Source organism: Oceanobacillus senegalensis (assembly GCF_900176885.1).
In the GTDB taxonomy this organism is placed as follows: Bacteria; Bacillota; Bacilli; order Bacillales; family Amphibacillaceae; genus Oceanobacillus; species Oceanobacillus senegalensis.
The window spans coordinates 555,442-613,112 of sequence record NZ_LT839648.1; the positions used below are offsets into that span (position 1 = coordinate 555,442).

Below are 57,671 nucleotides of genomic sequence, written 5' to 3' on the forward strand. Positions count from 1 at the left end.
TAGATATGTTCGTGAAATAAAGAAGAAATTAATTTTATGAGCTGATACACATGATCATTGAAGTGTTAAGGAGGAGTTTGGTTGGCTTGGGATTTAGCGCGATTATCACATTCGCTTTTTTAACTGTCATGGTGATTCAGGACCTTCAGTTCTCTGTTTATATTATTTGGAGAAATGTGCTGGGGGGAATGGTGATGGGTGTATATTTTGGTACTGCCTCCCTCGTTTATGAAATTGAAAAATGGAGTCCATTAAAACAAACGGTAGTACACTTTGTTTTATCTGTAAGCATTTGGTTATCTCTTGCTATTTGGATGGGATGGGTACTACTGTTTCCTTTACTATTAGGTATTGGTAGTTTCATGGTTATATATATACTATTCTGGTGTGGTTCTTACCTTTATTTTAAGAGAATAGAAAGTGAATTGAATAGTTCCATAAAAAAGTAATAAAATAAAAAACAATCTCCAATTAGCAAAAGTGCCTTATCTGGTTATAAAAGAATAATACTACCTTTAATATCACAGAAACCTGGAGAAAGAGCATAGACTGATAAACGGGATTCGCTTAAACTTTCCACATCATATTTCATTCCTTCCGCATATATGGATTCATCTTTCTTATCATACTTAAGAAAAAACACGGATAAGATTGATGTTATTTTTTTTCGAGTTCACCACAAACTAACAATTGAATAAAAAAAATTTACAACTGTAAACATAATAAAAATAAAAAGAAGGAGTGCTTATATGCAACAAAACCGACAAACTAAACAGAGGTTGAAATCAAGTATGAAACCAGGATTCGCTGGAACTAATGCGGAAAAAGTAAAACAAGAAATTCAGAAAGATCTAAGTGAGGGACAAGGTGCAATGACATCTCGAGAGGCAGGAGCTAGGCGTAATACCTAAACTACTTAACAGGGGTTACTCCAAAAATTGAAAGGAAATATCCTTCAGGTGTACCAAACAAAGCCGGGATATAAAGTCATCATTAGACTTTTTATTTGTAAATAGTAAGTAAAAAAGTAAGTTCAATAGAAATAATCCATTTTGTAACTTACGTTCAAAGTGGATTATTTTGTTTAAGGAAAATTAAACGAATAACATTGAAGATTCACTGTATAAAATTAAAATAATATAAACTCTCTCAATTTGCTCGAATATATTGACAGAAGGAATAATGTATATCTGAACAATTCCGCTTATGGATGAAACATTTTCTATGGTTAAATCGTACTAAAGCTTAATAGGAATATTAAATATAAATATCTTCTTTAGGGAGGAATATCAAAGCAAGTGGGAAAGGTTAAATTTATTTTATTAATTGGACTCACAATATCATTAGCTTTAGTAATGAATTACTATGTCATTAAATTTTTCATTGCATTTCTCTTCGATACATTGAGTTGGGAATACACAATCATGGAGTTTTTACTGGTTGTACTTACTTCAGTATTATTGGGGTTGCTTTTTGGTGTATTTGTTCATAGTAGGAGGATGGTTAACTAGAAAATATTTTGGACATGTTTATTTTTTTTATTGGCTTACTATCATGATTTGACAAAAAGGGAGGAGTGACAGACTTATTCACTAAAGGGAGGAAGTGTGAACGAAAGGAGCTTCTTCATGTTGTTGATGGGCTAAGAAAACAGTTAAACAGTAAAAGAGTGTATCACCATTAGAATGGGGAAGCCATTACTTAAGATAAAAATGAGACTGGGACAAAAGTATTTTCTCTAAGCAAAAGCTGAACTTTATTGGTGGATAAAAACTACTCTGGAAATATACTTCGCTTTCCGCGGGCTGCTGACGATCCCCCTTCGTGCTAACGCACTACGGTGTCAACTAGGACTCTCATCCCACAGGACAAGGAACGCTACGGCAGCAAGGCATCGCACGAAGAAAATTGCACTTTATTTTCGAGGAGTCTATGTATATTTCCTCCGCTAAGTAGTGCGTTGTTCGTCTTTTGAGTTAAATACTTTAGTTATGTCCCAGTCTCATTCTAACTATTTCTTCTGCAATATAACAGCTGTTTATTCAGCCATTTATTAATCCATATACATAATGATCAACATATCTATCATGTAAAAATTCAGAACTTCTTATACAACCTTCTTTTTGAAAGCCTAATCTTTCAGGGATAGCTTGGCTTTTATGATTTTCCGTTGCGACCCGGATTTCCACTCTTTTTAATTTTAGTTCATTAAAACAATAATCTATAACAGATTTACAAGCGCTGGTCATTAACCCTTTACCTTGAAATTCTTCACCTAACCAATATCCTATAGAAGTAGATTTATTAACCCAGTCTATACCATGTAAGCCAATAACTCCTGCTAAATCCCCCCTATACCAAATCCCAGCTTGAAAACCGTTATTATTTCCAAATTGCTTTAATGTACCTTCAATAAACGCTTTTGAATTATTTATTTCTTTTGTGAAATCAACCCATGGCAACCATTCCCTGAGATAACTCCTTGATTTATCCGTTAACAAGAATAGACTTTCAGCATGTCTTGGTTCTAACAAACGTAGTTCAGAGTCATCATTAAGTTTAAAATAAAACATAATTCTCTCCTCGTTTCTTTTATAAAGAATTTTAGCTTATTTAGGTTTAAGAACAATTATTTCAAATATATATTCAATTTACAATACGCTTACTGGACAATCCTGCAACGCTTTAGGAGCTGGTTCTATTGTCCCAATGGCCAAGGATGGATGACATCATTGTTAACGGGTTTCGGGTCTTTTGGTATACTAAAATAAAAGTCAAAATATTAGAGGTAATCGATGTTTAGATTAATAAAAAAACTTATCTTGTTAGGAATCATCTTTGCATTATTAGTAGTCTTAGGAATTGGTGCGCTCGGTTACATTAAATACCAAGAAGCCATTGAAGGAATTCCTGTTATGGAAAAAGTAGAATCAGTAAAAGATGACGAGGATTTTGTCCGCCTTGAGGATGTTTCTCCTGATTTTACGGATGCGGTTGTCGCGATAGAGGATCATCGTTTTTATAGGCATGGCGCTTTTGATTTGATATCCCTTGTTCGGGCAATGCTTACCAACCTAAAGGCAAAGGAAATTGTACAAGGTGGTAGCACATTAACACAGCAAGTTGCTAAAAACCTTTATTTCAGTAATAATCAAAACTTTATCCGAAAAGTTGCCGAGCTTTTTGTAGCATTTGATCTTGAAAGAATCTATAGCAAAGATGATATTTTAGAGCTCTATGTCAATATCATTTACTATGGAGAAGGGAATTATGGCGTTAAAGAAGCGAGTCTATACTATTTTGGTAAAACGCCTGAAGAACTAAGTTATGAAGAAGCAACATTCTTGGCAGGCTTACCACAGGCACCTAGCTTATATAGTTCCAATGACAATATGGCGAAACAAAGGCAGTCAGAAGTAATGGAAGCATTATCGGAGTACCGAAGTGAATAGGAAAGAGGTCCGATTTCCCAATGAAAAACAAATATAAATTTTACATAGAAGGATAACTCGATGGGATGGAGTTATCTTTCATTATTTTATTAAATGACCTCTTTTGCATAGTACATTTTAATTATTATCTTTTTCCCTCTATTTCTATATAATTATGATCATTAGGGGGAGAAAAACTTGAAAAAAGTATGGGAAAGATTATTCGCCTATTTAATAGATTCATGTATTACAATAATTGGTGGATTCGTTTTTGCGGGAGCAGCTGGGGCTATTGGCTTTTTCGCATCACCGTTAATTTCAGTATTCGTTCCTTACGTTCCATCTGAACTGTCTGAGCAGTATGAATGGATGGAAAGGGTAATGGTACTTTCGTCGTTAGTGGGGATGTTTGTGTTTACTTACCTCTGTTTGGTTGTGGTTTTTAAACTGAACCAGACAATAGGTTATGAAAAACTAGGACTTCAGATGAAGGGAAATAATAAAACAACTTTACTGTTAAAGCTATTGATTCGGTATGGTACATTATTTATTGTGTATTCTTTCCCTTCCTTTAGTGCTAGTTCTTTTGGTTTTGAATCGGTATGGCTAGATTTCCTATTAATAGCTTATATTTTTTATCATTTAATAGATGGCGTTTTATTGCTATCATCAAAGGGAAATCAAACGTTAACAGACAAATGGTTGGGAATGGAGATAGTAGAAACCCAAAAGAGGAAAACGTAATTACTATAGGTTTATTTGCATTTTCGTACCTTTTTTTGTTTTTGTCTTACACTTGAAGGGTTACGCATAGTAATTCAATCACTTTATCTAGGCATTCAGCGCTCGCCACGGAAAGCATATTTCCGTAGCGGTATTTATACACTCATGTAGTAAGTTACTGATATTATATCTGTTATGTCCTAAATACCACAATCTAAAAAATAGCTCCTAGTTAAAAGGGGGGATTTTAATTAAGATATGTAAACGAGTGTTCTCCTATGTTACTGATGTATTGATGCTTTTAATTGGAAGTTTACTAAGTGCCAAAGTAATAGAGTTCTTGGCATCCTTGATAAAGATTTTTATTATACCATTCTCTAGCTCTATCCAAAATTTTTTTACATATATAATTGAAATAGCTGATGGGGTTTCTTCCATAATTGGCTTTATATTATTTTTGTTTAGCTATTTACTTCTTTATATTAGGAGACGAACAGTTGGTGATAAGCTTTTCGGGTTGCAATGGGAAGCAGGGAATAACCTTGCTTTATTAACAAAGTATTTAATCCGTTATGGTTTACTGCTTATCGTTTATCATTGCGAAGTGGTTTTCGGAATGGAAAGTGTATTTCTCATAACTACAATGAATGCCTACATCGTTTATCACATTGTCGATTCATTTATCCTGTTATGGTCGAAAGGAAATAAAACACTTACTGATAAATGGTTAGGAATCGTAGTATTAGAAATTCCAAGGAAAAAGAAATCATAACTTGGGGGAGATTTTATATGACGAAAAATAAGTATGAGTATCTTGCAGACGATCCAAACGTAAAAGTAATGCCTATTATGATTTCTTTAATTATCGGGGCCTTTTTTGCTATATTGAATGAAACATTGTTAAATATCGCCCTTACGACATTGATGGATGCATTTCAAATATCCGTTTCAACAGTTCAATGGATGGCAACTGGGTTTATGTTAGTAATGGGTATAGTCATACCAGCATCAGCTATCCTATTGCAATGGTTTACAACACGTCAATTATTTTTAGGTACTATGGCGGTATTCACGTTGGGAACCAGTATTTGTGCTATTTCCCCTACTTTCCCGATTTTACTAACAGGTCGCTTCATTCAGGCAGTTGGAACAGGGTTGTTAATTCCCATCATTTTTAATGTATTCTTACTCATATTCCCACCACATCGTCGTGGAAAAGTAATGGGAATAGTAGGTTTGGTTTTCATGTTTGCTCCAGCACTTGGTCCTACACTTTCGGGAGTTGTTGTAGAATATTTGGGCTGGCGTTATTTGTTTATAACTGTCATTCCATTTGTGTTATTTTCCATCGCGTTTGCTTATAAATATTTAGTAAATGTAACTGAAGTAACGAAGCCTAAGATTGATATCTTCTCCCTTATTTTATCCACAATTGGATTTGGTGGAATTGTATATGGGTTTAGTTCGGCTGGCCAAACGGAGGAGGGATTCTTACATCCGAATGCATATATCCCCATACTAATCGGTATCATCGCATTGGTTATTTTTTCTTTAAGGCAATTTAAGCTAGATGAGCCAATTATGAATTTAAGAGTTTTTAAATTTCCAATGTATACTCATGCGGTTATCATGTTTTTGATTATCATCATGACCATGTTCGCTTCAGAAATCATCTTACCTCTTTACATGCAAGGTCCTTTAGGGTTAGCGCCGGCAATTGCAGGATTTGTTTTACTTCCAGGTGCCATTTTAAGTGGGTTAATGTCTCCAGTTATGGGATCCTTGTTTGATAAGTTTGGGCCAAAAGTGATGATGCTGCCTGCCACATTAGTATTAAGTGCAACGATGTTTATGATGAGTAGATTAACTATGGAAACTCCATTTTGGATGGTTATTATCGGATATATTTTACTCATGTTATCTGTTTCTGCCATTATGATGCCGGCAGAAACCAATGGCTTAAATCAATTACCTAAAAAAATGTACCCACATGGAACAGCAGTCATGACGACATTGCAGCCTGTAGCAGGAGCAATTGGTGTATCGGTGTTTGTTAGTATTATGAACACAAGACAAAAGAATATTTTAAATGATTCTGCAACACCAACTAATCCGACAACCATAAACGAAGCTATGGTTTCCGGTGTAGAACTCGTTTATTTTATTTCTTTTGTAATAGCAGTAATCGCTTTAATTATGTCATTCTTTGTTTATCGATCAACACCTATAGAAACAGTGGAAGCATCTTCCAATCAACAAGTTAACTAGGTGAATATCACTCTTAGAGAAGTTAAGTGTAAATACTTCTCTATTTTTCTTTTCATAACCATTTAGTTTGGCTAGGCGCTTATTACCAGTAAATTCCTCACATATAATAAATAAGAAGACGAGAAAATCCTTTTTGAAGGTTTTCTCGCCTACATCTTATTATTATCTTTTAACAACCTTTTTAGAGCCACAACCACATCCTTTTCTTTTTGTTGTAGCTCTTGTTTTCTTTCTTTTCACTGCTTTCACAAGGGGCACCTCCTTAGGTGGAGCTTAAGATGGCTTATGTTTTTTTTCACTATTAGTATACGAGGAATTTTTTCAAAAGGTGTGGACCTGTACTTCACTGATATCTTTACAAATTCTTAGCTTTCCTTGAAAAAGTTAGACGCTCTAGGTTTATCCCGGAGCGTCTACATCAATTTATTAGATTACGTCTAATTCCTTTAGTCCGTTAAAAATACCATCTTCATCTACCGTAGTGGTTTTTCGTTTAGCGTATTGGAATAATTCCGGATTAGCGTTCCCCATTGCAATCCCTTCGCCAACGGATTGTAGCATTTCCTTATCATTCATGCCGTCCCCAAATGCAATGGTTGCATCTTTTGGTATGTCTAACCGTTCGAGGACTTTCTTAATTGCTTCGCCTTTGTTCACATTGGTTCGAATAATGTCGTAAGCATGCTTCACCCCATTAACATTTACTTGAGATAGTCGGATGTTCGAATGTAACTGATATAATGTAGCATGTTCTGGTTTTAAATTCATAACGGTCATACCTAATATCTGTCCCGTTATTTTCGGTGTATATTCCACATTTTGATACATTTGAAATATTTCACTAAATTGTTGTGAGATTGGACTATCGAGGTGGGTAAAATAATTTTTTCCATTCGTATACATCGTGATTTCATGCTTATGTTCCTTAGCAATCTTCACCATTTCCTTTACATCTTCCTCTTGCATTGGCTCATCCACAATCGTTTCATTATTATAGATGGCATGTGCACCATTATAGCCAATAAAGGAATCAATATTTAACTCCTTTGCAAGGACTTTGATTTCATGAATCGGTCTACCAGTAGCAAGAAAAACTTCAATATTTTGTTCTTGTAGCTTTAAAATTGCCTCCTTGGTTTTCCCAGAGTATGTATGATCTGATTTCAGAATTGTTCCATCAATATCTAAAAATACTGCTTTATATGTCATGTTAAACTCCTTTTAGAAAAATAATGATATAAAGATAGTGTAGCATAAAAAGGAGTTAATCGCAGGTTAAGGGGCAGTAATACCCCCACTGATTGAGATTCACTTTATATGAAAGGGAAGTACTTATTTTATATTCTCTTTACAATAAAAGTAGTACCTTTTGAAAGGAAGCGTTGGAAATGATCCTGTTAAAAAGTAATAGGATGATGGAATTTATGTTTTCCATGATTTTAGGAAAAATTATGCACTGTTTAATTGACTTTGTTCGTGTCGAATTGTAAACTTAATATTAGTGATTATATAAACAATTGGGGTGAAATGGATGGTAGAATCAGTTCTAACTGCAGGCGGGGTTTTAGGATTTATTTCATTTATCCTAAGTCTAATGTTAGTAAAAGTAACACCAAAGGATAAATATGTTGCATATTATCATGCAGTCTTTTTAGGAATTGTGGGTATTCTACTTGTATTAACATCATCATTAGTAGATATTCACTTTATGGGAATACCTTTAGGTGGATTAGGAATTGTATGCATGTTCTCTGCGGCAATTGGATTTATTTTCTCATCAATCTTTGATGCTTATCAACAAGCAAATGCATAAAAAAAGAACGGTTGATCCGTTCTTTTTTTATGGGAAAAATAAATATGTTAAGTTAGGAACATCTATGGTATCTCAGAAAGTAACACCTAAGCAAATCAAAGATTAATTTTGTGAGGGTATCCAGAACTAAAAAGCCTAATCCTAATTAATGTGATGGATTAGGCTATATTTATTATTTTAAATACGTACTTCCATCCCGCTGCTCAATTTTTCCCTCTTTCATGAGCTTTCCAAGTGCTCGTTTAAAGGCAGCTTTACTGATTTGAAAAGTTCCACGAATATCCTCTGGATCACTTTTATCGCTAAATGGAATGACTCCACCATTCTCTTGTAGTTTTTCCATGATGGCTTCAGCGTCATCAACCATACCATGCTGTTTCAGCGGACGAAGGGAAATGTTCAATGTACCATCTCCTTTTACCTCTATTACCCGGCCTTGGACATATTCTCCTAGTCTTGGTTCCTCTTTTCTTTCGGTATGATGAATAAATCCGCGATGATTTTCATCTGTAATGAGAGCCGAACCCTCCCTGCTTGTATAATAGATTGTACCTTTAACAGATTTATTTAAGTTCTCTTCCGATGCAGTTTCAAACTCATAATACATAATTCCTTCTGTAGCTGGGATAGCTAACATACGACCTTTTTTATCAAATCCCAGTGTGACAAAGAGTTTATCACCTGGTTTTGGCCAGACGGATTGATATAGTGGTAAATCATCATTCGACACGAGAAAATCCTTTGCAATACCAATGTTTACGAATGCACCAAGTCGAGGGATTACTTCTACGACCTCGGCCCAACCATATTGATCTAATTGAATTTTTGGTAACACTGTTGTTGCAGTAGTATTCCTCTTTTTATCTTTATATAAAAAGACATCCAATGTTTCTCCTTCTTCATATTCACCATCGGCTTCATTATGATGGAGAAGGGCCTGCTCACCATCTTTTGCAAGTACATAACCAGTATCAATTTGACGTAAAACCTGCATCGATTCGACTGTACCAATTCTTAATGTTTCCATGAGTAACCTTCTTTCTTCTAATTTAAGCATCTAGCACTTAACTTACTGTCATATTCTGGGTGCTTTCACTTTCTATATGTATTGGAAAAGGGATACCCTATTAAAAAGAGTACCCCTTTGATTAAAAAGTAACACATAAGTTTTATATTTTTAATCCCGAATCAACTTTTCGGGTGGGAAATGTTATCAATCATATTTCACTTTAACCGCGGTACATGTTCCACATAGATTTAGCTTTGGTACCTAGTGATTATTTTCTCACTATCACAAACTAGGCTCCTTTGCTTTTCGTTTGATGTTTTCTAACTTAAGCAACGTAAGCCCTTCCTACTCTTACGTCCTTGCGTCCCCTTAGACGCGCCAGTGTGAGTAAGCATCTTCAAAAACATTGTAGAATGCCAGTTCACTTAGTAGTTACTTAAAAGTGCAACTCTATAACAATAACTTGTATACATGATTTTGTCAACTTTATACCATTCAGGTATCTGTTAAAGCTGTTCCGGTTGGACTTCATCTATATGTAAATAAGGTTTTAATTTTTGAAGTTCATGCTCTGGTAGTGCTTCTTCAATCATTGGGAAGACAATTCGTTCTTCCTTTCTAATATGAGTATTTAGAAGTTCACCAAGCTTATTCATAAGGGAGACTTCATTTTCATTGGATGTTAGAATTTGATGCACAAGAGATCTTACAGTTACGTGTTCCAATAGTAATTCGGTTATTTCAGGCTGTTGGATGGACTCATATTGTGCATATATAGGAAGTAGAATTTCTTCTTCATCTCGAAAATGCTGATTGCCATCCTTTTCCCAAAAATTCCTTAGCTTATTCTTTAATTCATTCACTGTTGTATCCCCTTTATCTGTTCCTACTCTTCTTAATTGTAATGCTAAAAATAACGTGTGATGATGGTGATGGGAGAGTGGGTATAATGCTTCATGTCGTTTAATCCCTTTATTACGTTTTGTCATACTTTATCCTCCTTATGGATTTATCTAATGACAATTATAGTAAACCGTTTTTCACTAACATGAAAAGTGATGTAAGTCATTCAATAAGTAGAGGGGATGATTGGATGGAAATGTCACGTAGCTTCGGGGGTATTATTTCCTTTTATAACTAGAACCCTAAAAAATGAGTCCATACTCCAGTAAATTGAAACGGGTGGGACAAAAGTATTTCTTCAGAACAATAACCGAACATGATAGATGCTATTAGTCGTTCTGGAATGTAGTGTACTTTTTGTCTTTTGTGTTAAATGCTTTATGTCCCAGCCCCTTCTCTATTTTTTATATGATGTTAGCTAAGTAGTAACCCGATAATGTTATCTAGTTTTCTCTAAATTTAATTCATTGAAAGCTTTAACGCCCGCCTCGGCTACTTTTACATCATTCGGAACGGTGCTTCCACTCACACCAATCGCTCCTACAACTTTTCCATCTTTCTCAAGAGGAATTCCGCCACCAAAAACAACAATACGTCCTTGATTGGTCGTATTAAGGCCAAAGAGTTCAGCTTTAGGGACTGTTGCTTCTTCAAGATTGGAAGTTGGCATCTTTAAAGCGACAGAGGTCCATGCTTTGTTCTGAGCTATATCAATACTTGCTAACCAAGCATCGTCCATACGGTGAGTAGCAATAAGGTTACCGCCTTCATCTAAAACTGAAATAACCATTTGAACTCCCAATTTAGATGCTTCATTTTCAGCTTTCTCTATAATTGTCTTTGCGATTTCCAGATTTAATTTTTCCATTTAAAATTCCTCCTTATTTATGTAACTAGAATTTATTAAATTCCATTGCATCTATAAAATAACAATTATTATAAATAAATGTTGTTAAAATTTGTCGAGGAGTAATAGATTATAAAAATATATACTTTAGTCCCAGTTAGTAGGGAGGATTTTTTTATATGTATAGTTATTTCGTATCTGTTATTTTAGTTAAGATGGAAATCATATTATGAAATAAAATAGATTTGCTATGGATTTATCGGATTATAGTTTAATAGCTGGTGAATTTGGAGTATTGACTTATTCACTATTTATCTTAGGATTAATACTAATGGTACGCAAAGACATTTTTACATAGAGGGACTAGGGTGGCGGCAACCTGATACAAATTTTTCTGAAATGGAGTGTGAAGAAATGAGAAACTCTTTTTTAATAGTATGTTTCATTATGATAATGACGTTCGGGTTATCCGCATGTGGTTCAGAGCCTACTGATAGGAATATATCGAATGATAATGAAATTTCAACTAGTAAAATAATGTCTGATGTAGGTGAGGAAGATTTTTTGGATTCGGAGAGTATAAGTGTAGCTGATGAATTGGCAGTATATAAAACAGAAGGAATTCAACCTTTATATGATAATTCCATTAAAATTTTAGAAATGGGTGCCCGTTACACTACCATGTTGGACCAACCTAAAAAAGCTTATAATTATTTGAAAGATGAGGTCATTCCATTAATAGATGAAACAAAAATAATGGCCGTAGATTTACAAAATAGTTTAACAAACAAAGAAATAAAAGACTTAAATAAAATATTTATCTATCAAATAGATTTAACACTAGAATCTTTTTCTAAGACAGCAGAAATGACAAAATTAAATATTCCACCGGTTAGTGAAAAGGATACGGGAGAAACAGAAAAAATTTTTGCCAAAACTCGAGAAATACAGGCGGAAATTGATCGTACGATACAGGAATACAATAGTGAGATGGATGAATTATCGAAGAAGTATGATGTGGTCGATAATGACATAGAGATAATTGATGATCCGAATGAGTTAATCGAATAACGAGACACTTAGTTAAGTATACTCCACTTTTTTTCATTGAAATAATTTCATTTTTTCTTGTTCCAAAGACTATGCACTCCAATTGGGTATGAAAAGGGGGAATGTATTTTAAATTAATATTTAATCAACCGTTCCAGAGATAACATGATGAAAATTGATTAAAGTCCTTACAAAAGATAGAACATTTATCAGATATGCAAGCAAGGTTCGTGATATATTCTGATAGAAAATGATAAACAGCAACAAAAGAGGTGGCAACATGAAAGGTCGAACTCATTTAACGATGGGGTTAGGAATTGGAGTAGTGGGGGGGCGGTTACCCAACCATTTGAAATGATGCCTGTTATTTTAGTTGCATCAGGCGTAGCTTCCCTTGCTCCTGATCAAGATGGAAATAATTTATTAAATAAACGCGTAACGAAGACAGCAAAACTAATAAAAAAGCGTGGAGTATTTGTTGGTACAACATTGATAGCATTGTCTTTATTTACATTCTTTTTTGATAAGAGTTTTCTGTCTTTCCTAGATGAAAGATGGTTTGAGCAACAAAATAGACTTTTACTCTTAGGGTTGGGAGCGGTTATTTTAGATTTTCCTTGAGAAGTCAGGAAACTCTAAAAAATATTCTTATGAGTATCATAGGTTTATTTCTATTATACTATTCGGTTACTAATGAATTAACGAAAAAAGGGGTTAAATTCCTATATTACACTAATAAAATATTTCGAATTCGATTTTAAATTCAATCCTTCTTAAAATATCTATGACTATATTTAATAGTTAAACCAAAGATTATGATTAAGATTTATTTCACTTCACGATTATTTGTAAGTATAAAACTATTTAAAGTAGTGGATAGTTGGTTTGAGGATTTGTTGAAATTTAACCTGTTGTGATGTGTTATACAAGGTTGTCATTATGGAATGATTGCCTTGTTTTTAAATAATGATAGATTTTACTGTGGAAAATGGTTTTGGAAAAAGAGTCAACTAATTTTTATTGACATATTATTATTGGTATGTTATAGTGTTTATCTGCAACAAGTTAATTATTGTTGAAGATTCGATCCTCGGCGCTTCTACCATGATGGCGGTCGTAGTGAAGAGGTAACGTACTAGATTATACACGGCAGTTGTGGGTCCAAATCCCACCGAACACTCCATTGCATCATTAAACTTGGACCCTTAGCTCAGTTGGTTAGAGCTATCGGCTCATAACCGATCGGTCGCAGGTTCGAATCCTGCAGGGTCCATCCATGTGATTTAATTAATATAAAATAATAGTATATATGAAAAGTTTTCTAGGGTTCCGCAATTATTCTATTGGACTGGTCCGAGAGAAAACTCACAGCAATGCTGTGCCACGGAGGGACAAAAGCCTGGGAGATACTGTTTATCAGTTATCTCTCAGGCTTTCTTTTGATTTCACATTAAGGTGGGGAATTTGAGTTTTCTGATAAAAGTAATCTGGAGGTGCACTTAGATGAATCGACACTGGTTGAAAGTATTTGTTGCAGCTTTTTTAGAAGTATTGTGGGTGATTGGCTTAGCCCATGCATATGATATTTGGACTTGGACTGGAACAATTATAGCTATTATTGTTAGTAATTATTTAATGATTACAGCAGCTCAAGTTTTACCGGCTGGAACGGTATATGCTGTTTTTGTTGGATTAGGTACAGTAGGTACGGTTCTTTCGGAAATACTTTTCTTTAAAGAACCATTTAAATGGGCGAAAATCCTTTTAATTTTACTATTATTAGTAGGTGTTATTGGGCTGAAATCAGTGACCGATGACAAAGTCGAGGAAGGGGCTGAATCCTAATGGCTTGGTTTTCTTTAATTTTAGCAGGCTTATTGGAAACATTTGGTGTAGCGATGATTAATCAATTGCATATAAAGAAAAATTGGCAAACCGTCGTTTTATTAATTGTAGGATTTGGTTCAAGTCTTCTACTATTAAGCTATTCATTAAAATATATACCGATGGGAACAGGTTATGCGATTTGGACTGGAATCGGCGTGGTTGGTGGTGCTTTAATTGGAATGATATTTTATGGGGAATCAAAAGACTGGAAAAGGATCCTATTTATCGCGATGGTTTTAAGTGCTACCATTGGATTAAAACTCGTATCGTAAAAATCGTTTCATCAATTCAATAATCTATGATTCAATCACAAAAGATAATCTGCTTTCAAGTAGTGGATTATCTTTTTAGTATGTATAGAATCTACTTGTGAGGACGTTAATCAGACTTCCTATAATGATTCTCCTCTTATCCAATGGCTCTTTATCTATAACTATTTAAAGCAGGAGAATGAGTAAAAGAGATGATTTTTATTGGACATTAATTTGAGCATAATCATTTGGATAGTCAAAAATGAAAAAGTGCCAGACAAGCAACAATTGCAGAAAAAGACTGTTGCTTTTTGGCTTTAGTATGAATTTTTGATATACAATTTAAAAACATAAATGTTTAGCATTATTTAAAACTATTTTGTTTCTTCTCATGGTATTCTTATTTAAGGCAGGAGGAGAAGAAATGAAACAATATATTGGCGACTCGTTTATTTTGCCTATTCTGAAAAAATAGTCGATAAATGTAAAACGATTACTAAAGGAATTTTCTTTACTTTGTAGAAATTTATTAATATAAGATTAATGTCTACAAGGAAGGTGAATGATATGCTCAAGAAAAATTTTCTTACAAAAAATTTATTAAAATTGATGCCAAATGATGAGCAAAGCTTGTATGAAAGAAAACTTACTGGTGTTATGAAAAGCTTAAAGGTTCAAGATTACAATTTCAATTGGGATCGTACTAGTTGCTATGTTGAATTTCATTACAATGAGAACTTTTACAAGCTTGAACACTCTGTTGAAAAAGCTAAGAAAAAAGGAATTATTTTACGAAATGGACTAGATTGTTTGATGGAGTTGACTCAGTCATTGGAAGACCTATGCGGTATTGTTGATAGAGGAATGAATGATTTCGAAACATGGATATCTGGCATGAAACAGTCACCTTCAGAAACAAAGGAACTTGAATTCCAAGAAGAATTTGAAATAAGATATAAGACATTGGGAAGACAAACTAATTCGAAATACAACCTTGAGGAACTGAAGGAAACAATACCATTTGGAACTGAAGCATCGCTGAGAGAATTTGAACAAAATCAGATTAACCAACAATCACTAGGTAATAAAGTTAGATTATAAAGAAGTTCCTTGCAGACAAAAGTGTGTTATAGATAGGCATACATATTATGTATACTCTGCTTAAAACCTTGAAAAGAGGTTTTGAAAATACGTCTTCTAGCAAGCTATTTATTCACTTAGAGCTATAAAAGGGGTATTTTATAATACGTTTAGAGATCATTTATCTCTAAACGTATTTTTTTGTAATGAAAATTAAAACAACAAAATAGTATTGAATATAGTAATTTTTTTATTGAAAAACAATAAAAAGTGTATTAAAATCAAAAATGAATATCTTGAAGTAAGGTGTTTTTGATGAAACGAGGATCACCCCTTTTTTAAAAAATTGCTGTTATACTTATGGGAATCCCAGTTTTTACTTTGGACATATTTTTATTGCCTCGGATAGCAAATGAAGCTTTTGAGCAAGCGGCAAGTGGGTCAGACTTGGCATATGTGGTATTTTGGAATTTTGTTTGTTATGTATATATCGACGATACTGTTTTATATTGCATTGTACCAAGCGTTCAAATTGTTAAGTTATATTGACAAGAATCGTGCATTCTCAGAAATCTTTGTAAGGGCTCTGAAGAAAATAAAACACTGTGCTATATTAATCAGTTGTTTGTATGTGGTGGGTCTACCACTAGTCTATCTTATAGAAGAGTGGGATGATGCACCAAGTCTCATTATAGTCGGAATGGTTTCGGTGTTTGCTTCGATAGTTATAGCTGTTTTCGCTGCTGTTCTCCATAAACTTTTACAAGAAGCAATTGATATAAAATCAGAAAACGGTTTAACGGTCTGAGGTGAATTTGATGGCGATTATAATTAATATTGATGTCATGTTAGCTAAAAGGAAAATGAGTGTAACAGAACTTTCGGATAAGGTTGGAATCACGCTGGCTAACATTTCTATATTGAAAAATGGAAAGGGGAAAGCTATTCGATTTTCCACTTTAGAAGCAATATGTAAGGCGTTGGATTGCCAACCAGGAGATATTTTGGAATACAAAAGTGATGATGAAACATATCAAGAATCATAATGCGAAAAGATTGATTTTGAATGGAAAGAAAATAGATATAAAAAGAGATTCAAGATTAGTGTGCTTACATTAATTTTAAAATATAAAGTATCCAATCATCATATGTATTCGAAAACCATGTGCAGAGGATGATTGGAAAATTAACAATAACATGTTGAGAGGACAGATAATGTATGAACATTCCTTTTTTCAAAAATAAAAAATCGGAGGAACCATCTCTTTATCACGATGAAAATATAGCAGACCATATAGCTATAGTCATGGACGGAAACGGACGGTGGGCCAAAAAGCGGGGGATGCCCAGAATTGCTGGACATAAAGAAGGAGTATCTACCGTCATGAATATTGTTAAGGCGGCAGTCAAATATAAAGTAAAGGTTCTGACATTATATGCGTTTTCCACGGAAAACTGGAAACGACCAAAGTCTGAGATAGATTTTATATTAAGGCTTCCCAAAGAGTTTTTACATATTTATCTGCCAGAACTTATAGCCAATAATGTACGTATTGATGCAATCGGTGATATGGAAAATCTTCCTCATCATACAATTGAAGCCGTTCAGTATGCAATCGACCGTACCCGGGATAATGATGGTCTTCAGTTAAATTTTGCACTCAACTATGGAAGCAGAAATGAGATTCTGAATACCATGAAGGAAATGGTCAGGGATATTCATGATGGGAAACTGTCACTAGATGAAGTGGATGAACAGCAGTTTTCAAGATATTTGTATACAGCTAATCTGCCAGACCCTGACTTACTCATTCGGACCGGTGGAGAAAAACGCCTGAGCAATTTCCTACTCTGGCAGCTGGCCTATACAGAATTTTGGTTTACGGATGTACTGTGGCCAGATTTCTCTGAGGAGGAATTTCTAAACGCACTGAAAGAATATCAACAACGACAGAGAAGGTATGGTGGATTATAGTTTATTATTGCATAGCGCTCAGAATAGTGAATAAATTCCTTTTCTGAACGCTTCCTTCTAAATTGTATATTTTATGGCATAAAAATGAACTCAAAATAGTAATAAAAAGCTCAACTATACTATTCATTTATCAATGAAGTATAGTTGAATTATTTTTTGCAAACCCCTAGAAAGACGTCTCGGATGGATTCATTCGTTCTAATATGCGGCGTTTACGATATAGCATTATCCCAGCTTCCGCTACATCTCCTACCATGGACCTGTTTAGGAATGCACCAAAAATGATGCCCGCAATCGGAACCATTTGAAACAGTTTTTTCCACCCGAAATTATCCCGATACGTAAAAATTACCTCACGCCAGCCTTGCAATTGAGATAGCATTTGCTTTTTTTGATTTTCTGTCTGAAAAGAAGAAAGGTCTTCAAGGATGGCTTTCTTGCCCACAATATCGGAGGATGTGAATTGAAGACATTTAACAATGAATACTCTTTCCGCTTTATCATTTGGATCGTATCCATAACTTATAGCAATTTCTTGAAGTACCTTTAGGGATAATCCGATTAGGAATGGAATATCGATGGAAAGTGTAAGAATACCACCAATCCCAGTTGTAGCCCCTTGAACGGTTGCTAGTTTCGTATTAGAAGTTCGAATTACATTAGCAATTTCATCCATTTTGCCCAAAGGAATATCTTGAACATCACGTAAAGTGAATGGTTCACTTTTCGGGGTGAATCCCTTTTGTTTAAATTTCTTTAACACGGTTTCCTCTTTCACTAAATAGTCGCCACCTGTATGAATGTACTTACCTAACTCATCAATGATGGTTCCAATTTTGTCTTGAGCGAATTTGGGTGTTACTCTATCAAGCAATGCAAAGGGTAATCTTCCAAGCTTTTCCCAAAACCACAAATCTTTTTGGTCATTCTCCCAATCCTCAATCTTTCTTAGCTCTTCTATTAAAAAGTCTCGTGATTCAAATGTTGTCACGTTATCTACTCCTATTATGCTTCATTATTATTTCCTCGTAATAGTATGTTTTTATATGATTATTCAATATACCATATGAGATTAATTTTTCCATATTGGACGTCATCAAGGGGGGCCATGGTTCCAATAAAAAGGTCTGGATGTAAAGCGGGAAAGAGTTATACCAAATAATCAGACCCAAATACAAATAAAAACGAAATCCAAGGGCATACTAAATTATATTTTTAGTGGGAGGGTATGAATATGAATTCAAATGTATCAGTCTTTGCCCTTGGCGGTTTAAATGAAATTGGAAAGAATATGTATGCCATTGAAAGTGAAAACGATATTGTACTTGTTGATTGTGGAAATAAGTTCCCAGATGAGAGCTTATTAGGTATTGATTTAATTATTCCTGATATTTCTTATCTTGTAGAGAAACAAGATAAAGTGCGTGCATTACTAGTCACTCATGGTCATGAAGATCATATTGGTGGAATCCCTTATTTTTTAAAACAACTTAATATACCCGTGTATGCTACAAGATTTACACTAGGAATCATTGAATTGAAGTTAAAAGAACATCGATTGTTAAGGGAAAGCGAACTGTATGAAATCCATTCCGACTCTAAATTACAGATTGGTGAAATGGAGATTAGTTTTTTTCAGGTCAATCATAGTATTCCGGATTGCTTAGGAATCGTCTTTGATACTCCTGAAGGAACGATTGTACATACGGGAGACTTTAAGTTTGATTTGAATCCTGCCAATGGGGAACGCCCGGATATTAATAAAATGGCGGAAATAGGAAGTAGAGGAGTGCTTCTTCTCCTATCCGAAAGTACGAATGCAGAGCGTAAGGGATTTACACCATCTGAACAAATGATTGGTGAAAACTTAGAAAATATGTTTCTAAAAGCGAAGCGGAAGATTATTGTTTCTACCTTTGCCTCTAATATTAGCCGTGTACAGCAGGTTATAGATGCATCGGATAAATCGAATAGAAAACTAGCATTGCTTGGCAGGTCGATGGTGAATGTTGTAAGGGTTGCGATGGAACGTGGGTATTTAACCGTTCCAAAAGGAATGCTCATTGAACCAAAAGAAATTAATGAATTCCCACCGGAGAGGGTTACGATTGTATGCACGGGGAGCCAGGGAGAGCCAATGGCTGCACTAAGTCGCCTTTCTACTGGTAATTACCGAGATGCAGAAATTTTACCAGAAGATATGGTCATTCTGGCAGCAGGTCCCATCCCAGGAAATGAAAAGAATGTTACAACCATTGTAGATAACTTATATCAATTAGGTGCTCATGTGCTTTATGGGTCTGGTAGTAGTTCCGGTATGCATGTTTCTGGTCATGGCTATCAAGAAGACCTAAAATTGATGCTTACACTTATGAAACCAACTTATTTTATTCCGATTCATGGGGAATATCGCATGCTACATCATCACCGAATGCTCGCAGAATCGGTTGGGATAGACCCAGAGAATACATTTATCCTAAAAAATGGTGATGTTGTTGATGTTGAACATTCCGTAGCTCGTTCAACAAGAACCGTCACTGCTGGTAGTACGTATGTTGACGGAGTGGACGTGGGAAATATGGAATTCGTGCTTCGGGATAGGAAGCATATTGCAGAGGATGGTATGTTAATGATTATTCTTCCTATGAGTAAACCAGAAGGGAAAATGCTTGCAGAACCTGAAATAATTTCGCGTGGATTTGTAGATCGTAATTTCCCTCAACTAAGAAAAGAAATGAACCGGATTATTCGTGAAACGATACATGAGCTACATGAAGCAAATCGATTTTCTTGGAACGCAAAGAAAAAACAAATCAAGAAATATGTAAGGAAATATATCAAAGAACGTACGAAGAAGGAACCTATGATTGTACCTATCTTGATTGAAATTTAAAGGTTAGTATAGGATAGATCAATGCTTTATAACTCAAAGTGTTGATCTATTTTTTCTTGTACTACTACGAAATAATGAGATTTACTCTTCGCAAAGTCATCTCCTTGCCAAGCTGTCTCACATAAGATATACGGTATGATTCATTTTATTATTTGGGGAGGTCTTCTCTTGTATTATTCTAATCCATACTTGGCTTATCCATATTATTATCCGCACGGAATGGCTAGGATACCTGTTCCTATGTATGTGGGATATGTTCCCCCACACACGAATGGCTCTTTTCAGCCGTGGGAAAGTGAAAGACAGCAAAGCCAATTTCCACCTGTTAATATTCAAGGGTTGGATGATTCTGTGAAAAGATTCCGTAAGCTAATGAGGCAGGCTGATTTACTTATAGATAAGTTAGCTGAGGACCGTGAGTTTGCCACAGAACTTGCGAGTGCAGCTCAACAATCAAATCATGAGAGAGTAAATGAATTAATTTTATCAACAGGAATTACCATTGATGTTAAAACTACTTTCACTCCGACAGCTATTAGGATTATATTAGATAATTCGGAAGTAGAAGGGGGCTGTTGTGACCTACTAATCGCACTAAGGTGGTGAAACCTTCCATACCATTTAAAAGAACGTAGAGAAGTCAATGGATTACTGGGGAATAGAAACGAGGATGGGGCATAACTAAATAAACGTTATATTGAAACCCTTCAGCTACATAAATGCTGAAGGGTTTCTTTACAAATATTCCTTTATTCCAATTTTATGTTTTTGGTATTATAAAACAGTTCTTAGATGATAAACTGATGCGTACTTTAGATATATTATTTTATATAATAAGGTTTACTCTAACCAAATGACGTGTACGAAATGGTAATAAGCAAGGAGCGCTTGCATGAAAAAGTCCACATGATGTATGCAGTTTGAACTTTAGATCTTTTTTAAGAAAGGATACGAAAATATTAATCCCAATAAATAAAAAATTACTAACAAGTAAACGGGAAGTAAATGAATAAAGGTTGTATATCCGATATAAAAATGCGTTCCAATCCCTGCTAAAAAAGCTGGTAAAGCACCTATACATAGTGTATTCCAAATCCAACGTTCTCCTTTTCTAAAACCCCATAAGGAAATCATTAGTACAAGCAACCCAACACTTATAAGGGCACTGCCAAATCCTGCTCGATCATGTGCGATAACAGGAATTAAGTTAGTACTAATTCTATCTAGCATTTGTGGTGACATGCACAAGAAGCTCAAATCAGTGGATACAAAAACGTTGGATACACCAATAATGGAAATAACAATTCCACCTACTATGATCAAAAATCCTAGTATGATGAACATGAGCTGCCCGTAAAGCCCATACTTCCATGTCCAATCATTTTTTCCGTGACTGGAATATGGAGTTCCTGTTATTCTTTTACCCTCCTTAAAACTAACATAATATATCGGTAATAAGATAAGCCAAAATAAACCATGTAGCCAATCAAAGTAACCATAGCCGATAAAAAGAAAGATACCGAGAAACCCTACGATTGCTGCACTGTGAAAAGTAATCCTTGCCCAATGCATCCCATATTTTAATCCATGTCGAGAAAGCTGGATATATAATATTCCTCCAGAAATCATCGTACCAGCTAATGCCATTCGATCATGTGACATAAACGCTAAGATGAGTGGATTTACCTGTAATATATCCGCTCTGGTTAGTCCGATAAAAGATTCATCATAGGGAAGAATAATACTTGTAAATGCAAAATATAAGGCAATAATTCCTCCAATTAGGATGGAAAGACCAAACAGAAAAGACCAGTGCCAATTGTGACTTTTGATAGGTTGGACTTTTTCAAATAATAATCTTTCATGAATTCGCTTTGGTAAACCTGGTCCAGCTTTTACATACCCATCTGTTAACATAAGCAAATCGGTACCGTTGCGAACTAATGTATAAGCATCCTCTGGTGTCTCGACTCCTCCAGATGTTATAACTGTCACTTCAGGGGAGAGATTCTTAATTTGTTTAACCGCTTTGGTAAGGGATTTATTTGCATTTCCGTCTTCATGCCAGTAACTATCCCTTGTTTGGCGGGGAGCACAAACGACGATACCATCAATAGATTTATGTTGTATTAATTTTTTCATTTCTAATGTTTTTTCGTTTATTTCATTAGCGGAAAAAGATACATAAAAAGTACGTTCCAAATTTATATCGCTATTGTCCTGTATTTGCCCACTTGTTCCGATAAAGGCGTCCACAAAAGGTGTTAAATGTTGCACAATTATGTTCCATTCATTTCCTTTTATTTGTGAATCTATTCTAGCAAATATGGGAATTCGTATAGTTAGGTTTGTTAATTTTTGAATAGCTAGTTTAAGAGGAACCTTTTCTTGATGATTAGAAAATAGAATATGATTGTTTTCCCTTATTGGTTCTCTTTGGTTGTTAGGTTTGTTCAACACAATTGGTCCAATCTCTATGAATCCAAAGCCTAATTCTTGCAAACCGTTCATACCTGATAAATTAGGATCAATTTGGCTACCTAACCCAATAGGGGAAGGAAACCTAGCATGATTCACCTCTTTTTCTATGACTCGTGGGGGCTTCATATGTCCTAAAAAGCCAATAAGCCTCCTACCACCGGGTATAGATGCAAGGCTACTCATAGATTTATGAATAAATGCTCGGCTTGTTATCGTCCTCATTCTATCCAATAATAGTTTTTTTAGTGGATGATAAGACCAATCTGGCATAGACAACACCTCCTAATCATAATTCCGCTATGTTTATCCTGTTTTCCATGTCGTTATTTATTTACTACGCTTTTATTCTAGCATGTTAGTAGCAAAAATGGTTTCATTGAGAGAAAAGCGACACAAATGATTTACTAATGCTGGCTTTACCGTTTTCGGAGATAAAGATTATCGTAATGGATACGAAGAATTTTTGTTATACTATTAAAAATAGGTATGAAGAGGATACCATGATTCATTTAGATGGAAGAAGTTGGGCAGATATGATTGCCATTTTATTCTTAATTTACAGCTTTTACTTCATGCTAACTTTTTTTAATATGTACATAAGAGTAATGAAATTTTTAACGAAACAGGCAAGGAGCAGTAAGTCTGGCTTTGTTGATTCCTGTTTTAATACCTATTGTTAGTATTGGATACTCTCCATGTTGGAGGTGAATATCTTGAGCAGGATGAGAGTAAACTTCATGAAGCATTTTTGAATATTTGTATATACGTTACTTGGTCAAATTATTGTATTTTAACATAATATTTATAGTGATGAAATCATAGACATGATTGGAGTTACTTTTATGACAACATTAAATTGGTTGTTATATGATGGTCAACATCTAAAGAAAGTAAATAATAACTAAAGGGGAATAACATGGAAACTTGGATAACTGATATCATGAACGAATTTGGCTATATGGGGGTATTGTTCCTTATTGCACTAGAAAATATCTTTCCTCCGATACCATCTGAAGTTATCTTAACGTTCGGAGGATTTATGACAACAACGACCAATCTAAGTATATTTGGTGTGGTTATTTCTGCAACAGCAGGTTCCGTTGTTGGTGCTATTGTTCTTTATATCATTGGTCTTCAACTGGATGTAGAAAGATTGGAAAAAATAGTAGACAGATGGGGGCATGTTCTTCGTATTACAAAAAAGGACGTACATAAGGCGGATGCTTGGTTTGATAAATATGGACCATGGACGGTTTTCTTCTGTCGCTTCATTCCTTTAATTAGGAGTCTGATTTCTATTCCAGCTGGTATGTCCAATATGAACGTTGGTTTATTTCTATTGTTTACAACATTGGGAACCTTTATTTGGAATATTGTACTGGTGAACCTTGGCGCATCCGTCGGCAGCTCCTGGGAAGATATTGTTAATTATATGGACATATACTCAAATGTTATTTATGTGGTATTGTTTATACTTCTTATCGTATTGGTATTTCTATATTTTAAAAAAAGAAGAAAGAAGAAATAATGCAAAAGGGGAGAGGATAAATTGAAAGAATGGTGGCGTAGAAAGAAAGCAAAAACGAGAAAAAGTAGAAAAAGCAGGAGCGATTACACTTTTTTTGACTTTATTTTAGATGTCCTATTTTGGGCACCTGAATTGATTCTTTTTCCCATCAGAATAATCTATTGGTTAGTTAAAGGAGTTGGAAGGTTTATTTTTGACGTTTAATTCGTATAAAAATCATCATAAAATAAGAGGCAAACTTACAATAATATAGTTTGCCTTTAAGTGTTATTATAAAATTTGCAGCTATGGATACATTTTTATTAAGCTATGCCACGTCCAGCTTTACCACTTAAGCTTTAGCTTGTAAGGGCGCTTTTACTTTTGTTCCTAATCTGCAACAATTTTGACTTTTTTGACCTGATATTTATCCATTTCATCCACAATGAACTGGTATCCATCATGTATAATGGAAGTTCCTACTTTAGCATCCAATTCTGTTGCGAAAATCCATCCTCCGATTGTGTCCACATCATTATCTGGAAGATTAATGCCTAATAATTTACTTAAATCATCTAAATGTAACTTCCCAGATACTACTTTCGTATTTTCATTGATTTCCTCAATCTCAGGTGGTTCATCTTCATCAAATTCATCTCGAATATCACCGACTATTTCCTCAAGAATGTCCTCTACCGTCACAATTCCTGACGTTCCCCCATATTCATCATGAACGATGGCCATGTGAATACGTTCTTTTTGCATTTTCAAGAGAAGCTGCCTGATAGGTGTGGCCTCCGATACATGAATGATTGGGCGGATTAAATTCTCAATGTTTGTTGACTGATTTCCGTCTAATTGACTGGTGAAAATCTCTTTTATGTTGATAACCCCAAGAATATTATCTTTTTCCCCATCTGCCACAGGATATCTCGTAAATTGTGTGTTTCGTATAATATCGGTATGATTAGATAAACTGTCTTCCTTAAAGAAACACACCATTTCATTACGGGGAACCATAATTTCTCTTACCGTGGTTTCGTCAAATTCAAAAATATTATTAACATACGTCATTTCGGTAAGATTAATTTCTCCATTTTTATAGCTGTCCGTTACAATCATTCGCACTTCTTCTTCAGAATGGGCTGCTTCATGCTCTTTTATTGCTTTAAATCCTAACAAACGTACGAGTAATTGTGCAGATCCATTTAGTAGCCAAATGAATGGATACATGATTTTATGGAAGAAGATAAGCGGTCTAGCCAGGAGCAATGTCACTTTTTCAGCTTGTTGTATAGCAATTGTCTTTGGTGCCAATTCACCAATAACGACATGCAAATAGGTTACTAGAATAAAAGCTATGAAAAAGGATAATAAACTTGCGACCGTTGAATGAATCCCTAATTCTTGAAAGATGGGATTTAATAAACGTTCGACAGTAGGTTCTCCCAACCACCCTAAACCTAGGGCGGTTACCGTTATTCCTAACTGACAGGCAGAAAGATAGTCATCTAGATTATCAATCAATTTTTTTGCATAAACTGCACTTTTATTTCCCTCTTCAATCAACTGTTCAATTCTCGTTGAACGAACCTTTACAATAGAAAATTCGGTTGCTACAAAGAATGCCGTAAGCAATATCAATATAGCAACCAACATCAGGTTAACAATATCCAATTAGCACCCCTATATCCTTAAGATACAAGGGGTTTTCACCTCCACATTATTCTAAATAAGATTATATGCTATTTTTCCGATGATGATTCAAACAAGGTAAAACATACATGCTTGAATCAAAAACATATTCTAAACACCTATTCATTTTTACCTTCCCATGTGAATCACCCACTTTCCTACTATTATTATAATCAAATTATGGAATGTAGTCTATGATTAATTACATGGACAAACCCAAAGTAAAAATGAATCTAAGCTTATTGATGTAAATACATAGTGGATTAGTCGAAATAAAATACAGAACATAATAAGGAATTCCTTCATCAACTAGTTGATTTACCACTTTAGACATGCAGGATGGTTCATTTTATCCATTAACATCCATGTGATATCTGGTATTACTTACATTTCTCTTGAAAATTTATATTATTTCAAAATTAGAGACACCTCATGTAAAATGGTATGTGAGGAGTGTGATAACAAATGAAAGCGCAAGTTATTAAAAGTTTTGGAGAACCATCCGTTTTTGAGATTGCTGAGGTACCTAAGCCAGAAGTCATTCCAGGGCATGTTGTTATTCAAGTAAAAGCAACAAGTGTCAATCCCATTGATACAAAGGTTCGTAGTGGTGCAGTAGCCGCAGTAGCACCTGATTTTCCGGCAGTACTACACGGTGATGTGGCTGGAGTTGTCGTGGACGTTGGAGAAGATGTAACCGAGTTTAAAGTCGGTGATGAAGTCTATGGTTGTGCAGGAGGTTTTAAAGGAACAGCTGGTGCACTTGCAGAATATATGCTTGCAGACGTCCAACTACTAGCTCCTAAGCCGAAAAATATAACGATGATACAAGCAGCGGCACTTCCATTAGTAACCATTACAGCATGGGAGGCACTATATAACCGTGGAAATATACAAAGTGGACAAACAGTGCTTGTTCATGCAGCTGCAGGCGGAGTAGGTCATGTTGCTATTCAACTTGCAAAACTAGCTGGTGCGCAAGTATTTACAACAGCTTCCTCTGAGGAAAAGTTAAGTATTGGTAAGCAACTGGGAGCAGATGAGGTTATTAATTACCGAGAGCAGTCTGTGGAGCAATATGTAAAGGAACATACAGATAATAAGGGGTTCAACGTAGTGTTTGATACAGTCGGTGGCGAAAATCTTGACCGATCTTTTCAAGCTGTAGCAACCTATGGGACTGTATTAGGAATCGCAGCACGTTCCACACATGATTTGTCAGTACTTCATTCTAAATCATTGTCCTTACATATTACCTTTATGCTTCTAAAGATTATTAATAAGGAGCAAAGAAAGGATCATGGTAAAATATTACGGGAAGTAACGAGACTTGTAGAAGAAGGAAAAATTCAGCCATTAGTTGATGAAAACATTTTTACTTTTGACCAAGTAACAGAAGCTCATACTTTATTAGAATCCAATAAGGCAATAGGGAAGATTGTTTTGAAAAATGAATGGTAGGGACAGTACTTTTGATTTGTTCATAAATGATGCGATTGTTCAGTTGGAACAGTCGCTTTTTTAAAACAAAAAATGAGGATAATGAAACAGATAGTATTGATTATTTCACACATTATCTTTATGATTACGATAAACTATTCCATACTGATTGATTGTACCATAGGAAGTCAGCGAAATAAGGATGATTTTATTTGCTAAAAGTATTAAGAATTATTTTAGGAGTTATTATTATTTTCATTTCAGCATATGGTCTCATTACAAAAAATCTTGAATATCAGCCATTTACGATGCTTTTCGTAAGCTTCATGATGTTGGTAATGGGCTTAGAAGAATTCCAAAAAGGAAGAAAAGGATATGGCTGGCTTGGAATAATTGTATCTATTTTTGTGTTTTTTGTATCTAATCAAGGATTTTATTAAAATAGATGGATAGGTGCTTTTACATATGTTTAGGCTGATGAAATAAAGGGGGAATCAGTTTGAGTAAACCATACATTGAAAAACTATTAATAGGAAAAGTAAAACAAGTGGGAAATCCAAATGCTACCAATCGAATGGATCGGCAATGGGAGAGCGGTATTTTTAAAAATAGTGTAGATGATAAAGTATGGCTTAGTAAAACGGGATTAACAGGGGATGAAGTAGCGGATAAGAAAAACCATGGTGGACCGGAAAAGGCAGTCTTTGCGTATTCAATAAAGCATTATGACGTTTGGAAGAAGGAACTGAATATAGACGATATTGGTATTGGTGCAATGGGGGAGAATATAGCTGTCAACTACATGGATGAGGACACCGTGTGTATAGGGGATACGTATCAATTTGGTGATTCTATTATCCAAGTATCTCAACCACGTAGACCATGCTGGAAACCTGCGCGCCGTTTCCGTACGATGGATTTTGCTTTACGTATCCAAAATACAGGAAGAACAGGATGGTATTTCCGCGTACTGAAGGAAGGATTTGTTCAGGGGGAAATAGGGTTAACATTACTAGAACGACCATATCAACAATGGACCATTGCGAAATGTAATGAAGTGATGTATAAGAAAAAGGATGATTTAATGCTTGCTAAAGAACTCCATGATTGTGATCTTCTAGCCCCAAATTGGAAGAAAACTCTAACGAAGCGATTAGTAGGGCAGGATTCTTCAAGTGAGAAGCGTGTTTATGGACCAAATAAAGGATAAGTTGGGGGTGAAAGAGACTGGGACAAAAGTATTCACTCTAAACAAAAGACGAACGTTATTGGTGGATAAAAACCGCTCCGGAAATATACTTCGCGCACCTTAGGGCGGCTGATGAGCCCCCTTCGTGCTAACGCACTGCGGTGTCTCACCTAGGCCTCTCATCCCGCAGGACAAGGAACGCTTCGGCAGCGAATCATCGCACGCATAAAATTGGTTTGTATTTTTAAGGAGTCTTCGTATATTTCCTTCGCTAGTGTGAGGAAATGTTTGGATTTGGATTAAATACTTTAGTTATGTCCCAGTCTCTTTTCATGATTAGGTCAATCAAGACTATTAATCTTTGTCTTTATCACGAGAACCGTCCCTATCGCGCCATAATTGCTCTATTAAAATAACAAGTGCTGTACCAACTAACAGTCCGTTGCTCATTACATTTTGAACGATGGCTGGTAATTCAGTGAAAACTTCTGTAGGTAGGAACATGGTACCCATTCCAACTAAATAAGCAACACCGATAATGGTTACTTTTCTTGAATCTAGTTTTTCCAACGCTAAATTATTTACGGCTAATCCTACTAACTGGACAAAGGAGGCCATTAATGCTGCATTTGCTATAGGAGCCGGAATACTAGAAATCACTGAAATAATAGGTGGGAAGAATGCAATGATAATTAATAGAATCGTAGCATAAATAAATGGCATTTTTCGCTTTTGTCCTGTTAACGCCATGAAACCAGATGAAGTTGCCAAAGGAACATTGGCAATTCCTGAAAATATACCTGACAGTCCATGACTGATTCCTGAGAAAGTTGTACCTCGATTCATTTCTGCATTTCTATCTTTAGGCTTAATTCCAAGTATCTGGTTTGCAGCAACAATGGATGCAACGAGATTAGATATAATTATAATGGCTGTAATGAAGGATATTGGCAAAACACTCAGATTAATTGTTGGAGTGCCAAAAGCAAACAGTTCAGGAACAGAAAATAACTGATCTATTTCTAAATTTCCTTCCCAACCAATAAAGGCGATAAACGCAATCCAACCGATGATAATTCCAATTAATACGGCATAGTTTTTTAACCAACCTTTAGCCAATGCTGATAAACCAAGGATGATAAAAAGTGTAATGAATGCTAGCATTGCCTGATTTAGTTGTATTGTGCTTGAACCACCTTGTAAGCCAAGCATTCCCTGTAAGAACGTTCCACTCAGTTGAACGGTTAATAGTAAAAAGAAAGTACCTGTTACTAGTGGTGTGAAAATAGGTAAGATTTTCTGAGCAATCTTCAGAACACCAAATAAAAATAAAAAGATCCCCGTTACGATCATGGTCGTTTCTAGTAATTGTAGTGTCTCTGTTAATGATCGACCATCTTGTAATCCCGAAAAGGCCATTACAGAAAAAATACTTATCCATATTCCAGCTGGGCCTTCTACAATAGGGAGACGGTGCCCCACTAATCCTTGTAGTAATGAAGCAATTCCTATGATAAAGAAACTTCGTTGCATTAAACCGGATATTTCCATAAAATTCATTTCAAAAATAGCTCCGATAACGATTGGGATGGCAACAGAGCTAGCTAGTAAAAACACAAACCACTGAATGGTCTCCATTGCAGTAGTTGTAAAGGTTGCTTCTGCTTTATTCAATGAACATCCTCCTACTTCTACACTTACTATAGGTATTATCTTATTTTATCACTAGTTCAGTCATTGATTAATAATAATGTATCAACCCTCTATAGGAAAAATGTATAAAGAGGATAGGTATTCAAAACACATCAATATATAGTAGGATAATAGATAAGTTGAAACGTAAAGTTATATTATATAGAATATTTTGTTAATATCACCTCAATAATTAAATCTAAAGTTAAATATATTTTTAAGTGGTCTTGTGATATGAGGTTAATTTTCTTTCTAATTTATATCCTACTTATCCATTCGATAGGTTATCTACAATTCTAGTATTTATGGTAAACTATTCATTAGTTTTATAAATTGAGTGAAAACATAACATAGATGGAGATGTAATCATGAGTTTATTTTTAAATGTTATTTTACCGATTATGATTGTTTTTGCTTCAGGATTCGTTTTGCAGAAATGTCGTTTTTTAGATGTGAAATCCGTATCGACAGTGAGCCTGTACATATTGTCCCCAGCATTGGTTTTTATTTCTTTATATGATGCGGAATTTAATAGTTCTTATTTTATGATCGTTATTTATATGTTTGCCTTATTTTATTTCATGGTCTTATTAAATAAAATTCTGGCAAAAATTTTTAAATGGTCACAAAATATCGAGAGTGCTTCGATATTATCAACAGGATTCATGAATTCTGGTAATTATGGACTTCCTGTTGTGTTGTTTAGTTTGGGGCAGGTTGCATTACCGTACGCTGTGTTTATCATGGTCGTACAAGGATTGCAAAATAATTTCTTTGGTATTTATTATGCTTCTAGAAGTTCAAGTGGGGTGAAGCGGGCGTTACAGAATATCATGAGGATGCCAACAACTTATGCCATGATACTTGCCTTTATTTGTCAATATTTGAATATCAATATATCTGAATCCATTCATTCAACATTAACAATGGTCGGGGATGCAGCCATTCCAGTTATGATGATTATGTTAGGAATGCAGCTCGGATCGATTACTGGTATTAAGTTGAACTGGCAAGTCATTTATTCGGCAGTTGTGTTAAAAATGCTAATTGCTCCACTATTTGCGTTTGCTTTTGTCTTTTTATTTGATATTGATCCACTGATCGGTGCAATTCTTATTATTATTTCTGCTATGCCACCAGCTGCTACCACTACGATGTACGCTATTGAATTTGACACGGAGCCGGAATTGGTATCCAGTATTACCTTTATTGGTACGGTGGTTAGTATTGTAACGATTACTATTTTATTAAATGTCATTTAGAGCAGCCCTTTTCTGTGATGGGGCTTTTTTATTGGAAATCATTCTCTAACACCTTATAATAGTTGTAATAGTAGTATTTTTCAGATTAGGGAGTGTATAAAATGGATTTAGGTTTAGAAGGGAAGTCGGTTATTGTAACGGCGGCAAGTAAAGGATTAGGAAAAGCTTCCGCAATGGAGTTTGCTAGAGAAGGTGCTTACGTTTTAATTAGTAGCCGTAATAAGGAGCAATTAGAAACGGCAGTAGCTGAAATTAAAGAGAATACTGGAAATCAGCAAATAGATTATGCTGTTTGCGATATGAAGAATGCTAATGATATTCAGAAGTTAGTGGAAAAAGCAGTTTCGTGGAATGGGACAGTGGATGTTTTAGTGAACAATGCAGGGGGACCACCAGCTGGAAGTTTTCTAGATATGACAGATGAAGAGTGGTACCATGCCTTTGAATTAAATCTATTAAGTTTTGTCCGAACCATTCGTGCGGTTGCTCCATACATGCAAAGACAAAAACGCGGCGCCATTGTCAACCTTGCATCTTCATCTATCAAACAAAGTATAGATGGGTTGGTATTGTCGAATACAATGCGTCCAGGCATTGTCGGTCTTTCGAAGACATTGGCAAGAGAACTAGGAGAAGATAATATTGTCATTAACACAGTTGGTCCAGGTGTCATAAAAACGGATCGAATCAGTGAGTTGACGAAAAATTCAGGTGAACAATCCATATCACTTGCTAACGAAAGTGAAATCCCTATGGGGCGTTACGGAGAGCCGGAGGAATTTGCAAAAGCCATTGTGTTCCTAGCATCTGGGGCAAATACATATATTACCGGCCAGACGTTAGTAGTAGAAGGTGGAAACGTAAGGGCATTGTAGTTTCTACTTATACTGTATGAGAAGAGAGGATTTGGAAGTTGTAAGTTACATAATAGGTACTCAGCAGCTCCATTTTTTTAAGCAATGGGCTGTTTTTTGTTTGGACTCACAGGTATATAAATAGAGAGGCGAAAAAAGGAGGGAATCGGGAATTAATCCCGTTATTGGGGATATTTCTGCCGGATTGCTTATAAAATTTATGTTCCATCAAAGAAACACGCAGAGAAGTTAAGGGAGTTAATCCTCTAAGGAAAATAACCTTTCTTAAAACAACGGGAAGTGCCAGACACTTCCCGTTGATGTTATCTCTATAATCACCAGTATATAGGGATTTGACAAAAGCCTCAGTTGGATTTGATGCGGTTCATGAACTCTTCAGCTGCACTGTAGCCTTGTTGTTTTAAATACCAGTTATTGGCCGCTGCTTCAATTAAGCCTGCAACATCTCTTCCTGGCTGAAGTTGGATTTCGATATGTGGAACAGAAACTCCCATGTAATCCGTGTATCTTGTTTCTAGCTCTAGATCATTATTCAAGGCATCTTCTTTCCATTTAGTTAGTTTAATATCTAAAGCAATTCTTGTTTCTTCTTGGAATGCTTTTCTTCCGTATACTCGGACTACATTCAATAATCCAACACTTCGTAGTGCAAGGAATTCCTTATTTTTCTCATTATGGGTCCCTAAAATAGTTTTGTGACTAAGTTTTTTCAATACAACCATATCATCTGCAACCAATCGATGCCCTCTTCCAATCAAGGTATGAGCCAATTCACTTTTTCCGACACCAGATTCTCCACGGAGTAAGATGCCAATGCCAAAAACATTCAAACAAACACCGTGTAATGCGATTTCTGGAGCTAATGACCTTGTTAAATATCCATCAATCTTTGGAATAAAATCTGATGTAGATTCCTTCGTTCGTAGTAATGGGATATGTTCTTTGGCACAATATCGTTTTAAATAGGTAAGTCCTTCCTGTTCAGCTGTCACAATAAAGCAAGGTGGGTGGTATTGAACAACATTACCAATTCTCAACTGTCGCTCTTCTGCACTTAATTTATGTAAATATGTAATTTCTTTTAGGCCAAGGATTTGGACGCGTTCCATTGGAAAAAATTCAAAATAGCCAATAAACTCAAGTCCTGGGCGATGTGTTTGTGGCTTCGTTATAGAGCGATGTAATTGATTTTCCCCTGTTAAAACCTCCAATGAAAATTCCTGAACTATCTTCTCAACCATAACCGATTTCACGCTGTTTACACTCCATCCTGTACGTAATAGTCTAAACCAATTATACGATAAAAATAGCGAGTTTTGTGAAGAAATAAATGTTTTATACCATTCGGCAATATATAGGATGGAGCAGATTTCCTATATGGCACCCATATTAAAGCTCATGAAAACATATACTTTTATAAAAGAACGTAGTATAGAGGAGGGAAGATGTTGGGATTTAGTTTAATATGGATAGGGTTGGGAATTGCTATTGCGGGTTATTTTATAGGAGATGGCTTGAAAAATTTTCAAAATCCAAATGCAAAGAGTTTCGTTCATGCTACAGATGATGATGATCACGAACTTATTAAAGAGAATGAGGTACATTACTTTATGGGGATATCAAAGCAAGATGCAAAGACCCTGACTCAGGAGTACTCGGATATACCACATATCTTCATAAACGGTAATGTGTACTTCCCAAAGGAAAAATTACGTAGATGGCTTTTAGAAATCGGGAGTGAATAATGTTATTCAATGAAATAATGTGTGAGTCGAGCCAACGAAAGAAGTAATGCAAGACAAGCTGAAATGAAACATGCTACACATCTGTGAGCGTCTAGCTGTTTTCGTATAATCTTTTAATAACAGGATATAATATCATTTGATTATGACTAGGGAGGTTCTTTTGATAATGGTATTCATTCTGACTAACCTCTGGTCTAGTATGCTAAAAAATATGGGTTTAAACTGGGATAAGTAATTTGAAAATGCAAATGATAAACGGAGTTAAAAGGATTTTAATCGTTATACTACTTATTATGCTATTATCATTCATATTGGTAGTATCTAAGTCAGAAAGCATACTAGCATCAAGCGATGATCTAGAAAAGATACAAATTAAAAATGTTCTGCTCCCAAAAGAATACTCTGAGCCAAGGCAAAGTCCCATTACTCATGTTGTTCTTCATTTTACAAGTAATGCTGCGGCTAAATTTAGGGATCCATATCGGTTCGAGGAAATCCTAGATATTTTCATTGAATATGGGGTATCTGTTCATTATATGATTGGTAGAAAGGGGGAGGTGTATCGTTTAATTCCTGAAAATAGAGTGGCTTATCATGCTGGTAAAGGTGAATTGCCTGGATTTCCAAAATATAAAGATCGTTTGAATGATTTTTCGATAGGGATTGAATTGATGGGTATCGGAACGAAAGCGGAAATGAGGACAGTGATACCAGATTTTATTTATGATTTTATTGATCCACGTAAAATCGGATATACCGATGCCCAATACGATACACTTTGTCAATTGCTTGAAGATATTTTGGTTAGAAATTCAAACATTCTTCGAGATAAAAATCATATTATTGGTCATGATGAATATGCGGTGAATAGGAAGGTAGACCCTGGTTCCATGTTTGACTGGTCTAGAATTGGATTATAACTAAAGCGATATCATTAGATGCGATATCGCTTTTTTCTATTCAATCGTATATCCCCGTTGTTTAAGTGCATCTAAGATTTCTTGAATATGCTCGTGATTTTTCGTTTCAATGGATAGGGTTAATTGCACGTAACTTGGATAAACCTTATCACCAATATGGCTTTGTGAAACATCTAATATATTCCCTCGAAGCTTTGTCACTATCTGTAAAATTTTCACCAGATTTCCTGGTTTGTCTTTTAGAATGGTATTAAATTGCATAAATCGGCCAGCTTCAACCATTCCCCTCTGGATGATTCTTGATATAAAGCTTACATCGACATTACCACCACTTATAATAGATACTACTTTTTTATTTTTAATTGGTAATTTATTATATAAAAGTGCTGCCAATGAAACGGCACCTGAACCTTCTACAAGTAGTTTATTCCTTTCTAGTAAAAGAAGCATCGTACGAGCAATTTCCATTTCATCGACTGTGACTAATCCATCTACATATTTTTGAACAAGGTGAAAAGTATGCTGTCCAGGTCTTTTAACTGCAATTCCATCTGCCATGGTAGGGATCGAATCTATCTTTACAATTTCCTCTTTCGCAAGTGATTGTGCCATACTCGGACATGCCTCAGCCTCCACTCCATATATTTTAATACTTGGATTTTTTTCCTTCACCGCTGCTGCAATTCCCGCAATTAATCCACCACCACCCACTGGACATACAATGGTATCAATCGTGGGCAGCTGTTCTAAAATTTCTAGTCCAATTGTTCCTTGTCCATTGATAACCGCGTCGTCGTCAAACGCATGGACAAAAGCAGCTCCTGTTTTTTTCTTTAAATCTAAGGCATAATCCAGTGCATCATCAAATACGCTTCCAGTTAATTCAACGTTTGCTCCATAATCCTTTGATGCTTGAACTTTACTTAAGGGGGCACCTAAGGGCATGACAATGGTACAAGGAATGTCAAGTCTTGAACTCGCATAGGCTACACCTTGTGCATGGTTTCCAGCAGAAGCGGCGATCACTCCCTTTTCTAAATCGGCTTTATCCAAGGAACCCATTTTATTATAGGAACCTCGGACCTTAAAAGACCCTGTCTTCTGCAAATTCTCAAGCTTTAAATGTACCTCATTTCCAGCATAGTCACTAAAAGTCCGCGAGTAATCCAATGGAGTTCGGTGAACGACACCCAGTAAATTTTGACGGGCTTTTTCAATTTCATGTAAGGAAACTACCATAAGTTTCACCCCTCTAAGTACTAAAAAACACTTTTTCTAGTTTTAGCGGAAGAAGAAGCATTATACACAAAGAAAACATAATCTGTCTCAGTAAAATTTGGAAAACTATTTGAATTACCAGGAATTATAGGACTTAAAGAAATTCTTTCATTACTTTCATATAATCTTCCTCTTGTTCAATGTATGGCATATGTGCACTGTTCTCAAATACATGAAATTTACTGTTTGGTGTAAGGGAGCTGTAATATTCTGTGGATTCAGGTGTTGCCTCATCATATTGTCCACATGTATATAGAGTAGGTACCTTAAATTCTTTTAATTGTGCTGTACAATCGAAATCTTTTAAATTCCCTGTTACGTGAAATTCAGATGGTCCCCACATAACACGATAGACTTCTGGATTTTTATATTTGGCACCGTTCTCTAGGAATTCAGGTTTCAGGTTCCGTCTGCAAACAAAGTGCTGATTAAATACTTTGGTTGCTTCTTTGTACTCGTCTGTTTCAGTAGTCCCAAATTTTTCACATGTTTTCAATGTGATTTGCACATTGATTGGTAGTTTTTTACGATTTCGTTCTTGATCTTCTGCCCATCTTGGCGCACTTAGACAAGGGCTTGAAAAAATTATGCTCTTTACTCCATCGGGGTATTTTAAATAGTAAGAAGCAGCTAAGGTAGTTCCCCATGAATGGCCTAAAATATGAAATTCCTCTAAATGAAGTGCTTCTTTAATATGTCGTAATTCCTCTACAAATCGGTCAAGATTCCATAGAGAAGTATCATTAGGACGATCTGATTTGCCGCACCCCAATTGATCATAAAAAATCACTGGTCGCTCTTCGGCTATAACTTTCAAACCTTGTAAAGAATAATGTGATGATCCCGGTCCACCATGTAAAACAATAACAGGTGCCTTGTTTAAGTAATCTCCATGAATCTGATACCAGACTTTACCACCAGTTACTTCGATAAAACCTTCTTGTACGGACATCGAATCCCTCCTCTACTATTTATATTAGCATTAATTATGATATAAGATGGCAATAAACCATTAGCGTTCGATAAAATAGAGAGGCGTCCAACTCCGGGTTCAGTGGGAACGAGTAAACCGCAGTTCCGGGACGTCGCCATTCATAGCTTAGAAGGGAGGTTCTGTTTTTCTAAGTGTGAGTGAGCTTTTATGGTGAAATGTGTTAAGTGGAATGTATTATAAAAAAGTAATTCACGAAGCATTGTAATGGAAAATCCCCAGGCGATAGGGCTTGGGGATTTTAGGTTTCATTTATGGGTCAAACTGCATTTATCGTCATATTGTAGCTGTTTTTTCTGTTCTTATTGGAGGGGGGGCTGAATGAATACCTGGCGAACGTGTTGTTTTTTAATTTCTTCCATCTATGCTACTTCCAAAATTTCTACATCAGATTCAATACACCAAGACCTATCAATAGTGTTGGCGGAAGGAAGGACAGCTTCTTTAATTTATCGTTTTTAGCAAGTAGCATTCCTAATTTCATGCCAGTATATAAAAATATCCCACTCATGCTCGCGATAAGAATGGCCGTTAATAGTGGTGAATAGCCGAGAAGGGAAGCACCAATACCAGCTCCAAATGCATCAAGCGCCAATGCAAAACCAAGAAGCAATGCTTCTCCAACTGAAATATTACCTGATTTATCTAAATCCGCTTTATCCGGTGTTGCAAAAACTGTTTTAATTTCATTAATTTTGCTTTTAGAGGCTTGTTCTGTGACGACAACCTCTTTGTCTTTCTTTAAGTTAGATCGAATTGTATTGATGAGAGAAAACATCCCTAATGCAATTAAGATTATTCCTCCGATATTTCTAGCGATATCAGCGGAGATAAAGCTTTCAAGCATATCTCCAATGGTCATGGATGTTAATAGGACAATACCAGAGCACAGCATGATGATGAACAAGGCACGCAACGGTACTTTAATCTTTTGCATGCCATAAGTTATTCCGACACCGAATCCATCGATGCTTACCGCAATGACTAATAACAATAACCCTGTGTAATATAGCATTGGATCCATTCCTTTACATTATTTCTAGAATAGTGTATGGATTTTAGTTATGATATGTGTTTCGTTTTGTCGAACAAGGGATGTATCCGTTAATCTGGCCATAAAAAAACGAGGATGTATTCAAACATCCTCGTAAACTATTTACTCTGATATTAATTTTTCTCTTAAATCATCTAGCATAAGGTTTGCTGCAAGTACTCCACCAGCAGTATTCCAGATGGTATCACTCACCTCATAGGCTTTACCAGCTTGAACAGCATCTAGGTTGTTCCAAAGTGGATCATTAATCCATTTTTCTTCTACATCCTTGCCGTCCCCTTCATTCTGGTAAGTGAAATAAAAGATAACATCTCCATCCATTTCTTCAATTCTTTCTTTTGTTACTCCTTTTGCGGCAAAGTCATCAACATCCTGTGCTTCCGGACGTGCCAGGCCAACTTCTTCCAAAATAATTCCTGAGAATGAGTCTTTATGGTATATACGAACATCTTGTGGCATAAAGCGAACCATAGAAACCTCGGTGTTAAGTTTATCTCCTAAATCATTACTTAACTCTGCAACACGATTATTATATGCATCAAGAACTTCTTGACCTTTCTCAACCTGTCCAACTGCTTCTGCAATTAACTTAAAGTTTACCTTCCAATCTCCACGCAGTGTTTCCTCGAAAACGGTTGGTGCAATGGCGGATAATGCTTCGTAATGCTCTTCCTGTCTCATTTTATTACCAAGGATTAAATCGGGTTTTAGTGCAGCTATTGCTTCCAAATTAATATCACTTTCTGTTCCGACCACTTCAACACCATCCATTTGATCTGTAATGTGTTCGTACCAAGGATCGCCAGTCCAGGATTGAACAGCACCTACCGGGGTGATTCCTAGAGAAAGTAATGCTTCCGTTCCATGATTCGTTAGAACGACAATACGTTCTGGAGTCCCTTCAATGGTTGTAGAACCCATGGAATGTTCAACGGTATAACTTTCAGCAGCTTGCTCATTACCTGCATAACTTTCCTCTTCTTTCCCCTCCTTTTCCTCCGCTGAACCACAGGCTGTAATAACGAATAATGATAGGGATAAAATTAAAAACAACATCATTTTTTTATACATGATATATTTCCTCCTATGTATGTAATTGATAATGATTATCATCGTTGATTAAATGATAATCGTTCTCAATCTATATGTCAATAATTTTTTTACTTTTTGGGAAATAAAACTGTTTCGTAAGGACGAATAATTGAAGGAAAAACAGGAATTATCATATCTGATTTTTTTCTAAAATTGTTAATTTAATTGAAATTGATTCCCAAACTCATTGACAATGGTTCTCAATTAAATTAGACTAAAAATAACTAACAAGCATGAAATAAAGAGAATGTGATTGTTGAAAGGTACTGGTTATGATAACTCACAATATAGGGAAAGTGTTAGGCTTATTGGTTGGTCTAGTTACTGTTTTATGCCTAATTTGGGCTAGCGTTGTTTTAGGACTAACACAAATTACGACTCAAATGGTTTTGGATTCATTTTTTCAATTTAATGGGTCAAATGAACATATTATTATACAGGATACAAGAATTCCTCGCGCATTGATTGCAACTGCAGTTGGAGCTAGTTTGGCCGTTTCTGGAACAATTATGCAAGGGTTGACAAATAATCCACTAGCATCACCAAGTTTATTTGGTGTGAATGCTGGAGCTGGTTTTTTCGTAGTACTAGGGATTAGTTTTTTTGGTTTAACCTCGTTAAATGCATTTACATGGCTTGCCTTTACAGGTGCTGCAACTTCTGCCATCATCGTGTATATTCTAGGATCCCTTGGACGTGATGGGTTAACCCCAATAAAAATGACATTAGCAGGTGCTGCAATGGCTGCACTTTTTTCATCCTTAACGCAAGGAATGCTTACATTAAATGAACGTGCGTTGGATCAAGTACTTTTTTGGCTAGCAGGTTCAGTTCAAGGTAGAGATTTAGATATTTTGGTTGCCGTTCTACCATATATCATTATTGGTTGTCTTGCTTCGTTAATTATTGGCAGACAAATGAATGTGCTGGCGATGGGGGATGATATGGCTAAAGGTCTAGGGCAAAAAACAATTCTTACCAAAATTTTTGGAGGAATTATTGTTGTTTTCTTAGCCGGTGGATCTGTTGCTATTGCTGGACCAATTGGTTTTATTGGAATGGTAATCCCGCATATTGCTAGGTGGCTAGTAGGAATCGATTACCGTTGGGTTGTTCCTTATAGTGGTATTCTCGGTGCAATCTTACTACTAACGGCCGATATTGGTGCAAGATATATTATTATGCCGGCTGAAATTCCAGTTGGTGTGATGACTGCATTCATTGGTGTTCCCTTCTTTATTTATATTGCAAGGAGGGGAATTAACGAATGAAGAAAAACATACCTTTTCGGATAGGGAAAATTTCTTTTTTAATTAATCGAAAATCATTTCTAACCACCATTGTGCTAACCATATTAATCATTTCTCTTATGATTATTAGTCTTGGAATAGGTCAAATGCAGGTTTCGCCATGGAATGTAATAAAAGCCATTTTTGGTGCAGGTAATGAAATGGATATGCTCGTCGTTCAGTCTTTTCGTATGCCAAGAATTTTACTTGCTGTATTATCTGGTGCTGGTCTCGCTTTATCTGGTGCCATTTTACAAGGAATTATTCGTAATCCATTGGCATCTCCAGATATTATTGGAATTACTGGTGGAGCAGCCGCTACCACGGTTGCTTTTCTAGCTATTTTTAGTGATCGAAGTAATACCTTAACATTAAGTATTCATTGGCTACCGCTTGCATCTTTTGTAGGTGCCATGGGAATGGGATTTCTTGTTTATTTCCTGGCACGGAAAAATGGGAAGATTGCACCGATACGGTTAGTACTTATCGGTGTTGGTATTTCAACAGCAGTTCAAGCACTTACAACGATGATGATGCTACTAGGTCCCATTTTCACCGCATCAAGAGCAAATATTTGGATTACAGGAAGTCTAAATGGAACAAATTGGACGGAAATCTTAACAATTACACCATGGATACTTTGTTTATCTGTTATTTTATTTGTTTATGCGAGAAGACTAAATGTACAGGAATTAGGCGAAGAATTAGCAACAAATGCAGGAGAACTCGTTCAAAAGGATCGATTTATATTATTATTGCTAAGTACGGCTTTAGCTGGAGGAGCTGTAGCATTTGCAGGAGGAATAGGTTTTGTTGGCTTAATGGCTCCACATATAGCTCGAAAACTGGTTGGTTCTGTTTTCGGAGCACTTTTACCAGTTTCGGCATTAATTGGTGGCATTATTGTTCTTTTAGCGGATTTACTCGCTCGAACAGCTTTTGCCCCTCTAGAAATTCCAGCAGGTGTGTTTACGTCAGCAATCGGAGCACCATATTTTATTTACCTTCTATTTAAAAGTAGAAATGAGTAGGGAACATATTAGAACAGCATGATGAAGAAAGGGGTTTTTTGAATGGATGCAATTTCTACCAAGTCATTGACCTTAGCGTATGGAGAAGAAAATATAATTAAAGAACTGGACTTAGCAATACCAAAAGGAAAAATCACGGTATTCATCGGCAGTAATGGTTGTGGAAAGTCAACATTGTTACGTTCATTGGCACGTTTAATGAAACCAAAAAACGGCTCCATTGTTTTAGATGGAAATGATATTGCCCATACATCAACGAAAAAGATAGCTAGGAATCTTGCCATCCTTCCTCAATCCCCTGTAGCCCCTGAAGGACTAACGGTTTTGCAACTGGTGAAGCAAGGAAGATATCCGTATCAGAACTGGTTTCAGCAATGGTCTGAAAAGGATGAAAAAGCGGTAAATGATGCACTAGATGTTACGGGAATGGTAGAATTTGCAGATCGAAAAGTGGATTCGTTATCAGGTGGTCAGAGGCAGCGCGCATGGATTGCGATGACACTTGCTCAAGATACCGACATTATTTTATTAGATGAACCAACCACATATCTTGATTTGACCCATCAAATTGAAATCCTAGATCTTCTATATGATTTAAATCAATCGGAAGAACGGACCATTGTAATGGTATTACATGATTTAAATCTTGCATGTAGGTATGCGGATCATATTGTCGCTATCCATAATAAAACAATTTATAAACAAGGTGATCCGGATACCATCATTACGCCAGAATTGGTTCACACTGTCTTTGGGTTGCAGTGCCAGGTAGCATGTGATCCAATCTGTGGTACACCTTTGTGTATACCGTTTAGTAAAGGAAGACACTTAAAGGGTGTTAAACAGCATGTCAAATCAGTTAACACCTAATGAGAAACAAGAATTGACCCTGTTCACCATTCTAGTAAGTTAAAGTAGAAGTGCTGTAAAATGACAGTGCTTCTTTTTTTATTGTTGCCCTAACATACTATCATCATCTTCTTTCAAAATATGTTAAAGTTATATAAGGAAGAATGGAAAGGATTGTTTAAATGAGTAAAACAGTTGTTCTAGCAGAAAAACCTTCTGTTGGTCGAGATATTGCACGGGTTCTTCAATGTCATAAAAAGGGGAACGGCTTTATGGAAGGTTCAAAATATATTGTGACATGGGCATTAGGACATTTGGTGACATTAGCAGATCCTGAAGCTTATGATAATAAATACAAAACATGGAAGCTTGATGATTTGCCAATGCTTCCATCTAATTTGAAACTTGTTGTAATGAAGAAAACAGGTAAACAATTTAATGCAGTTAAGACACAGCTAAACCGAAAAGATGTACATGAAGTTGTGATTGCAACAGATGCTGGAAGGGAAGGGGAACTTGTAGCTCGCTGGATTTTAGAAAAGGCAAGAGTGAAAAAGCCTGTGAAGCGACTATGGATTTCATCTGTAACGGATAAAGCCATTCGGGATGGCTTTAAGCATTTAAAGCCTGGAAAAAATTATGAAAACCTCTATGCATCAGCAGTGGCACGATCAGAAGCGGATTGGTATGTTGGATTAAATGCCACCCGTGCCCTAACAACTAAATTCAATGCACAACTTTCCAGTGGTCGTGTGCAAACACCAACATTGGAAATGGTTGCTCAAAGGGAAAGGGAAATTAAAGGATTCCAACCACGGAAGTTTTACGGATTCGAAGCTAAGACAGATAAAGGATTTAAATTGATTTGGCAAGATGACAAAAAGAATTCGAGAATGTTTTCTAAAGATAAAGCGGATGGCTTAATTAAACGACTCAAAAATCAACCAGCTAAAGTTGTTAATGTTCACAAATCCTACAAGAAGAAATTTGCTCCACAGCTATATGATTTAACTGAATTACAACGTGACGCTAACCGTATTTTTAACTATTCCGGGAAGCAAACCTTATCTATTATGCAAAAGCTTTATGAACAACATAAGGTCTTGACTTACCCACGAACGGATTCACGTGTGATTTCAACAGACATCGTTCCGACATTGAAAGATCGTTTGAAAGCATGTGGAGTGGACCAGTACGTGAAGATGGCAAATAAATTATTGAAAAAGGATTTCAAACTGCCAAAGTCTGTTGTTAATAATGCAAAAGTATCTGATCACCATGCGATTATCCCGACAGAACAGCATGTGGTACTAGAAGATTTAAATGATAAAGAAAGAAAAATCTATGATTTGGTTGTGAAACGCTTTCTAGCTGTTTTATCTGATCCATATGAATATGAACAAACGACCATTTTTGTGGAAATAAGCGGAGAAACCTTTACTGCGAAAGGAAAGGTTGTAAAGCACCAAGGTTGGAAGGAAGTTTACAATAATCGTTTCGATGACGACGAAGCAAGCGATGACCAGCACCTACCTGAGGTTAATAAAGGGCATGAGTTCACCAATGTTGTTATGAAGTTAAAAGAAGGGGAAACCAAAGCCCCAGAACGTTTTACAGAGGGTGCTCTGTTACAGGCAATGGAAAATCCGGCGAAATACATGAATACGGATGAAAAACACTTGGCTAAAACGATTAATCAAGCAGGTGGAATCGGAACGGTAGCGACACGAGCTGATATTATTGAAAAGTTATTTAATAGCATGTATCTGGAATTGAAAGGTAAGCATATTTTCATCACATCCAAAGGCCGTCAGCTATTGGAACTTGTACCAGATGATTTACGTTCACCAGCATTAACTGCGGAATGGGAACAGAAACTAAGCCTTATTGCAGATGGTAAATTGCAGAAGGAGAAATTCATTTCGCAAATTAAAGGCTATACGAAGCAAATTGTAAAGGAAATTAAGAATAGTGATGAGAAATTCAAGCATGATAATATGACTGGAACGAAATGTCCGGATTGTGGGAAATTAATGCTTGAAATTAAAAATAAACATGGACGCATGCTTGTTTGTCAGGATCGTTCATGTGGCCATAAGAAAAATATTGCGAAACAGACAAATGCTAGGTGTCCAAACTGCCATAAGCGCATGGAACTGCGAGGAGAAGGTGAAGGACAATTATTTGTTTGTAAATGTGGTCACCGTGAGAAGGTTTCAACCTTTAATAAGCGTCGAAATAAAGAGAAACAGCAAAAAGTATCGAAAAAAGATATTAATAAGTACTTGAAAAAACAAGATGATGGATTTACCAATAATGCATTAGCTGATGCACTGGCTAAATGGAAGAAATAAATGCTTTGGGCCCTCTATTTTTGATAGAGGGCTTTTTATAGTTGGAAGTACAGCTAATAAATCGTACGAATCATTGATAAAAAGAGAGGAAAACCGATAAATGTGTGACTGCTATTCTAATTGAAACCAAAAAGGATAACCAAGTATCCAAAAGATTCAAGCCTAACATTTTACTTCCTATTAGGAAAGATTTATTATTTATAATAGAAATGATTTTTTGACTATAAGGAGGTTAGACATAAATGGCTTTTGTTATTTTAGATCCATGCAGGGGAGAAAAAGCTGGGGAATGTGTTAGTGTCTGCCCTGTTGATTGTATAGAAGAAGGTCCTGACCAATTTTACATAGATCCGGATATTTGTATTGACTGTGGCGCTTGTAAAGCGGTTTGTCCGGTATCGGCAATTGAAGAAGAGTATGATTTAACGCCAGACCAAGAGGAATTTTTGGAAAAGGCGGAGGAATTTTTTGCTAATAGATAGATAAAACGAAAATACAAGATATACATTGGAAGAAGTTTCCTTAAGTAAATAAGAAAGTGGTATCCGGTAATCTAAACCAGATGCCACTTTTTTACTTTACAACTTATTTATGATCATTAACCTGCTTCATTCCTTTTATTTTCCCAAGTAATTCGGATTCACGATGAGATAGCATAATTAATAGATCACCATGTGTCTCCACATACCCATAAGGTACTTTGAACTTCACATTGGATTTCCAAAAAAGTTCATCAAAGCTGTTGATTCTGTTTTGCTGATTCACCAAATCCTCGATTAATTGCTCAAGACTCGGGGGCTCTTCCGACCAGTCTGAAACATTAATATCCGAACTAAAAAGTTTAGCATAATGTTCGGGGATTTTCTGTGATTTCTTTTGGCTGACAAACAAAAGTTTTTCGTTGACAAGTAATGTATTGCCAATGTGCCAGCGGATTGTATTATTAAAGTATTTGGATTGGTAATCTAAAGCTTCCTCATCCAATTCTTGTATGTACGTAAGCAAAGATGTTCTTGCAAGATTAAATTGTTTTAAGGATGACATTTTTATTTCCTCCTAATTAGTATACATCATTTAGTATAATCGAATATCTAAATGATGAAAAGAAATGTAACTTAACCTTCAAAAAAAGTGACGTCCCGTAGGAGAGACGCCACTTTTTTCATTTTTTTAAAATATCATTAATCACTGATCTTATGTCTACAGTTGGTTGTCTACAAGCAAAGTTTTCACAAATATAAACGGTCGTTTTATTATCGATTGCTTTATATTCTGCGGCGAATGGAGCAATTTGAGAAAAATCCTCTGGTGACTCGCCAACAAGGAAAAAAGAATTTGGTAAGAAGTTTTTCTGAATGTTTTCGACAAGCTCCTGTCGCCCTTTATCATCTTTTTTACCAAGGACAACAACTTCTTTTGTAGGATTTTCCATCAGTTGCAGGCTTTGTAAGAAAAAAGGACTAGCCGAAGCTCTCCGGCTCACATCATGATAGAAAGTGTAATACATTTCCTCTACATGATCAAGATAGGTTGTATTTCCCGTTAAATAGCCAAGTCTAGTTAGCATAACTGCTGCCACACTATTTCCAGAAGGGATGGCACCATCGTAAATTTCCTTATCCTGTGCAATTAATTTTTCGCTGTCCTTTCCACTGAAAAAGAAACCACCGTTCTTTTGATCCCAAAATAATCCTAGCATTTGGTCTGCAAGGGTGCTCGCTTGTTTTAAATATTGTCCAGTAAACGTTGAACCATATAATTCTAGATAACCCCATAATAGGAATGCATAGTCATCAATATAAGCGGCATACTTGGTTTCCTTATCTCGGAACCGGGCCATTAGTCGATTATTTTGGAATAGTTTTTCTTCCACGAATAGGATAGCGGTTTCTGCCATTTTTATATAGTCATCTTTAGAAAAAACACTTCCTGCTTTTGCGAGTGCAGCAATCATCATCCCATTCCAGCTTGTTAAAATTTTATCATCAACATGTGGATACACACGTTTTTCCCTTGCCGCTAATAGCTTTAACCTTGCAGTTTCCAGCTTATCTTTTACCGATTGAAGAGACGTGTTATAATCCCTAGCCACATACTCTAAATCTTGGTCAATCAAATTTGGAATATTTTTCCCTTCAAAATTTCCTTGGGGTGTCAGGTCATAAACATAAATGTATAAATCAGCTAACTCATTACCAAGAATATCGTATATTTCGTCTGTGTCCCATACATAATATTTTCCCTCGACCCCCTCTGAATCCGCATCAATAGCAGAATAAAAGGCACCATCTTTACTAGTCATTTCTCGCTTTATAAATGTGATGATTCGCTCTGCTATATCTCGATAAAAAGGGTCATTTGTAATTTGATAACATTCTGTAAATACCATTAATAAAAGCGCATTGTCATACAGCATTTTCTCAAAATGGGGAACAAGCCACTCTTGATCTGTAGAATAACGGGAAAAACCGTAGCCCACATGATCCCAAATTCCTCCCGCAGCCATATCTTTTAATGTTTTCTCTGTAATTTTTAATGCAGCTGCATTGCCGGTATCATGATAATATCTTAGTAAAAATAAAAGGTTTTGTGGCATCGGAAATTTTGGTGCCTCCCCAAACCCACCATACGTGAAATCATAGCTTTTTGCTAATTGTTGGTAGGCTGTATCAATGACGTCTTTAGTTAGGCGCTTCTCACTTTTAGGGGTATGTGAGCGATTTAGTGCATCTGTCACACTATTCGTAACCTCTGTAATATGTTCAGGGTCTTCTGTAAATTTTCGATGAAGCTGCTTAAGTGCTTCCATGATTCCAGGGCGGCCATATTTGCTCGTTTTTGGAAAATACGTACCTGCATAAAATGGAATTTTTTCTGGGGTCATGAAAATGGTTAACGGCCAGCCACCATGTCCATTCATCATTTGACAAACCTTCATATAAACAGAATCGACATCTGGTCTTTCTTCACGGTCCACTTTGATAGATATATATTTTTCGTTTAATAAAGCTGCTACTTCATCATCTTCAAATGATTCATGCGCCATCACATGACACCAATGGCATGTGCGTTAGAATAACCAGCTAACTATACCCAATAGATAAGAAGATTGGTTTACCTTCTCGTTTCGCTTTATCGAATGCTTCATCACCCCAAGCATACCAATCAACAGGATTGTATGCATGCTGTAATAAATACGGTGACTTTTCAGCGATTAATCTATTGGGCTTATTGTTAGTAGTCATATGGCATCACCACCTTTCTTAATTACTTATTATTTTTTTACATAATGGAAGATAAACGGTTCATTTTCCTTTCGCTGTTTTACGATTTTAAGACCTTTTATTTTTTTAGTTCAAAGTCTATCAACCATTCTCCTTTTAGATCAAGGATAGAGTCCGTTTTAAAAGTCACATTGGATATGGCAGGACTATATTGAGGCATTTTTACCTTAACTGCCCCTTGATATTTTTGATTGCTTACTTTTTTATGCCACAGATTATCACCTTGCAAGCGATTGTCCCCAATAGTAATGCTTGGCTGTTTTATTAGAATTGTCTCATCCACATTTATAAAATCAGCAGATGTTGACTGTACGGTATAATTAACTATTAACTCCCTGTTATGATTTTTAATGGAATAGTTATTAATTGTAAGCTTGATTCCATTACTTTCTGCCGAACCGATGATTTGCTCCGATTCAGCCTTCGCATGTTGGGAAGGGATCAATATAACCCCAACTAGTAAGCAAAAAGATATGATAATCCCACTAAAAAGTTTTGTTCGTTTTGACGAACCCTTCATTAAATCATCCTCCTTCATAAAATTTAGCATAGAAATCGCTTAAAACGACCTCTTTTGTATAGTGTCTCTATCTTTTGTAAATATTCCATTAAATTTATAAAGGATAAGCGAATTTCTTTCAATTTTATTTGAATAATTATGGGAGTTTTTCTCAATATAGAAATGAGGACAAGTTTATTAAATTTATCTTCGTAAGAGAAAGTTTTAATACAACCTTATGGTAAGGGTACCGTTAGATAACAAGATTGGAGGTTTTTTTATTGAGCAGTTATTTAAAGAAGTTAACCGTACTTTTGTTGGTGGCCATTTTTATAGTTGGTTGTCAATCACAGACAGAAGAGGAAGAAAATAACGCTAACGAGGAAAATAATGTTAATGAACAAAACAACGAGGCAAAAAAAGACACAGGTTTTCCAATCTGGGGATACAATCTTCAACAAACTAGGAATGTCCCCTATGACAAAATTACAAAGGATAATGTGAACGATTTAGGTATTGTTTGGCAGTCAGATTTAGCGGATTGGGATGAGGATGTTCCTAATGCGTCAGAGGATTTCCCAGTCGTAGTGGATGGAGTTATGTATGTAACGACCTCAATGAACCGAGTATTTGCAATAGATGCTTCAAATGGGGAAAAAATTTGGGAATGGAAGCCGCCTCAAGAAGTGCAAGATCATCTGAATAATGTGGACCTAAAGAATTTACAGATTCTCGCCAGTCGCGGTGTAGCTGTCGCGGAAGATAGTGTATTTGTACTTATAGCGGATAACCGTTTAGCAAAACTTGATGCGAAGGATGGAAAGTTGATTAAAATGGTTAATCTATGGGATACCATAGAAGGAGTAACGGTGGAAAATAGATATTATGAAACAACGGCTCCTATGTACTATGACGGAAACGTATATGTTGGAAGTAGTGGTGGAGATAATGGTGTTCGTGGCTTTGTGATGGCCTATAAAGCAAGCGATTTGGAACCTGCTTGGGACGAACCTTTTTGGACTGTTCCAGAGAAAGGGGAAGACTGGATGCAAGGCGAATACACAGGCGGTGGAACCGTATGGACCCCGATGGCTTTTGACCCAGAAACCGACATGATGTATTTTGGTACGGGAAATCCTGCCCCTGACTTTTTCGCAGAAAGTCGCCCTGGACCTAACCCTTATACCGACTCTGTAGTTGCTCTTGATAGTAAAACAGGCGAATTAATTTGGGCAAATTCAGAAGTTGAACATGATGTATGGGACTATGATGCAGCATCTACACCAATGGTTCTTGAAGCTAATGTTAACGATGAAAAGAGGAAAATCGTCGTACATGGGGGCAAAAACGGAAAATGGTTTGCATGGGATGCAGAGTCGGGCGATACCATTTATGATGGCGTTCCATTTGTCAAAATTAAGCAGACGCCATTACCGACAAATGAGGAGGAAGCTGTGCCTCAATGGCCAGGAACGGAAGGGGGACAAAATTATGCCCCAGAAACGTATGATCCAAGTACCAATTATGTACTGATTCCTGGGATTAACAAGCCATCTCTAATGATTGCGGCAGAAAATCAAGAACAAATTGAGGAACAAGAGGGTTACTTCCCGGGAACGAAGCTGTTACCTACCCCTGAGGATGCTGAGATATCTGGTACAATTACCGCCATCGATGTGAATACTGGCAAGAAAGCTTACCAATTAAAGACGGAACAACCGATGCGTGGTGGATTTACAAGTACGGCTTCAGGACTTGCATTCTATGGGGAATTGGATGGAACGGTCAACGCTCTTGACATCGAAACTGGAGACATATTATGGGAAATGGAAAGCGGTGGGCAGCAGATTATGATGGCTCCTTCCATTTATATGATAGATGATGAACAGTATGTTACATTCGTCACTGGAACGAAGGTTGTTACCTATGGACTAGGTGGAAAACAAGAGATTACCCCAGAAAAGTCCCCAGAAGGTTCAGGTGAAGATGAAAATTCTAATGATGGAAGTAGTGGAAATAAAGAAAGTGATAAAAAGCAGCCTACCGCTCTTAACGCCGAAGAAATTTACAATAAGAGTTGTCTTTCCTGCCATGGGGCGGACCTTGAGGGAGCATCTGGCCCAGGCTTACAACAAATCGGACAGTCTTGGACTGAAGAAGAACTATTTGATCAAATAATGAATGGAAGTGGACGGATGCCAGGAGGTCTTGTTAGTGAGAAAGAGGCTGAAGCGCTAGCGGAATGGTTGTCGCAAAAGAAGTAATATTTTACAGTTATAAGTACAATTTTTAAGAAAATCATTTTAAAACGAGGCTTTAGACATAAGGATCACTGCCCCCTATACATTAATACAATATCTAGACAAAAAGATGACGAATCATTTTAGATGTTGTTATTTGTGGGGTCCGATTCTTTGTTTAAGGCCTCGTATTTTTGGTGATGTCTTAGGTTATTTTAACTTCTTGCGATCACTTATTGCTATATACCAAAGACCATTGTGGTAACTTTAGGACAATTTCAAGTTGAAAAACTTGGTTATTTTGGTATATCTGTTGGCATAAGATAATTTTGAAAGGATGAAATAAATATTCCGTGAATATCATTATGATTGTTGTTTATAAGGGGGTGACTAGTATGTGGGTTATACCTGAGTATAAAGTGATTAATACAGCCTCAGAGGTGACAGCATATTCTTACATCGGTAAGGTCAGCAGGTAGTATAAATTTTGCATGTATGCCCTTTTAAGCAATTAATCATTAATAATGCTTAGACGGGAAGTTGGTCTAAAAGTGTGGGACGTAGTTAAAAGCAATGTTTTACAGATACAGTAGAAAGGATTGAAGACAAATACGAATTAGAGTCTTAGGAGTAGCGGCTGGGGGAGGTTTTCCGCAATGGAATTGTGCTTGTCCCAATTGTCAGGGTGCACGCGCTGGGGATGATGTACAGGGACCATTGTTACAATCTTCTATTGCAGTAAGTCCTAATGAAAAGGACTGGTATCTTATTAATGCAGGCCCGGATGTAGGTAGACAAATTGAATCCTTCGCTGCACTTCATGCGGGTCCTGGAATTAGAGAGACACCTTTAGCCGGAGTTATTTTAACCGATGCTGAGCTTGATCATACAATTGGATTATTGTCACTTAGAGAAGGTTCTAATTTGACGATATATGGAACGGAAACAGTAAGAAGATGCTTAAATATCTCTTTTCCAGTAATGCCGATGCTTAAAAATTATTGTTCATGGGAATGGCGTTCTCTTTATACCGACGTGAAACAAAAAGTAGGAGGTTTAGGTGAAGAATTGGGAGGAACCATGATTATTGAAACGGTCCCCATATCAAGCAAACCTCCTCTTTATGCTGAAGCGAACAACGGTGTTCATGACCACGAAGATATTTGGGAGGTCGGTTTGCTTCTTCATAACAAGCGTTCCGGAAGATGTCTTGCTTATTTTCCAGCATTAGATAGGATAACCCCAGAAATAGAAGAATGCCTTAAGCAAGCCGATATCTTGATGGTCGACGGAACCTTTTGGTCAGAAGATGAATTGGTCAAATTGGGCGCAACTGAGCGGAACGCAAGTGATATGGGGCATCTTCCAATTAGTGGACCAGCGGGCATTATGGAAAAATTGTCCTACTACCCCAAACAACGGAAAATCCTGATTCACATTAACAACAGTAATCCGATTTTGAAAAGGGGTTCAAAGGAAATAGAGACATTAAGACAAAAGGGGATTGAGGTTGCCTATGAAGGTATGGAACTGGAGGTTTGATGATGCTTGAACAAGAAGGGCTACATTATAATAAATCCCCAGAAAAAGAAGAACCGTGGACCAAAGATGAGTTCAGACAGCAATTAATTGAAGTTGGCCGATCTTCCTATCATGACAAACATCCCTTTCATGTGGCGATGCACGAAGGGGCTTTAAGCCAAAAGCAAATTAAGGGATGGGTGGCCAATCGATATTACTACCAGAAGTCGGTTCCAATTAAAGATGCCGTCATCTTGTCTAAACTTCCATCAAGAGATTTTCGCCGTGAATGGATTCAACGAATCATTGATCATGATGGGAACGATGAGGTAGAAGGTGGAATTGAGGCATGGTTGAAGCTTGGCGAAGCTGTGGGATTGTCCCGGCAGGAAGTTTTGCGGGAAGACCATGTGGTACCAGGAGTCCGATTTTCTGTAGACGCCTATGTGAACTTCGCACGGGAAAAGTCATGGACTGAAGCGGTTGCCTCCTCTTTAACTGAATTGTTTTCTCCGATTCTAATGAAAGAGAGGATTAAGATCCTTGAGCGACTGTATCCGTGGATTGATAGTTCAGGACTCGGCTATTTTCGAAATCGCCTAACACAAGCACCACGTGATACGGAATTTGCACTCAGGGTTGTTTTAGATTATTGTCAGACGCGAAAAGAACAACAGCAAGCTGTCGATGCATTACGTTTTAAATGTGATGTATTGTGGGCGCAGCTCGATGCCATTGAAAAGGCTTATCACAACTAAGAAATGTGTAAGTATTGGATTGGTGGTGGAGTAAATCTTGTCTAGTAAGTTTCCAAAACTCGCACCAAAAGGTCGACTGAAATTTGATAAAATAAGGAAGAAACATCTACTATTATTACCAGAAAGGGTAGTGGTTTTGAACGAAACTGCTGCATCTATACTTACTCTATGTGACGGAAATGAAACGGTTCATACCATCACTGAAAAAATGAGAAAATCGTTTAAGACAAATTCTACCGAAAAAGACGCAAATGCATTGGAAGATTTTGAAGGGATGAAGGAAGACATCAATAATTTTCTAAGAGAGATGGTTGATCAAGGGTGGGTGATAATCCAAGATGGTAGAGTTGAAGAAAAATAGTGTTCAGCCTCCTTACTCGTTACTGGCCGAGTTAACACATCGTTGTCCCTTGCATTGTCCTTATTGTTCGAACCCGCTAGAAATGACATTAAAGGAAATGGAACAGGCAACGGAAGACTGGTGCAGGGTATTATCGGAAGCGGCGGACCTTGGTGTCGTTGAAGTTCACTTTTCTGGCGGGGAACCACTTTTATGGGGAGAGGACTTGGAGGTCCTCATCTCCCATGCTACTTCAATGGATATGTATACCAATCTCATTACAAGTGGAATCGGTTTAACAAAGGAAAAAGCCATTCGATTCGAAGCGGCGGGGTTAGCTAATGTGCAGGTAAGCTTTCAAGCGGGGGAAGCTAAGCTTTCGGATAGAATAGGCGGCTTTAAAGCTTTTGATAAAAAGAAGGAAGCTGTAAAAGCGATAAAAGAAGCTGGAATGCATTTATCCTTAAATGTTGTGCTGCACCGTATGAATATTGATCATTTAGATGAAATTATTATGCTTGCCGAGGAAATGGGAGCAGAACGTCTTGAATTAGCCAATACACAGTATTATAATTGGGCTCTACTCAACCGGGAACAACTCTTGCCAAGCCGAAAGCAGATTGAACGGGCAAGCGAGATTTACGACGCAGCAAAAAAGCGAATTGGAAATAACATGGAGATTATTTGGGTTATTCCCGATTACTACGCATCGACCCCTAAGCCTTGTATGGGCGGATGGGGAACAATCGGTCTTACGGTAGCACCGAATGGAGATGTCCTTCCATGCCCGACTGCTGGGATTATTGAAGGAATTTCCTTTGAAAATGTTCGGGAGCTGTCATTAAGTCATATTTGGTATGAATCGGACTCTTTTAATCGTTTTCGTGGTGAGGAATGGATGCCTAATACTTGTAAATCATGTGATTTACGGGAACAAGACGGAGGTGGTTGCCGCTGTCAAGCTTTCGCTTTAACTGGAGATGCATATGCAATTGATCCAGTCTGTCAATGGTCGCCAAATCAATCGATAATTGAAGAGGCAGTACAGGATGCAAATATCAATCGTAAGAAACAGGCATCCCCAATGATTTATCGAAAATATCCAAAGTATAAAAAATAGAGTTTGCATATTCGGTGCTACAGGTCAAGATTACCTTTAGCACCTTTTTCTATTGTGCATAAATGTGCGCCTGGTTTGGAAGGCTTTTAGATAGAACCTTCTAGAATTTCTCAAATTAGTTGCATTACCCTTCTATCCGAATTTAAAAATATGCAAATAGAAATGAAGTGTTGAAAAAAATGTTTGTTAGAGCAGATAATATAGAGAACGGACAAATCCATCCGGCGGTTAGAAAACTTATGTTGGTTAATGCTATACGAAGTATTGGACAAGGTCTGATGTTTGTTGTTTTAACTTTATACCTTGATGCGTTAGGGTGGAGCACAGTAGCGATAGGGAGTGTGCTTAGTGCCAGTGGATTACTCGGTGTCATACTTGCACCATTAATAGGTGTTTTAAGTGATCGATACGGAAGGAAACCGTTCACCCTTTTTTCTGAACTTTTAACAGCTGGATGTGCATTAATTGGAATATTATCGACTAACCCTATTATGTTGTTTATAGCCATCTCACTTTCTGGTTTTGGGAAAGCGGATGCAGGTTCACCTAATCCGTTTGCACCAGCGGAACAAGCGTGGTTCGCATCATTTATCCCAATAAGTGAACGTGGGAAAATATATAGTCTGAATAACGCAATTAGTTTTTTTGGAATGGCGACGGGTGCAATCCTAGTTGGGACAATAAGAATAGAGGGATATAACTTTTTAGAAATATCTTCCTACCAGTTAGTATTTTGTTTTATTTTTGTTTTATCGCTTGTTACTACTTTGATTATTTTAACTGTTGAGGGGGAAGAAGCTATAAATTATCAGGGGAATAGAGATGAGGTATCGTCTAGAGATAAGGGATCGGAGAATAATGAAAAGAAATCGAGACAAAAAGAAAATGTTGCGATACTGAAGCTTGCAGCGATTAATATTCTAAACGGGATTGCCATAGGATTGACGGGGCCGATGATGTCCTATTGGTTTTCAACAAAATTCGGGGTAAGCATTAATCTAATTGGTGGCGCTTTAGCTTTGACCTTTTTCACAACAGGTATCACCTCGATTTTGCAAGCAAAAATTTCCCACAAACATGGAACTGTTCGATCCATTGTGTTTGTTCGTTACATAGCAAGCCTACTTTTAATTTTACTGCCTTTACTACCATCTTTTGCTCTTGTTTCTGTCATTTATATCCTTCGTACGGCATTAAACCGGGGTACACAAGGGGCTCAACAAGCACTAAGTGTTAGTTTGACTCGTGGGAAGCGTCGGGGCTTTGCATCAAGTATTAACATTTTTTCAATGCGTCTGCCAATTTCAATTGGCCCGTATATTACAGGACACCTTTTTGGATTAGGTGCACTGTCTCTACCATTTTATATAGCCTCTGGTTTACAACTTAGTTTCGCTTATTTATACGGAAAAAGCTTTCGATCTTATGATACTAGCATAACGTTGCAGACTTCATCCAAGTGAGTTTTGTTTTATGTTCGAGCATTAACAGTTTCCCGTTAGAACAATTATGTTTATTTGGACAAAAAATGAATCTTTCACCAGTGGAGGTATTAACGACGTACACGACGTGGTAGTGCTAAGACATAAGGACGCCCCAGATTTTAGTCGGTCTTACCCTTAACCTGCGATAAAAAATGAGGCTTTAGTCAAAACAAAGGGCCAAACCTCACAAATAACAATATCTAGGGAAGTTCGTAAGTTTTTTATCTAGACATTACATTATTGTATAGGGGTTAGATCCTTTTGTCTAAAGCCTCATTTAACACGCCAAATGGGTTCATTTCTTAAGAATAATAGTTTTTAACTTACTTTTCTGCAATTGTATCTGCATGATTTAATGTTGTTTTCTGACCCGTTGTTGAAAATTTAGAAGGTTCACTTTTGCTTACTAGTCTTCCAACCTGCCACCCAATTACCATATTGACCAGACCCATGAGGGTGAATAATAAATAGTCCCCAAATGGCTCAGGGAGTATAAGGTCGAGGGTCAACCATATACCAGCTGTTGCAGCCCCAATAATTGCTCCTATTATTGCTTTATAGTAACCTTTCATTCCCTTCGCACCTCCTTACTCATATTATTAACCCTATTCATATTCAGCATATGTCGGTGAATCAGTCGAAATAACCAAAATTCTATATAATGGTTGTCCTAAATACTATGGGGTTGAAATATAAAACGGGGTTACCATATAAAAAAATAGATCAATTAGGACAAGTAACTGGCCATTCAAAAGTCGTTCACTTTTCATCAACTAAAATATTCTTCATTTAGGAATAGATAAATCTCTTTCATAATCCAAAAAATAATCATACTCCAAATTAAAATGATTAGTACTCCTACTACCCAATTTTTTGGTTTACCATTTTTAATGATACTTTTTTCTTTCATTTCGCAGTTTGCTATTACATCTTTTGGAATCATTTTTAATGTAAACATAATCCCTAGTGGAACAATAATTACATCATCTAAATAGCCAATTATCGGTATAAAATCAGGTATTAAATCGATAGGGCTAAACGCATATGAAATAACACAAACAATAAATACTTTGGCGTACCAAGGTACTCTATTATCTTTATAAGCAAAGTAAAGTATGAAGGTTTGCCTTTTTAAATTTTTTGCCCAAGCTTTTATCTTCTCCATATGGCCCCCTTAAATAAGGTAAGATTAATCATTTTTGACGTCAACATTTCAATTCATTTTCAACTTTACCCCGTATTCTATACAATTTTTAATTTTTTATTAATACAGGAGGTCATTAATAATTGTAACTGTATTCCATCTTTTTCATCCCTAATACAAAGTTCTCCTTCATCCTATTTTTATTTTTCAAATATAGATTATCATTCGACAAAGATATGCAAAGCGTGGATAGAAAAATTGTTTAAAAGACACCATGATGGTCTGATTCCACCATGGTGTCTTTTGGGTTAAAATCTTTTCTCTTTTTTTGATCATTTAATTAAATCATTTAAATCGTCTCTTTATTTTCTCCAATGTCTATCGATTTAAAATGTGGGTATTTTACC

The 57,671-nt window shown here is 36.3% G+C and carries 60 protein-coding genes, 1 tRNA gene and 1 riboswitch (1 of these 62 running past the window's edge); of the genes, 41 read left to right on the forward strand and 20 right to left on the reverse strand.

Features of this window, described 5'->3' with window-relative positions; all coding sequences use genetic code 11:
• The 4 genes from CAO17_RS02550 to CAO17_RS21290 form a co-directional block, all read left to right on the forward strand.
• Window positions 1-40, forward strand: partial view of a LytTR family DNA-binding domain-containing protein gene (locus CAO17_RS02550; protein WP_085991263.1) — the 3' end only. Its footprint begins 401 nt before the window's first position; the window shows 40 of its 441 coding nt (coding positions 402-441); the start codon falls outside the window, past its left edge; it ends in the stop codon at window positions 38-40.
• 10 nt (window positions 41-50) lie between these two features.
• The gene (locus CAO17_RS02555) at window positions 51-449 is read left to right on the forward strand and encodes a DUF3021 domain-containing protein (protein ID WP_085991264.1); all 399 of its coding nucleotides are present in this window, start codon (window positions 51-53) and stop codon (window positions 447-449) included.
• Between the two features lie 300 nt (window positions 450-749).
• A complete protein-coding gene (locus CAO17_RS20915) occupies window positions 750-911 on the forward strand; it encodes a hypothetical protein (protein ID WP_179151875.1) in 162 nt (53 codons plus the stop codon).
• A 387-nt stretch (window positions 912-1,298) separates the two neighbouring features.
• Window positions 1,299-1,511, forward strand: coding sequence for a hypothetical protein (locus CAO17_RS21290; RefSeq protein ID WP_085991265.1), 213 nt, complete (start codon window positions 1,299-1,301; stop codon window positions 1,509-1,511).
• 531 nt (window positions 1,512-2,042) lie between these two features.
• Here the strand turns inward: CAO17_RS21290 and CAO17_RS02565 are convergent.
• The gene (locus tag CAO17_RS02565; RefSeq protein ID WP_085991266.1) at window positions 2,043-2,573 is read right to left on the reverse strand and encodes a GNAT family N-acetyltransferase; all 531 of its coding nucleotides are present in this window, start codon (window positions 2,571-2,573) and stop codon (window positions 2,043-2,045) included.
• A 222-nt stretch (window positions 2,574-2,795) separates the two neighbouring features.
• Between CAO17_RS02565 and CAO17_RS02570 the strand changes: the two genes are divergently transcribed.
• From CAO17_RS02570 to CAO17_RS02585, 4 genes are all read left to right on the forward strand, one after another.
• The gene (locus CAO17_RS02570; protein ID WP_179151876.1) at window positions 2,796-3,452 is read left to right on the forward strand and encodes a biosynthetic peptidoglycan transglycosylase; all 657 of its coding nucleotides are present in this window, start codon (window positions 2,796-2,798) and stop codon (window positions 3,450-3,452) included.
• A 177-nt stretch (window positions 3,453-3,629) separates the two neighbouring features.
• Window positions 3,630-4,175 (forward strand): RDD family protein, encoded by a 546-nt coding sequence (locus tag CAO17_RS02575; protein ID WP_085991267.1) that lies wholly within the window; start codon window positions 3,630-3,632, stop codon window positions 4,173-4,175.
• Window positions 4,176-4,449: 274 nt separating this feature from the next.
• Window positions 4,450-4,926, forward strand: a complete 477-nt coding sequence (locus tag CAO17_RS02580) for an RDD family protein (protein ID WP_218775522.1) — start codon at window positions 4,450-4,452, stop codon at window positions 4,924-4,926.
• Window positions 4,927-4,943: 17 nt separating this feature from the next.
• Window positions 4,944-6,422, forward strand: a complete 1,479-nt coding sequence (locus tag CAO17_RS02585) for an MDR family MFS transporter (RefSeq protein WP_085991269.1) — start codon at window positions 4,944-4,946, stop codon at window positions 6,420-6,422.
• 426 nt (window positions 6,423-6,848) lie between these two features.
• Here CAO17_RS02585 and CAO17_RS02590 read toward each other — a convergent pair whose 3' ends face one another.
• Window positions 6,849-7,631: an HAD family hydrolase gene (locus CAO17_RS02590; RefSeq protein ID WP_085991270.1), complete on the reverse strand. Its 783-nt coding sequence runs from the start codon at window positions 7,629-7,631 to the stop codon at window positions 6,849-6,851.
• A gap of 322 nt (window positions 7,632-7,953) precedes the next feature.
• Here CAO17_RS02590 and CAO17_RS02595 point away from each other — a divergent pair, with 322 nt between their 5' ends.
• A complete protein-coding gene (locus CAO17_RS02595; RefSeq protein ID WP_085991271.1) occupies window positions 7,954-8,235 on the forward strand; it encodes a hypothetical protein in 282 nt (93 codons plus the stop codon).
• Between the two features lie 172 nt (window positions 8,236-8,407).
• Here the strand turns inward: CAO17_RS02595 and CAO17_RS02600 are convergent, their stop codons facing one another.
• The 3 genes from CAO17_RS02600 to CAO17_RS02610 all read right to left on the reverse strand — a co-directional run bounded on the left by CAO17_RS02600 (window position 8,408) and on the right by CAO17_RS02610 (window position 11,015).
• Window positions 8,408-9,262 carry a CvfB family protein gene (locus CAO17_RS02600; RefSeq protein ID WP_085991272.1) on the reverse strand — a complete coding sequence of 285 codons (855 nt, stop codon included), beginning with the start codon at window positions 9,260-9,262 and terminating at the stop codon, window positions 8,408-8,410.
• A gap of 488 nt (window positions 9,263-9,750) precedes the next feature.
• Window positions 9,751-10,233, reverse strand: a complete 483-nt coding sequence (locus CAO17_RS02605) for a hemerythrin domain-containing protein (protein WP_085991273.1) — start codon at window positions 10,231-10,233, stop codon at window positions 9,751-9,753.
• Window positions 10,234-10,586: 353 nt separating this feature from the next.
• Window positions 10,587-11,015, reverse strand: a complete 429-nt coding sequence (locus CAO17_RS02610) for a GlcG/HbpS family heme-binding protein (RefSeq protein WP_085991274.1) — start codon at window positions 11,013-11,015, stop codon at window positions 10,587-10,589.
• A gap of 393 nt (window positions 11,016-11,408) precedes the next feature.
• Here CAO17_RS02610 and CAO17_RS02615 point away from each other — a divergent pair, with 393 nt between their 5' ends.
• From CAO17_RS02615 to CAO17_RS02655, 9 genes are all read left to right on the forward strand, one after another.
• Entirely contained in the window at window positions 11,409-12,065 is a 657-nt protein-coding gene (locus CAO17_RS02615; RefSeq protein ID WP_085991275.1) for a hypothetical protein, read from the forward strand.
• A 336-nt stretch (window positions 12,066-12,401) separates the two neighbouring features.
• A complete protein-coding gene (locus CAO17_RS21585; RefSeq protein WP_245831746.1) occupies window positions 12,402-12,665 on the forward strand; it encodes a hypothetical protein in 264 nt (87 codons plus the stop codon).
• Between the two features lie 578 nt (window positions 12,666-13,243).
• Window positions 13,244-13,317, forward strand: a tRNA-Ile gene (locus CAO17_RS02625).
• Between the two features lie 37 nt (window positions 13,318-13,354).
• Window positions 13,355-13,452, forward strand: a riboswitch (guanidine-I (ykkC/yxkD leader).
• A 95-nt stretch (window positions 13,453-13,547) separates the two neighbouring features.
• Entirely contained in the window at window positions 13,548-13,889 is a 342-nt protein-coding gene (locus CAO17_RS02630; protein WP_085991276.1) for a DMT family transporter, read from the forward strand.
• Window positions 13,889-14,203 carry a DMT family transporter gene (locus tag CAO17_RS02635; RefSeq protein ID WP_085991277.1) on the forward strand — a complete coding sequence of 105 codons (315 nt, stop codon included), beginning with the start codon at window positions 13,889-13,891 and terminating at the stop codon, window positions 14,201-14,203. Before CAO17_RS02630 ends, CAO17_RS02635 begins: the two co-directional genes overlap by 1 nt.
• A gap of 546 nt (window positions 14,204-14,749) precedes the next feature.
• Window positions 14,750-15,283, forward strand: a complete 534-nt coding sequence (locus CAO17_RS02640) for a hypothetical protein (protein WP_085991278.1) — start codon at window positions 14,750-14,752, stop codon at window positions 15,281-15,283.
• A 433-nt stretch (window positions 15,284-15,716) separates the two neighbouring features.
• Window positions 15,717-16,070, forward strand: coding sequence for a DUF2975 domain-containing protein (locus CAO17_RS02645; protein WP_425435904.1), 354 nt, complete (start codon window positions 15,717-15,719; stop codon window positions 16,068-16,070).
• Window positions 16,071-16,080: 10 nt separating this feature from the next.
• On the forward strand, window positions 16,081-16,308 hold the full coding sequence (locus CAO17_RS02650; protein ID WP_085991279.1) for a helix-turn-helix domain-containing protein: 228 nt from the start codon (window positions 16,081-16,083) through the stop codon (window positions 16,306-16,308).
• A gap of 173 nt (window positions 16,309-16,481) precedes the next feature.
• Complete coding sequence (locus CAO17_RS02655) at window positions 16,482-17,237, forward strand: undecaprenyl pyrophosphate synthase (RefSeq protein ID WP_085991280.1); 756 nt, start codon at window positions 16,482-16,484, stop codon at window positions 17,235-17,237.
• Between the two features lie 166 nt (window positions 17,238-17,403).
• On the opposite strand, the gene CAO17_RS02660 is transcribed toward CAO17_RS02655, so the two are convergent.
• Window positions 17,404-18,228, reverse strand: coding sequence for an EcsC family protein (locus CAO17_RS02660; RefSeq protein WP_143833708.1), 825 nt, complete (start codon window positions 18,226-18,228; stop codon window positions 17,404-17,406).
• A gap of 243 nt (window positions 18,229-18,471) precedes the next feature.
• On the opposite strand from CAO17_RS02660, the gene CAO17_RS02665 reads away from it, so the two are divergent.
• Window positions 18,472-20,130, forward strand: a complete 1,659-nt coding sequence (locus CAO17_RS02665; RefSeq protein ID WP_085991282.1) for a ribonuclease J — start codon at window positions 18,472-18,474, stop codon at window positions 20,128-20,130.
• A gap of 168 nt (window positions 20,131-20,298) precedes the next feature.
• A complete protein-coding gene (locus tag CAO17_RS02670; RefSeq protein ID WP_085991283.1) occupies window positions 20,299-20,736 on the forward strand; it encodes a YuzC family spore coat inner layer protein in 438 nt (145 codons plus the stop codon).
• Window positions 20,737-21,057: 321 nt separating this feature from the next.
• Here the strand turns inward: CAO17_RS02670 and CAO17_RS02675 are convergent, their stop codons facing one another.
• A complete protein-coding gene (locus CAO17_RS02675) occupies window positions 21,058-22,881 on the reverse strand; it encodes a hypothetical protein (RefSeq protein WP_085991284.1) in 1,824 nt (607 codons plus the stop codon).
• 176 nt (window positions 22,882-23,057) lie between these two features.
• Between CAO17_RS02675 and CAO17_RS02680 the strand changes: the two genes are divergently transcribed.
• From CAO17_RS02680 to CAO17_RS02690, 3 genes are all read left to right on the forward strand, one after another.
• Window positions 23,058-23,291, forward strand: a complete 234-nt coding sequence (locus CAO17_RS02680) for a hypothetical protein (RefSeq protein WP_143833709.1) — start codon at window positions 23,058-23,060, stop codon at window positions 23,289-23,291.
• Between the two features lie 236 nt (window positions 23,292-23,527).
• Window positions 23,528-24,139: a DedA family protein gene (locus CAO17_RS02685; RefSeq protein ID WP_085991286.1), complete on the forward strand. Its 612-nt coding sequence runs from the start codon at window positions 23,528-23,530 to the stop codon at window positions 24,137-24,139.
• A 21-nt stretch (window positions 24,140-24,160) separates the two neighbouring features.
• Window positions 24,161-24,343, forward strand: coding sequence for a hypothetical protein (locus CAO17_RS02690; RefSeq protein WP_085991287.1), 183 nt, complete (start codon window positions 24,161-24,163; stop codon window positions 24,341-24,343).
• Window positions 24,344-24,508: 165 nt separating this feature from the next.
• Here the strand turns inward: CAO17_RS02690 and CAO17_RS02695 are convergent, their stop codons facing one another.
• Window positions 24,509-25,795, reverse strand: a complete 1,287-nt coding sequence (locus CAO17_RS02695; protein ID WP_085991288.1) for a hemolysin family protein — start codon at window positions 25,793-25,795, stop codon at window positions 24,509-24,511.
• A gap of 483 nt (window positions 25,796-26,278) precedes the next feature.
• On the opposite strand from CAO17_RS02695, the gene CAO17_RS02700 reads away from it, so the two are divergent.
• The 3 genes from CAO17_RS02700 (at window position 26,279) to CAO17_RS02710 (ending at window position 28,463) form a co-directional block, all read left to right on the forward strand.
• Entirely contained in the window at window positions 26,279-27,274 is a 996-nt protein-coding gene (locus CAO17_RS02700) for a zinc-dependent alcohol dehydrogenase family protein (RefSeq protein ID WP_085991289.1), read from the forward strand.
• A gap of 191 nt (window positions 27,275-27,465) precedes the next feature.
• Window positions 27,466-27,693, forward strand: coding sequence for a YczI family protein (locus CAO17_RS02705; RefSeq protein WP_085991290.1), 228 nt, complete (start codon window positions 27,466-27,468; stop codon window positions 27,691-27,693).
• Window positions 27,694-27,752: 59 nt separating this feature from the next.
• Window positions 27,753-28,463 carry an MOSC domain-containing protein gene (locus CAO17_RS02710; protein WP_245831747.1) on the forward strand — a complete coding sequence of 237 codons (711 nt, stop codon included), beginning with the start codon at window positions 27,753-27,755 and terminating at the stop codon, window positions 28,461-28,463.
• Between the two features lie 333 nt (window positions 28,464-28,796).
• Here CAO17_RS02710 and CAO17_RS02715 read toward each other — a convergent pair whose 3' ends face one another.
• Window positions 28,797-30,116 (reverse strand): purine/pyrimidine permease, encoded by a 1,320-nt coding sequence (locus tag CAO17_RS02715; RefSeq protein WP_245831748.1) that lies wholly within the window; start codon window positions 30,114-30,116, stop codon window positions 28,797-28,799.
• Between the two features lie 386 nt (window positions 30,117-30,502).
• Between CAO17_RS02715 and CAO17_RS02720 the strand changes: the two genes are divergently transcribed.
• Window positions 30,503-31,396 carry an AEC family transporter gene (locus CAO17_RS02720; protein WP_085991291.1) on the forward strand — a complete coding sequence of 298 codons (894 nt, stop codon included), beginning with the start codon at window positions 30,503-30,505 and terminating at the stop codon, window positions 31,394-31,396.
• 101 nt (window positions 31,397-31,497) lie between these two features.
• Complete coding sequence (locus CAO17_RS02725; RefSeq protein WP_085991292.1) at window positions 31,498-32,271, forward strand: SDR family oxidoreductase; 774 nt, start codon at window positions 31,498-31,500, stop codon at window positions 32,269-32,271.
• Between the two features lie 344 nt (window positions 32,272-32,615).
• On the opposite strand, the gene hprK is transcribed toward CAO17_RS02725, so the two are convergent.
• Window positions 32,616-33,512 (reverse strand): HPr(Ser) kinase/phosphatase, encoded by an 897-nt coding sequence (gene hprK, locus CAO17_RS02730; RefSeq protein WP_425435859.1) that lies wholly within the window; start codon window positions 33,510-33,512, stop codon window positions 32,616-32,618.
• Window positions 33,513-33,719: 207 nt separating this feature from the next.
• On the opposite strand from hprK, the gene CAO17_RS02735 reads away from it, so the two are divergent.
• Window positions 33,720-34,016, forward strand: a complete 297-nt coding sequence (locus CAO17_RS02735) for a DNA-binding protein (RefSeq protein ID WP_245831749.1) — start codon at window positions 33,720-33,722, stop codon at window positions 34,014-34,016.
• A gap of 293 nt (window positions 34,017-34,309) precedes the next feature.
• Window positions 34,310-34,936: an N-acetylmuramoyl-L-alanine amidase gene (locus tag CAO17_RS02740; protein WP_218775523.1), complete on the forward strand. Its 627-nt coding sequence runs from the start codon at window positions 34,310-34,312 to the stop codon at window positions 34,934-34,936.
• Between the two features lie 36 nt (window positions 34,937-34,972).
• Here the strand turns inward: CAO17_RS02740 and ilvA are convergent, their stop codons facing one another.
• The 4 genes from ilvA to CAO17_RS02760 all read right to left on the reverse strand — a co-directional run bounded on the left by ilvA (window position 34,973) and on the right by CAO17_RS02760 (window position 39,330).
• On the reverse strand, window positions 34,973-36,175 hold the full coding sequence (ilvA, locus tag CAO17_RS02745) for a threonine ammonia-lyase (RefSeq protein ID WP_085991296.1): 1,203 nt from the start codon (window positions 36,173-36,175) through the stop codon (window positions 34,973-34,975).
• A 133-nt stretch (window positions 36,176-36,308) separates the two neighbouring features.
• On the reverse strand, window positions 36,309-37,166 hold the full coding sequence (locus tag CAO17_RS02750) for a proline iminopeptidase-family hydrolase (RefSeq protein ID WP_085991297.1): 858 nt from the start codon (window positions 37,164-37,166) through the stop codon (window positions 36,309-36,311).
• A 421-nt stretch (window positions 37,167-37,587) separates the two neighbouring features.
• A complete protein-coding gene (gene ytaF / locus CAO17_RS02755) occupies window positions 37,588-38,220 on the reverse strand; it encodes a sporulation membrane protein YtaF (RefSeq protein ID WP_085991298.1) in 633 nt (210 codons plus the stop codon).
• 141 nt (window positions 38,221-38,361) lie between these two features.
• Window positions 38,362-39,330, reverse strand: a complete 969-nt coding sequence (locus CAO17_RS02760; protein ID WP_085991299.1) for an ABC transporter substrate-binding protein — start codon at window positions 39,328-39,330, stop codon at window positions 38,362-38,364.
• Window positions 39,331-39,623: 293 nt separating this feature from the next.
• Between CAO17_RS02760 and CAO17_RS02765 the strand changes: the two genes are divergently transcribed.
• From CAO17_RS02765 to CAO17_RS02785, 5 genes are all read left to right on the forward strand, one after another.
• The gene (locus CAO17_RS02765; protein WP_085991300.1) at window positions 39,624-40,622 is read left to right on the forward strand and encodes a FecCD family ABC transporter permease; all 999 of its coding nucleotides are present in this window, start codon (window positions 39,624-39,626) and stop codon (window positions 40,620-40,622) included.
• Entirely contained in the window at window positions 40,619-41,671 is a 1,053-nt protein-coding gene (locus CAO17_RS02770; protein ID WP_085991301.1) for a FecCD family ABC transporter permease, read from the forward strand. Before CAO17_RS02765 ends, CAO17_RS02770 begins: the two co-directional genes overlap by 4 nt.
• 42 nt (window positions 41,672-41,713) lie before the next feature.
• Entirely contained in the window at window positions 41,714-42,541 is an 828-nt protein-coding gene (locus CAO17_RS02775) for an ABC transporter ATP-binding protein (RefSeq protein WP_085991302.1), read from the forward strand.
• Between the two features lie 161 nt (window positions 42,542-42,702).
• Window positions 42,703-44,874: a DNA topoisomerase III gene (locus tag CAO17_RS02780; protein WP_085991303.1), complete on the forward strand. Its 2,172-nt coding sequence runs from the start codon at window positions 42,703-42,705 to the stop codon at window positions 44,872-44,874.
• A 242-nt stretch (window positions 44,875-45,116) separates the two neighbouring features.
• The gene (locus CAO17_RS02785) at window positions 45,117-45,356 is read left to right on the forward strand and encodes a ferredoxin family protein (protein ID WP_085991304.1); all 240 of its coding nucleotides are present in this window, start codon (window positions 45,117-45,119) and stop codon (window positions 45,354-45,356) included.
• 103 nt (window positions 45,357-45,459) lie between these two features.
• Here CAO17_RS02785 and CAO17_RS02790 read toward each other — a convergent pair whose 3' ends face one another.
• The 4 genes from CAO17_RS02790 to CAO17_RS02805 all read right to left on the reverse strand — a co-directional run bounded on the left by CAO17_RS02790 (window position 45,460) and on the right by CAO17_RS02805 (window position 48,678).
• Entirely contained in the window at window positions 45,460-45,918 is a 459-nt protein-coding gene (locus CAO17_RS02790) for a DinB family protein (RefSeq protein WP_085991305.1), read from the reverse strand.
• A 118-nt stretch (window positions 45,919-46,036) separates the two neighbouring features.
• Entirely contained in the window at window positions 46,037-47,920 is a 1,884-nt protein-coding gene (locus CAO17_RS02795; protein WP_085991306.1) for a DUF255 domain-containing protein, read from the reverse strand.
• A gap of 37 nt (window positions 47,921-47,957) precedes the next feature.
• On the reverse strand, window positions 47,958-48,119 hold the full coding sequence (locus CAO17_RS22010) for a DUF255 domain-containing protein (protein WP_085991307.1): 162 nt from the start codon (window positions 48,117-48,119) through the stop codon (window positions 47,958-47,960).
• A gap of 97 nt (window positions 48,120-48,216) precedes the next feature.
• Window positions 48,217-48,678 (reverse strand): hypothetical protein, encoded by a 462-nt coding sequence (locus tag CAO17_RS02805; protein ID WP_085991308.1) that lies wholly within the window; start codon window positions 48,676-48,678, stop codon window positions 48,217-48,219.
• Between the two features lie 260 nt (window positions 48,679-48,938).
• Between CAO17_RS02805 and CAO17_RS02810 the strand changes: the two genes are divergently transcribed.
• The 6 genes from CAO17_RS02810 to CAO17_RS02835 all read left to right on the forward strand — a co-directional run bounded on the left by CAO17_RS02810 (window position 48,939) and on the right by CAO17_RS02835 (window position 56,099).
• The gene (locus CAO17_RS02810) at window positions 48,939-50,921 is read left to right on the forward strand and encodes an outer membrane protein assembly factor BamB family protein (RefSeq protein WP_143833710.1); all 1,983 of its coding nucleotides are present in this window, start codon (window positions 48,939-48,941) and stop codon (window positions 50,919-50,921) included.
• Window positions 50,922-51,512: 591 nt separating this feature from the next.
• Window positions 51,513-52,439 (forward strand): pyrroloquinoline quinone biosynthesis protein PqqB, encoded by a 927-nt coding sequence (pqqB, locus tag CAO17_RS02815; RefSeq protein WP_245831906.1) that lies wholly within the window; start codon window positions 51,513-51,515, stop codon window positions 52,437-52,439.
• 2 nt (window positions 52,440-52,441) lie between these two features.
• On the forward strand, window positions 52,442-53,176 hold the full coding sequence (gene pqqC / locus CAO17_RS02820; RefSeq protein WP_085991311.1) for a pyrroloquinoline-quinone synthase PqqC: 735 nt from the start codon (window positions 52,442-52,444) through the stop codon (window positions 53,174-53,176).
• 37 nt (window positions 53,177-53,213) lie between these two features.
• On the forward strand, window positions 53,214-53,537 hold the full coding sequence (gene pqqD, locus CAO17_RS02825; RefSeq protein ID WP_179151877.1) for a pyrroloquinoline quinone biosynthesis peptide chaperone PqqD: 324 nt from the start codon (window positions 53,214-53,216) through the stop codon (window positions 53,535-53,537).
• On the forward strand, window positions 53,515-54,636 hold the full coding sequence (gene pqqE, locus CAO17_RS02830; RefSeq protein ID WP_085991313.1) for a pyrroloquinoline quinone biosynthesis protein PqqE: 1,122 nt from the start codon (window positions 53,515-53,517) through the stop codon (window positions 54,634-54,636). The genes pqqD and pqqE overlap by 23 nt, the downstream gene beginning before the upstream one ends.
• A gap of 179 nt (window positions 54,637-54,815) precedes the next feature.
• Window positions 54,816-56,099, forward strand: coding sequence for an MFS transporter (locus tag CAO17_RS02835; protein WP_085991314.1), 1,284 nt, complete (start codon window positions 54,816-54,818; stop codon window positions 56,097-56,099).
• A 344-nt stretch (window positions 56,100-56,443) separates the two neighbouring features.
• Here the strand turns inward: CAO17_RS02835 and CAO17_RS02840 are convergent, their stop codons facing one another.
• Both CAO17_RS02840 and CAO17_RS02845 read right to left on the reverse strand, forming a co-directional pair.
• Window positions 56,444-56,692: a hypothetical protein gene (locus tag CAO17_RS02840; RefSeq protein ID WP_085991315.1), complete on the reverse strand. Its 249-nt coding sequence runs from the start codon at window positions 56,690-56,692 to the stop codon at window positions 56,444-56,446.
• Between the two features lie 197 nt (window positions 56,693-56,889).
• Window positions 56,890-57,285, reverse strand: coding sequence for a YkvA family protein (locus CAO17_RS02845; RefSeq protein WP_085991316.1), 396 nt, complete (start codon window positions 57,283-57,285; stop codon window positions 56,890-56,892).
• Window positions 57,286-57,671 lie beyond the last annotated feature (386 nt).

Bases quoted from the DNA above. Each gene is read 5' to 3' on its own strand.
- CAO17_RS02555 (WP_085991264.1), top strand. From the start codon at position 51: ATGATCATTGAAGTGTTAAGGAGGAGTTTGGTTGGCTTGGGATTTAGC.
- CAO17_RS20915 (WP_179151875.1), top strand. From the start codon at position 750: ATGCAACAAAACCGACAAACTAAACAGAGGTTGAAATCAAGTATGAAA.
- CAO17_RS02565 (WP_085991266.1), bottom strand. From the start codon at position 2,573: ATGTTTTATTTTAAACTTAATGATGACTCTGAACTACGTTTGTTAGAA.
- CAO17_RS02570 (WP_179151876.1), top strand. From the start codon at position 2,796: ATGTTTAGATTAATAAAAAAACTTATCTTGTTAGGAATCATCTTTGCA.
- CAO17_RS02580 (WP_218775522.1), top strand. From the start codon at position 4,450: ATGCTTTTAATTGGAAGTTTACTAAGTGCCAAAGTAATAGAGTTCTTG.
- CAO17_RS02585 (WP_085991269.1), top strand. From the start codon at position 4,944: ATGACGAAAAATAAGTATGAGTATCTTGCAGACGATCCAAACGTAAAA.
- CAO17_RS02590 (WP_085991270.1), bottom strand. From the start codon at position 7,631: ATGACATATAAAGCAGTATTTTTAGATATTGATGGAACAATTCTGAAA.
- CAO17_RS02595 (WP_085991271.1), top strand. From the start codon at position 7,954: ATGGTAGAATCAGTTCTAACTGCAGGCGGGGTTTTAGGATTTATTTCA.
- CAO17_RS02600 (WP_085991272.1), bottom strand. From the start codon at position 9,262: ATGGAAACATTAAGAATTGGTACAGTCGAATCGATGCAGGTTTTACGT.
- CAO17_RS02605 (WP_085991273.1), bottom strand. From the start codon at position 10,233: ATGACAAAACGTAATAAAGGGATTAAACGACATGAAGCATTATACCCA.
- CAO17_RS02610 (WP_085991274.1), bottom strand. From the start codon at position 11,015: ATGGAAAAATTAAATCTGGAAATCGCAAAGACAATTATAGAGAAAGCT.
- CAO17_RS02615 (WP_085991275.1), top strand. From the start codon at position 11,409: ATGAGAAACTCTTTTTTAATAGTATGTTTCATTATGATAATGACGTTC.
- CAO17_RS21585 (WP_245831746.1), top strand. From the start codon at position 12,402: ATGCCTGTTATTTTAGTTGCATCAGGCGTAGCTTCCCTTGCTCCTGAT.
- CAO17_RS02630 (WP_085991276.1), top strand. From the start codon at position 13,548: ATGAATCGACACTGGTTGAAAGTATTTGTTGCAGCTTTTTTAGAAGTA.
- CAO17_RS02635 (WP_085991277.1), top strand. From the start codon at position 13,889: ATGGCTTGGTTTTCTTTAATTTTAGCAGGCTTATTGGAAACATTTGGT.
- CAO17_RS02640 (WP_085991278.1), top strand. From the start codon at position 14,750: ATGCTCAAGAAAAATTTTCTTACAAAAAATTTATTAAAATTGATGCCA.
- CAO17_RS02645 (WP_425435904.1), top strand. From the start codon at position 15,717: ATGTGGTATTTTGGAATTTTGTTTGTTATGTATATATCGACGATACTG.
- CAO17_RS02650 (WP_085991279.1), top strand. From the start codon at position 16,081: ATGGCGATTATAATTAATATTGATGTCATGTTAGCTAAAAGGAAAATG.
- CAO17_RS02655 (WP_085991280.1), top strand. From the start codon at position 16,482: ATGAACATTCCTTTTTTCAAAAATAAAAAATCGGAGGAACCATCTCTT.
- CAO17_RS02665 (WP_085991282.1), top strand. From the start codon at position 18,472: ATGAATTCAAATGTATCAGTCTTTGCCCTTGGCGGTTTAAATGAAATT.
- CAO17_RS02675 (WP_085991284.1), bottom strand. From the start codon at position 22,881: ATGCCAGATTGGTCTTATCATCCACTAAAAAAACTATTATTGGATAGA.
- CAO17_RS02680 (WP_143833709.1), top strand. From the start codon at position 23,058: ATGGATACGAAGAATTTTTGTTATACTATTAAAAATAGGTATGAAGAG.
- CAO17_RS02685 (WP_085991286.1), top strand. From the start codon at position 23,528: ATGGAAACTTGGATAACTGATATCATGAACGAATTTGGCTATATGGGG.
- CAO17_RS02700 (WP_085991289.1), top strand. From the start codon at position 26,279: ATGAAAGCGCAAGTTATTAAAAGTTTTGGAGAACCATCCGTTTTTGAG.
- CAO17_RS02720 (WP_085991291.1), top strand. From the start codon at position 30,503: ATGAGTTTATTTTTAAATGTTATTTTACCGATTATGATTGTTTTTGCT.
- CAO17_RS02725 (WP_085991292.1), top strand. From the start codon at position 31,498: ATGGATTTAGGTTTAGAAGGGAAGTCGGTTATTGTAACGGCGGCAAGT.
- hprK (WP_425435859.1), bottom strand. From the start codon at position 33,512: ATGGTTGAGAAGATAGTTCAGGAATTTTCATTGGAGGTTTTAACAGGG.
- CAO17_RS02740 (WP_218775523.1), top strand. From the start codon at position 34,310: ATGCTATTATCATTCATATTGGTAGTATCTAAGTCAGAAAGCATACTA.
- ilvA (WP_085991296.1), bottom strand. From the start codon at position 36,175: ATGGTAGTTTCCTTACATGAAATTGAAAAAGCCCGTCAAAATTTACTG.
- CAO17_RS02750 (WP_085991297.1), bottom strand. From the start codon at position 37,166: ATGTCCGTACAAGAAGGTTTTATCGAAGTAACTGGTGGTAAAGTCTGG.
- ytaF (WP_085991298.1), bottom strand. From the start codon at position 38,220: ATGCTATATTACACAGGGTTATTGTTATTAGTCATTGCGGTAAGCATC.
- CAO17_RS02760 (WP_085991299.1), bottom strand. From the start codon at position 39,330: ATGTATAAAAAAATGATGTTGTTTTTAATTTTATCCCTATCATTATTC.
- CAO17_RS02765 (WP_085991300.1), top strand. From the start codon at position 39,624: ATGATAACTCACAATATAGGGAAAGTGTTAGGCTTATTGGTTGGTCTA.
- CAO17_RS02770 (WP_085991301.1), top strand. From the start codon at position 40,619: ATGAAGAAAAACATACCTTTTCGGATAGGGAAAATTTCTTTTTTAATT.
- CAO17_RS02775 (WP_085991302.1), top strand. From the start codon at position 41,714: ATGGATGCAATTTCTACCAAGTCATTGACCTTAGCGTATGGAGAAGAA.
- CAO17_RS02780 (WP_085991303.1), top strand. From the start codon at position 42,703: ATGAGTAAAACAGTTGTTCTAGCAGAAAAACCTTCTGTTGGTCGAGAT.
- CAO17_RS02785 (WP_085991304.1), top strand. From the start codon at position 45,117: ATGGCTTTTGTTATTTTAGATCCATGCAGGGGAGAAAAAGCTGGGGAA.
- CAO17_RS02790 (WP_085991305.1), bottom strand. From the start codon at position 45,918: ATGTCATCCTTAAAACAATTTAATCTTGCAAGAACATCTTTGCTTACG.
- CAO17_RS02795 (WP_085991306.1), bottom strand. From the start codon at position 47,920: ATGGCGCATGAATCATTTGAAGATGATGAAGTAGCAGCTTTATTAAAC.
- CAO17_RS22010 (WP_085991307.1), bottom strand. From the start codon at position 48,119: ATGACTACTAACAATAAGCCCAATAGATTAATCGCTGAAAAGTCACCG.
- CAO17_RS02805 (WP_085991308.1), bottom strand. From the start codon at position 48,678: ATGAAGGGTTCGTCAAAACGAACAAAACTTTTTAGTGGGATTATCATA.
- pqqC (WP_085991311.1), top strand. From the start codon at position 52,442: ATGCTTGAACAAGAAGGGCTACATTATAATAAATCCCCAGAAAAAGAA.
- pqqE (WP_085991313.1), top strand. From the start codon at position 53,515: ATGGTAGAGTTGAAGAAAAATAGTGTTCAGCCTCCTTACTCGTTACTG.
- CAO17_RS02835 (WP_085991314.1), top strand. From the start codon at position 54,816: ATGTTTGTTAGAGCAGATAATATAGAGAACGGACAAATCCATCCGGCG.
- CAO17_RS02840 (WP_085991315.1), bottom strand. From the start codon at position 56,692: ATGAAAGGTTACTATAAAGCAATAATAGGAGCAATTATTGGGGCTGCA.
- CAO17_RS02845 (WP_085991316.1), bottom strand. From the start codon at position 57,285: ATGGAGAAGATAAAAGCTTGGGCAAAAAATTTAAAAAGGCAAACCTTC.